Genomic DNA, 57,671 nt, shown 5'->3' with positions numbered 1-57,671 from the left:
CATCCTGTTGGCCGCGATCACCTTGCCGCTGGGCTACACCAGCTCCAAGGAATACGCCGAGCTGGAATGGCCGATCGACATCCTGATCACCATCGTCTGGGTGGCCTACGCCATCGTGTTCTTCGGCACGGTGATGAAGCGCAACACCAAGCACATCTACGTCGGCAACTGGTTCTTCGGTGCGTTCATCATCACCGTGGCCATCCTGCATATCGTCAACAACCTGGAAATCCCGGTCAGCCTGACCAAGTCCTACTCCCTCTACGGCGGTGCGACGGATGCCATGGTGCAGTGGTGGTATGGGCATAACGCGGTAGGCTTTTTCCTCACCGCCGGCTTCCTCGGGATGATGTACTACTTCGTGCCCAAGCAGGCCGAGCGCCCGGTGTATTCCTATCGCTTGTCCATCGTGCACTTCTGGGCCCTGATCACCCTGTACATCTGGGCAGGTCCCCACCACTTGCACTACACCGCGCTGCCGGACTGGGCACAGTCCCTGGGCATGGTGATGTCGCTGGTGCTGCTGGCACCAAGCTGGGGCGGCATGATCAACGGCATGATGACCCTGTCGGGCGCCTGGCATAAGCTGCGCAGCGACCCGATCCTGCGCTTCCTGGTCGTCTCCCTGGCCTTCTACGGCATGTCGACGTTCGAAGGCCCGATGATGGCGATCAAGACCGTCAACGCCCTCTCCCACTACACCGACTGGACCATCGGCCACGTTCACGCCGGCGCCCTCGGTTGGGTGGCGATGATCTCCATCGGCGCGCTGTACCACATGATCCCGAAAGTCTTCGGCCGCGAGCAGATGTACAGCCTCGGCCTGATCAACGCGCACTTCTGGCTGGCCACCATCGGCACCGTGCTCTACATCGCCTCGATGTGGGTCAACGGCATCGCTCAGGGCCTGATGTGGCGTGCGGTCAACGAAGACGGCACCTTGACCTACTCCTTCGTCGAAACCCTGGTGGCCAGCCACCCAGGCTTCATCGTGCGGCTGGTAGGCGGTGCGGTGTTCCTCAGCGGCATGTTCCTGATGGCTTACAACACGTGGCGCACCGTGCGTTCGGCGCAGCCAGTCGAAGCCGCCACCACTGCGCAGCTGGCCTGAGGAGTCCGAGATGAAACACGAAACGATTGAAAAGAACGTCGGCCTGTTGATGCTGCTGATGGTGCTCGCCGTGAGTATCGGCGGCCTGACCCAGATCGTCCCGCTGTTCTTCCAGGACGTGACCAACAAGCCGGTGGAAGGCATGAAGCCCTACACCGCGCTGCAACTGGAAGGTCGTGACATCTACATCCGCGAAGGCTGCGTACAGTGCCACTCGCAGATGATCCGCCCGTTCCGCGCCGAGACCGAGCGCTACGGCCACTACTCGGTCGCCGGCGAGAGCGTGTGGGACCACCCGTTCCTGTGGGGTTCCAAGCGCACCGGCCCGGACTTGGCGCGCGTCGGCGCCCGCTACTCGGACGACTGGCACCGCGCGCACTTGTACAACCCGCGCAACGTGGTGCCCGAGTCGAAAATGCCGGCCTACCCGTGGCTGGTCACCGCCGCGGTCGACAGCAGCCACACCGAGACCAAATTGAAAGTGATGCGCACCCTCGGCGTGCCCTACACCGACGACGACATCAGTGGCGCCGTGGCCAGCCTCAAGGGCAAGACCGAGATGGACGCGCTGGTGTCGTACCTGCAAGTGCTCGGCACTGCCATCAAGAGCAAGAGGTGAGCCATGGGATTTGAATTCGATGCGGGCACCCTCCGCGGCCTTGGCACGCTGGTGGTCGCCATCGCCTTTATCGGCCTGTCGCTGTGGGTGTTCAACAACCGGCGCAATGCGGAATTCGAGCAGGCGCGCCTGCTGCCCTTCGCCGATGAACCTTCTCCATCCGACGCTCAAGAAGAGCCTGCAATAAGGAGCACTCGGCCATGACCCTGTTCTGGAGTACATGGATCTGCGTACTGACCCTCGGCAGCCTGATCGGCTTGACCTGGCTGTTGATCGGCACCCGCAAGGGCGAGACCAAGGGCAGCGTCGACCAGACCATGGGCCACGCCTTCGACGGTATCGAGGAATACGACAACCCGCTGCCCCAGTGGTGGTTCATGCTGTTCGCCGGCACCCTGGTGTTTGCGGTCGGCTACCTGATCCTCTACCCGGGCCTGGGCAACTGGAAAGGCGTGTTGCCGGGCTATGAAGACGGCTGGACGCAGGCCAAGGAATGGGACAAGGAAATGGCCAAGGCCGACGCCAGGTTCGGGCCGATCTTCGCCAAATTCTCGGCCATGCCCGTGGAAGAAGTCGCCAAAGACCCGCAAGCGCTGAAAATGGGCGGTCGCCTGTTTGCCTCCAACTGCGCGGTGTGCCATGGCTCGGACGCCAAGGGCGCGTTTGGTTTCCCGAACCTGGCGGACAATATCTGGCGCTGGGGCGGTTCGGCCGAGGCGATCAAGACCACCATCCTCAACGGTCGACATGCGGCGATGCCGGCCTGGGGTGACATGCTCGGCGACGAAGGCGTGAAAAACGTCGCTGCCTATGTGCGTCACGACCTGGCCAAGCTGCCGTTGCCGGCTGACAGCACTGCCGACCTGGCGGCTGGGCAAACTGCGTTCAACACCACCTGTGTCGCCTGCCACGGTCCGCAAGGCCACGGCATGGAAGCCATGGGCGCGCCCGACCTGACCAAGCCGGCCGGCTATATCTACGGCACCAGCCTCGCGCAGTTGCAGCAGACCATCCGCCACGGCCGCCAGGGCCAGATGCCCGCACAGGAAGTGCTGCAAGGCAACGACAAGGTGCACTTGCTGGCCGCCTATGTGTACAGCCTGTCCCACAACGCTGATGGCGCAACGCCAGAAAGCCCCGCTCAGTAACCCTTTACTGCCGCTACCGATCAGGAGCGGCAGTCGCTTTTTCTGTAGGAGCGAGCTTGCTCGCGAAGAACCTGAGGGCGAAGCGTTTATCCAGAATCAACGCGGCGCTCTTGAGTTCTTCGCGAGCAAGCTCGCTCCTACAGTGATCCTATGTCGTTTTCACTTACGCGACTAAGTGTCGCACTCTTCCAAAGCACAACTTTCCCCTCCTCACTTTCGGGTCTACGCTTGTTCCCACAGCGGACCAATCCTGGCGTACGCAACGACATTCGTTGCGACCCCAAAATTTTCCTGTCCACTCGATCAGCTTTCTATTTCTGATTTTGTCCCTACGCGAAACATGGAAAGGGCGCAGAATCTGGCGTGGAACGCATTGATACAGGTCAGCCATTGCGTTGCAATGGCCCCTCGCTTTCTACATACTTGCGGCCGATTTTACCTATAAAAAAACCTAAACCGTGGAACCTTAGAATGAGCACAGCAATCAGTCCGACTGCTTATAACTATAAGGTAGTCCGCCAGTTCGCCATCATGACGGTGGTCTGGGGGATCCTTGGCATGGGGCTCGGGGTGTTCATCGCCTCGCAACTGGTTTGGCCGGAATTGAATTTCGGTTTGCCATGGACGACCTTTGGCCGCCTGCGCCCGCTGCACACCAACCTGGTGATCTTCGCCTTCGGTGGCTGTGCATTGTTTGCCACCTCCTACTATGTCGTGCAGCGAACCTGCCAGACGCGACTGATCTCCGACAGCCTCGCGGCCTTCACCTTCTGGGGCTGGCAAGCGGTCATCGTGAGCGCCATCGTCACCCTGCCACTGGGGTACACCACCACCAAGGAATACGCCGAGCTGGAATGGCCGATCGCCATTTTGCTCGCCATCGTGTGGGTGACCTATGCCGTGGTGTTCTTCGGCACCATCGTCAAGCGCAAGACCAAGCACATCTACGTGGGCAACTGGTTCTACGGCGCCTTTATCCTGGTGACGGCGATGCTGCACATCGTCAACCACGCCTCGTTGCCGGTCAGCCTGTTCAAGTCTTACTCGGCCTACGCCGGGGCCACGGACGCGATGATCCAGTGGTGGTACGGCCACAACGCCGTGGGTTTCTTCCTGACCACCGGTTTCCTGGGGATGATGTACTACTTCGTGCCGAAACAGGCCGAACGTCCTATTTATTCGTATCGCCTGTCCATCGTGCACTTCTGGGCGCTGATCACCCTGTACATCTGGGCCGGCCCGCACCACTTGCACTACACCGCGTTGCCGGACTGGGCGCAGTCCCTGGGCATGGCCATGTCGATCATCCTGCTGGCCCCGAGCTGGGGTGGCATGATCAACGGCATGATGACCCTGTCGGGCGCCTGGCATAAATTGCGCACCGACCCGATCCTGCGCTTCCTCGTGGTGTCCCTGGCGTTCTACGGCATGTCGACCTTCGAAGGGCCGATGATGGCGATCAAGACCGTCAACTCGCTGTCCCACTACACCGACTGGACCATCGGCCACGTTCACGCCGGCGCGCTCGGCTGGGTGGCGATGATCTCCATCGGCGCGATCTACCACATGATCCCCAGACTGTTCGGCCGCGTGCAGATGCACAGCGTCGGGCTGATCAACACCCACTTCTGGCTGGCCACCATCGGTACCGTGCTCTACATCGCCTCGATGTGGGTCAACGGCATCACCCAGGGCCTGATGTGGCGTGCGATCAACGATGACGGCACCCTCACCTACTCCTTCGTCGAAGCGCTGCAAGCCAGCCACCCGGGCTACATCGTCCGCGCACTGGGCGGTGCGTTCTTTGCCGCCGGCATGCTGTTCATGGCCTACAACGTCTGGCGCACCGTGCGTGCCTCCGACCCTGCAGAAGCCGAAGCCGCCGCCAAGATCGCCGTTGTGGGAGCTCACTGATGAAGCATGAAGTAGTCGAGAAGAATATCGGCCTGCTGGCCTTCTTCATGGTCATCGCCGTGAGTATCGGCGGCCTGACCCAGATCGTCCCGCTGTTTTTCCAGGACGTCACCAACAAGCCGGTCGAAGGCATGAAGCCGCGCACCGCCCTTGAACTGGAAGGCCGCGACGTCTACATCGCCAACGGTTGTGTCGGCTGCCACTCGCAGATGATTCGCCCGTTCCGCGCCGAAACCGAACGCTACGGCCACTACTCGGTCGCCGGTGAAAGCGTGTGGGACCACCCGTTCCTGTGGGGTTCCAAGCGTACCGGCCCGGACCTGGCGCGTGTCGGCGGGCGTTACTCCGATGACTGGCAGCGTGCGCACTTGTACAACCCGCGCAACGTGGTGCCTGAATCGAAAATGCCGGCGTACCCGTTCCTCGTGGAAAACAAGCTCGACGGCAAGGACACCGCGAAGAAGATGGAAGTCTTGCGCACCCTGGGTGTGCCCTACACCGACGAAGACATCGCCGGTGCAGCCGCAGCCGTGAAGGGCAAGACCGAAATGGACGCACTGGTGGCCTACCTGCAAGGCCTGGGCACCCTCATCAAAAGCAAACGGTGACCTGCATGGATATCGGGATGATTCGAGGCCTGGGCACCGTTGTGGTGATGGTGGCCTTTATCGGCCTGGCGCTGTGGGTGTTCAGCCCCAAGCGCAAGTCGGAGTTTGACGACGCGACCATGCTGCCCTTTGCGGATGATCCCGAAGCCATCAAGCACGTCGAGCAAGCGTCTAGGAGTAACAAAGAATGACTACGTTCTGGAGTCTGTACGTCACAGTCCTCAGTCTGGGTACCATCTTCGCCCTGACCTGGCTGCTGCTGTCGACCCGCAAGGGCCAGCGCGCCGAGCAAACCGACGAGACCGTCGGCCACTCCTTCGACGGCATCGAGGAGTACGACAACCCGCTGCCCAAGTGGTGGTTCATGCTGTTCGTCGGCACCATCATCTTCGCCCTCGGCTACCTGGCGCTGTACCCTGGCCTGGGCAACTGGAAAGGCCTGCTGCCTGGCTACGCCTACCTCGACAACGACAAGCAAACGCCCTTCGCCAACGGCCAGACCGGTTGGACCGGCGTACACGAATGGGAAAAGGAAATGGCCAAGTCGGACGCCAAGTTCGGGCCGATCTTCGCCAAATTCGCGTCGATGCCAATTGAAGACGTAGCCAAGGACCCGCAAGCCCTGAAGATGGGGGGCCGTCTGTTCGCCTCCAACTGCTCGGTGTGCCACGGTTCCGACGCCAAGGGCGCGTACGGCTTCCCCAACCTGACCGATGCCGATTGGCGCTGGGGGGGCGAGCCAGCCACCATCAAGGAAACCATCATGAAGGGTCGCCATGCGGTGATGCCGGCCTGGCTGGATATCCTCAAGGAGCAAGGCGTCAGCGATGTGGCTGCGTTCGTGGTCACCAACCTCGACGGCCGCAAGCTGCCCGAAGGCGTGAAAGCCGATGTGGCCAACGGCGAGAAACTCTTCGCCGCCAACTGCGTGGCCTGCCACGGCCCGGCCGGCAAAGGCACCCCCGCCATGGGCGCACCCGACCTGACTCATCCGGGCGCCTTCATCTACGGTTCAAGCTTCGCCCAACTGCAGCAGACCATCCGTTGGGGTCGTCAGGGCCAGATGCCTGCGCAGGAACAACTGCAAGGCAATGACAAGGTGCACTTGCTCGCGGCGTATGTTTACAGCTTGTCCCATGGGGATAAGAAGGCTGAAGAGCAGTAAGCCCCCAAGGCATCAAAGCCCCGCGCAGCGAAAGCTGGCGGGGCTTTGTTCTTTCTGGCTCTCGGGGTTATGTAAGTAGGAACCCACTACCACTTGTAGCCTCATACTTGCGGTTTGCGACAGCCAAGTAGTAACGTAACTACATCCAGCCTGACGAAGGGGGAGTACCCCATGACCATCACGACTATTTCCAGCCGCGAATTCAACCAAGACACAAGTGGTGCCAAAAAAGCCGCCCGCCAGGGGCCTGTTTTTATCACCGATCGCGGCAAGCCCGCCCATGTACTGCTAAGCATTGAGGACTACCAGAAACTGACAGGGCTCAATGCCAACATCGTTGATCTGCTAGTGATGCCAGAAGCGGCCGATATCGACTTCGAAACCGAACGCGCCGTGATCACTCATCGACCTGTGGACCTCTCTTGATGTACCTACTCGACACCAACGTTATTTCTGAACTTCGCAAACCCCACGCCGACGCAAAGGTGGTCGCATGGGCAAAAAGTGTCATCGCTCCACGCATGTTCATCTCTGCCATAACGCTTAAGGAACTGGAGACCGGAGTCTTGCGCATTGAGCGGCGGGACCCGGCGCAGGGGAAGGTGTTGCGTACCTGGCTCAAACGCCATGTGATGCCCGCTTTCGATACCCGAATCCTGCCGGTTGACGCTGCCGTCGCACTGCGTTGTGCACATCTGCATGTGCCTGACCGGGCCAACGAAAGTGATGCACTGATTGCCGCTACCGCTCTGGTTCATGGGCTGACCGTGGTCACGCGCAGCATCAGCGATTTCAAATCCAGCGGCGTTCCACTGATCAATCCATGGGACGAATGACCTGCTTACTCACCAAAACCGTCCATACTTCCCAAGTCAATTGATCCAGATCACGTACACCATCAATTGATTTCCCCCAACGCGACCAAAGGTCGCACCCTTTGTGCGCCACCGGGGGCGTATCATTAGGCCACTGCAACACCCTTAATTTGACCCCGGTTGGCACGTACTGGCCGAGGCAAATCTCCACCGCCGTGGGATGCAATGATGAGCAACCAGATACCGGTACATGACGTTACCCCGCCTGCCAAACACTCAAACGGTCCTGACAGTAAAACTGTCGATCTCTACGCGTCACGAGAGAAAATCTACACCCGCGCCTTCACCGGCCTGTTCCGCAATCTGCGCATGCTCGGTGGTGCCGGTCTGTTCCTGCTCTACTTCGGCACGGTATGGCTGAACTGGGGTGGCCACCAGGCCGTGTGGTGGAACCTGCCGGAGCGTAAGTTCTTTATTTTTGGCGCGACGTTCTGGCCCCAGGACTTCATCCTGCTCTCGGGCATTCTTATCGTTGCGGCGTTTGGCCTGTTCTTCATCACCGTGTACGCCGGCCGCGTGTGGTGCGGGTACACCTGCCCGCAAAGCGTGTGGACGTGGATCTTCATGTGGTGCGAAAAGGTCACCGAAGGCGACCGCAACCAACGCATCAAGCTCGATAAAGCGCCGATGGGCGCCAACAAATTCCTGCGTAAATTCAGCAAGCACACGCTGTGGCTGCTGATCGGCTTCGTCACCGGCATGACCTTTGTCGGCTACTTCTCGCCGATCCGCGAACTGGTGTTCGATTTCTTCACCGGCCAGGCCGATGGCTGGTCGTATTTCTGGGTCGGCTTCTTCACCCTTGCCACCTATGGCAACGCCGGCTGGCTGCGCGAACAAGTGTGCATCTACATGTGCCCGTACGCGCGCTTCCAGAGCGTGATGTTCGACAAGGACACTCTGATCGTCTCCTACGACCCACGCCGTGGCGAGGTGCGTGGCCCGCGCAAAAAAGGCATCGACTACAAGGCCCAGGGCCTGGGCGATTGCATCGACTGCACGATGTGCGTGCAGGTGTGCCCCACCGGTATCGACATCCGCGATGGCCTGCAGATCGAGTGCATCGGCTGCGCCGCCTGTATCGACGCCTGTGACAACATCATGGACAAGATGGAGTACCCGCGCGGCCTGATCAACTACACCACCGAGCACAACCTGTCGGGGCAGAAAACCCACACGCTGCGTCCGCGCCTGATTGGCTACGCCCTGGTGCTGCTGGCGATGATCAGCCTGCTGGCCGGTGCGTTCTTCATGCGCTCGCTGGTCGGTTTCGACGTGAGCAAGGACCGTGTGCTGTACCGCGAGAACGCCGAAGGCCGGATCGAAAACGTCTACAGCCTGAAAATCATGAACAAGGACCAGCGTGATCACACCTACGTGCTCGACGCTGCCGGCCTGCCCGACCTCAAGCTGCAAGGCCGCCGCGAAATCAAAGTGGCGGCCGGTGATATCGTCAGCATGCCGGTGGAGCTGTCGAGTGCGCCGGAACAATTGCCGTCGAGCACCAACGAGGTGAAATTCATCCTCACCGATGCCGATGACGCCAGCGTCCACATTGAAGCCAAGAGCCGATTCATCGGCCCGCAAGTTCGTTAATCAAGAGAGCCGAACAATGTCCGCAGCGACTGCCGCAAGCCCCTGGTACAAGCACCTCTGGCCCTGGATCATCATTGGGATCCTGGCCTGCTCGGTGACGTTGACCCTGTCCATGGTCACCATCGCGGTGAACAACCCGGACAACCTGGTCAATGACAACTACTACGAGGCAGGCAAAGGCATCAACCGCTCCCTGGACCGCGAACTGCTGGCCCAGACCCTGCAACTGCGCGCCAAGGTGCACCTCGATGAGCTGACAGGTGAAGTCGAAGTGAACCTCACCGGCAACAGCAACCCGACCACCCTGGAATTGAACCTGATTTCCCCGACCCAGCCGCAGAAGGATCGCAAGATCAACCTGGCCCGCAGCGACAGCGAGCCCGGCCGCTACATCGGCCAGGTCACCGACAAGGTCGAAGGCCGGCGCTTCGTCGAATTGCTCGGCGTGGAAGGCGATCGCACCTGGCGTATGTTCGAGGAAGAACAGGTCAGCCACGACAAGGACTTGCTGCTGGGTGATGAACCGTTGCAGGGTGCCGAAGACCTGAAAAGATAAGCCTGCGCTTCGCGCATCGCCGGCAAGCCGGCTCCTACAAGGGACCGCGTTAGGCCTGTATGAGCCGGCTTGCCGGCGATGAGGCCTTCCCAGCCGACTAAGATTCATACCCATGACCAGCCCAATCCCCTGCTACCACTGCGCCCTGCCTGTTCCGCCGGGCAGCCGCTTCACCGCAGTGATCCTCGGTGAACACCGCGAACTCTGCTGCCCGGGCTGCCAGGCCGTGGCCGAAGCGATTGTGGCCGGCGGGCTGGAAAGCTATTACCTGCATCGCAGCGAAGCTTCGGCCAACCCCGAGACGCTGCCGGTGCAACTGGTGGACGAGTTGGCGCTGTATGACCGCGCCGACGTGCAAAAGCCCTTTGTGCGTCACGAAGGCGAACTGGCCGAGGCTACCCTGTTGATGGAAGGCATCAGTTGTGCCGCCTGCGGCTGGCTGATCGAAAAACACCTGCGCAGCCTGCCCGCCGTGGCCGAGGCGCGGCTGAACCTGTCCAACCATCGCCTGCAGGTACGCTGGGCAGATGGGCAACTGCCGCTGAGCCAGTTGCTCAGCGAGCTGCGCCATATCGGTTACGCCGCCCATCCTTATCAGGCCGACCGCGCTGCCGAGCAACTGGCCGGTGAAAATCGCCTGGCCTTGCGCCAATTGGGCGTGGCCGGGCTGCTGTGGTTCCAGGCGATGATGGCAACCATGGCCACCTGGCCGGAATTCAATATCGACCTGAGCCCGGAGCTGCATGTGATTCTGCGCTGGGTGGCGATGTTTCTCACCACACCCATTGTGTTCTACAGCTGCGCACCGTTTTTCAAGGGTGCCATGCGCGACTTGCGCACCCGCCATCTGACCATGGATGTCTCGGTTTCACTGGCCATCGGCGGCGCGTACCTGGCGGGCATCTGGACCGCGATCACCGGCGTGGGCGAGCTGTACTTCGATGCGGTCGGCATGTTTGCGCTGTTCCTGCTGGCCGGTCGCTACCTTGAGCGCCGCGCTCGCGAGCGCACGGCTGCCGCCACCGCGCAGTTGGTGAACCTGCTGCCCGCCTCATGCCTGCGCCTCAAGGCCGATGGCCAGAGTGAACGTATCCTGCTCCCGGAACTGGCGCTGGGCGATCGCGTTCTGGTGCATCCGGGCGCCGTGCTGCCAGCGGACGGTGTGATCCTCGAGGGCCAATCGAGCATCGATGAATCGCTGCTCACCGGCGAATACCTGCCGCAACCGCGCCAGACCGGCGACGCCGTCACGGCGGGCACGCTGAATGTCGAGGGCGCCTTGACCGTCGAAGTGCGCGCCTTGGGCCATGACACACGGTTGTCCGCCATCGTGCGCCTGCTCGAACGGGCCCAGGCCGAGAAACCGCGCCTGGCGCAAATCGCCGACCGCGCCGCGCAGTGGTTCCTGTTGTGCTCGCTGATCGCCGCGGCTCTGATCGGCTTGCTGTGGTGGGAGCTGGACGCGTCGCGGGCGTTCTGGATTGTGCTGGCGATGCTGGTGGCGACCTGCCCGTGTGCGTTGTCCCTCGCCACCCCCACCGCCCTCACGGCCGCCACCGGCACCTTGCACACACTCGGGCTGCTGTTGACCCGTGGTCATGTGCTGGAAGGGCTGAACCAGATCGATACGGTGATCTTCGACAAGACCGGCACCCTCACCGAAGGACGCCTGGCGTTGAGAGCCATCCGCCCCTTGGGCCGCTTGAGCACTGACCTGTGCCTGAGTCTCGCCGCAGCCCTGGAAAGCCGCTCCGAACACCCGATTGCCCGCGCCTTCGGGCGTGCGCCATTGGCCGCCGATGAAGTCATCAGTTCGCCAGGGCTTGGCCTTGAAGGGCGTGTCGGCGAGCGCGTATTGCGCATTGGCCAACCCGGTTTTGTCTGTGAACTCAGTGGCTGCCCGATTCCTGCCGCGCCGCAAATGTCGGGCCAATGGCTGCTGCTCGGCGACCGCGAGGGCGCCCTGGCCTGGTTCGTGCTCGACGACCGCCTGCGCAGCGACGCCCCTGCCTTGCTGGCCGCGTGCAAGGCGCGGGGCTGGCGTACGCTGTTGCTGTCCGGGGACAGCTCGCCGATGGTCGCCAGTGTCGCCGCTGAGCTGGGGATCGATGAAGCCCACGGCGGCCTGCTTCCCGATGACAAGCTGCAAGTGCTGCAACGACTGCACAAGGAAGGCCGCAAGGTGCTGATGCTCGGCGACGGGGTCAACGATGTGCCGGTGCTTGCCGCCGCCGACATCAGCGTGGCCATGGGCACGGCCACCGACCTGGCCAAGACCAGCGCCGATGCGGTGCTGCTGTCCAACCGCCTGGACGCCCTGGTACAAGCCTTTACCCTGGCGCGGCGCACCCGCCGGGTGATCATTGAAAACCTGCTGTGGGCCGGGCTGTACAATGGCCTTATGCTGCCGTTTGCCGCCCTGGGCTGGATCACCCCCATCTGGGCCGCGATCGGCATGTCCCTCAGTTCCTTGACCGTGGTGCTCAATGCCCTGCGCCTGACTCGCCTGCCGAGCGCGCCGGCCGCGCGAGCCCCCACAATAACCCGCCCGCTGCCGGTGTGAGCCGCGCGGGCATGGAGTGCAGATGCCAGCTTTATACGTGATGATTCCGGCGGCGCTGCTCTTGGTGGGCGTGGCCATCTACATCTTCTTCTGGGCCGTGGACAGCGGCCAGTACGACGACCTCGACGGCCCGGCGCACAGCGTACTGTTCGACGACCAGGACCCGAACCATTTGGCCGGCGTCGAAGAGGCCAACCACCCCGACCAACCGCCTAAAGACCCGCCCCATGCTTGAGCTGGTGCCGCTGTTGATCTCCGCGCTGATCCTCGGCCTGCTGGGCGGCGGCCATTGCCTGGGCATGTGCGGCGGGCTGATGGGCGCGCTGACCCTGGCGATCCCCAAGGAACAGCGCGGCCGCCGGTTTCAACTGCTGCTGGCCTACAACCTGGGGCGCATCCTCAGCTATGCCGCTGCCGGCGTGTTGATCGGCCTGGCCGGCTGGGCGGTGGCGAACAGCCCGGCCGCCATGTTCATGCGGGTACTGGCCGGGTTGTTGTTGATCAGCATGGGCTTGTACCTGGCCGGCTGGTGGAGCGGCCTCACCCGTATCGAGAGCCTCGGACGCGGCCTGTGGCGCTACATACAGCCCGTCGCCAACCGTTTGCTCCCCGTGTCCAGCCTACCGCGCGCGTTGCTGTTGGGCGCGCTGTGGGGCTGGTTGCCGTGCGGGTTGGTCTACAGCACGCTGCTATGGGCGGCAAGCCAGGGCAATGCGCTGGACAGCGGGTTGCTGATGCTAGCGTTCGGGCTGGGCACTTGGCCGGTGCTGTTGGCTACAGGCCTGGCGGCTGAGCGGGTGACGGCGCTGTTGCGCAAACGCAGTGTGCGGATGGCCGGCGGCTTGCTGGTGATCCTGTTTGGAATATGGACGTTGCCCGGTCCGCACCAGCACTGGCTAATGGGCCACTAGCGCCCTGCCTCGTGAGTACGATCCTTTCTGACGAGTGGCTGTTGTTGTCAGGCAAGGCGCCGCGACGACTCATAGCTGGCTATGGGGAGGAGCGGCAACGCAGCATGACGGCAACAGACGCCGCCAGAAAGGATCAGTACTTACGAGGCAGGGCGCTCGGCGCCATGTGGCATAGCGCCGCTCCCCGTTGATGCAAATCAAGATGCCACCTGCGACGCGCCCCTAGACTCGGCCCACTAGCCTATCCGGGGGAACGCCCGCATGCTCGACGCCATTCGTTGGGACGCCAATCTGATTCACCGCTACGACCTCGCGGGACCGCGCTACACGTCCTACCCCACGGCCGTACAATTCGACAGCCAGGTCGGCACCTTCGACCTGCTCCACGCCCTGCGCGACAGCCGCAAGGCCGTGCGCCCCTTGTCGCTGTATGTGCATGTGCCGTTCTGCGCGAACATCTGCTACTACTGCGCCTGCAACAAGGTCATCACCAAGGACCGTGGCCGCGCCCAGGCCTACCTGCAGCGCCTGGAGCAGGAAATCCAGATGGTGGCGTGCCACCTCGACCCGAAACAACCAGTGGAACAACTGCACTTCGGCGGCGGCACCCCGACCTTTCTCAGCCACGACGAACTGCGCCAGGTCATGAGTTGCCTGCGCCAGCACTTCAATCTGCTGGATGACGACTCGGGCGACTACGGCATCGAAATCGACCCTCGCGAGGCCGACTGGGCCACCATGGGCCTGCTGCGTGAGCTGGGTTTCAACCGCGTGAGCATCGGCCTGCAGGACCTCGACCCCGAGGTGCAACGGGCGGTCAATCGCCTGCAAAGCCTGGAAGAAACCCGCGCGGTGATCGATGCGGCACGCACCCTGCAATTTCGCTCGATCAATATCGACCTGATCTACGGCCTGCCCAAGCAAACGCCAATCAATTTTGCGCGCACCGTGGAAGAAGTCATCAGGCTGCAACCCGACCGTCTGTCGGTGTTCAACTACGCCCACCTGCCGGAACGCTTCATGCCCCAGCGGCGCATCAGCACCGACGACCTGCCCTCCTCGGCGTCAAAGCTCCTGATGCTGCAAACCACCATCGAGCAACTGACCCAGGCCGGCTACCGCTACATCGGCATGGACCACTTCGCCCTGCCGGACGACGAGTTGGCCATCGCCCAGGAAGAAGGCACCCTGCAACGCAACTTCCAGGGCTACACCACCCATGGCCATTGCGACTTGATCGGGCTCGGGGTGTCGGCCATCAGCCAGATCGGCGACCTGTACTGCCAGAACAGCAGCGACCTCAACGGCTACCAGAACACCCTGGCCGGCGCGCAACTGGCCACCAGCCGTGGCCTGGTCTGCACCACGGACGACCGATTGCGGCGGGAGGTGATTCAGCAGTTGATCTGCAATTTCAGCCTGGCATTCGAGGCGATCGAGCAGGCCTTCAATATTGATTTTCGCGGGTACTTCGACGACATCTGGCCACAACTCGAGGCCATGGCCGAGGATGGCCTGATCGAACTCGACGCCCAGGGCATTCGTGTATTGCCAGCCGGGCGCTTGCTGGTGCGCTCGGTGTGCATGGTGTTCGATGCCTACCTGGAGCGCCAGAACAGGCAGCGATTCTCCAGGGTCATCTAGTCGCACGCATTACTTGGCCATCAGGCTCATGACTTCAATCTGGGCCTCTGGCGGTTCGTCCTTCATGGCTTTGGTCAGTTGAGTCTGGGCGGTTGCCAGTGCGCCCTGCAAGGACGTGACCTCGCTCTGCAAGCTGGTGAGTCTGGCCTGGCGCGCCTCAGGCGTCATTGAGGTGTCAGCCATGGCCGCCGAGAGTTCGGCCATCTTGTCCTGGAGCTGCTTTTTAAGCTCACGGATCATTTTCAACAACTGCTTGATGTTGTCTTTCAGGTTGCTGTCGTCGATGTCTTTATTGGAGTCGTTCTTGACAGCCTGGAAGCCGGCACTGGAAATCGTCACCGCCACGCCCTCGACCGGCTTGGCGTCAGCCTGTGGAGCCAATAGGTTGCTGGTGTCGTCTCCCACCGCGTCCTTTTTCGGCTCCGGCACGGTAGGAATATGAACACTTGAGGGGTTAACACCACCGATGGAAAGCATGATACGAGCCCTGGATTATTGAGATACATGCCTGTATCGACCTCGATACAAAAAGCTTTATACCGCTGGCGGTTTTTTGTACACGCTGGCCTCAGCGCCCCCCAGTGCGTTACCCTTACGTCTTATGTGTGTTTTCCCACAAGGATTTAAGAAATGTCCGAGCCAGTTAAACTGCGCGCTCACAGCCAGGCTCATTGCAAGGATTGCAGCCTGGCCCCCCTCTGCTTGCCACTTTCGTTGAATTTGGAAGACATGGATGCGCTGGACGAGATCGTTAAACGCGGTCGCCCGCTGAAAAAAGGCGAGTTTCTGTTTCGCCAGGGTGACAAGTTCGATTCCGTTTATGCAGTACGTTCGGGCGCGTTGAAGACGTTCAGCCTGAGCGACGGCGGCGAAGAGCAGATCACCGGTTTCCACCTGCCCAGCGAACTGGTCGGCTTGTCGGGCATGGACACCGAGATTCACCCGGTGTCGGCCCAGGCTCTGGAGACCACGTCGGTGTGCGAAATTCCCTTCGAGCGCCTGGACGAACTGGCCCTGCAATTGCCGCAACTGCGCCGCCAGTTGATGCGCGTGATGAGCCGCGAGATTCGTGACGACCAGCAAATGATGTTGCTGTTGTCGAAGAAGACTGCCGACGAGCGCATCGCCACCTTCCTGGTCAACCTGTCGGCGCGGTTCCGTGCCCGTGGCTTCTCGGCCAACCAGTTCCGGCTGAGCATGTCGCGCAATGAAATCGGCAACTACCTGGGCCTGGCGGTGGAAACCGTGTCCCGCGTGTTTACCCGCTTCCAGCAGAATGCGCTGCTTGCCGCCGAAGGCAAGGAAGTGCATATCCTCGACCCGATCCAGCTGTGCGCGCTGGCGGGTGGTTCGCTCGAAGGTTAAGAGAAGGGTTGATCCAGACACCTGCGGCCGCGCCAATCGGCGAGGCCGCAGGTATACTTCGAGTCCGTTTACAGCCCCAGGACTCTTCGACGATGACCTTCGATTCGTTCGACATCAAATCCCTGATCCGCCCCGTCATCGACTTCCCCAAGCCTGGGGTGATCTTCCGTGACATCACGCCCCTGTTCCAGTCGCCCCGCGCCCTGCGCCTGGTGGCAGACAGCTTTGCCCAGCGTTATGTCGAAGCCGATTTCACCCATATCGGCGCGATGGATGCGCGGGGTTTCCTGATCGGCTCGATCATCGCCTACCAACTGAACAAGCCGCTGATCCTGTTCCGCAAGCAGGGCAAGCTGCCCGCAGACGTGCTGGCCGAGGGTTACCAGACCGAGTACGGCGAAGCGTTCCTGGAAGTGCACGCCGACAGCCTGTGCGAGGGCGACTCGGTATTGATGTTCGATGATTTGATCGCCACGGGCGGCACCCTGATCGCGGCGGCGAACCTGGTAAGGCGCATGGGGGCGAAGATCTTCGAAGCGGCGGCGATCATCGACCTGCCGGAACTGGGTGGGTCGCAACGCCTGGAAGACATGGGGATTCCGACGTTTTGTTTGACGCAGTTTGCGTTGACTGAACAGTAACGGTTGCCTGGGCGGGCCTCATCGCGGGCAAGCCCGGCTCCCACATTTGACTGGGCTCACACATTAATATCTGTAAAGGCGATCACCTGTGGGAGCCGGGCTCGCCCGCGATGAGGCCCTCAAGAGCAGCGCAGATCACAACCCCATCTGCTTGCTGATGATCTCGTTCATCACCTCCCGCGTCCCCCCGCCAATCGACAGGATGCGGTTATCCCGATACAGCCGCTCCACCAGGCTGCCGCGCATATAACCCTGCCCACCAAGGATCTGCACGGCATCGTAGGTGACGCGGTCGGCGGTGTCGGTGGCGAGGTTCTTGGCCATGGAAATTTCCTTGATCACGCTGATACCGGCGGCCATCTTTGCCGCCTGCCGGTAGGTGAATTCCCGGGAGACTTCCACGGCGGTGGCCATCTCCGCCAAGCGATGCTTGATCACCTGGAACTTTCCGATGGGTTTTCCGAAGGCTTCGCGATCGGCGGCCCATTTGAGACTTTCCTCCAGGGCCAACTGCGCGGTCATATTGGCCATCAGGGCGAGGGCCAGGCGTTCGCTCTGGAAGTTGCCCATGATGCAGGCAAAACCCATGTTCTCGGCGCCGATCAGGTTACCGATGGGCACCCGGCAATCGTCAAAGAATAATTCAGCCGTGTCCGACGCCCACCAGCCCATTTTCTTCAAGGGCTGGCCGACGCTGAACCCGGGGGTGTCTTTTTCGATCAGCAGCAGGCTGATGCCGCCAAAACCCGGCCCGCCGGTGCGTACGGCGACGGTGTAGAAATCGGCGCGGATACCGCTGGTGATGAAGGTCTTGCTGCCGCTGACGCGGTAATGGTCGCCGTCACGAATGGCGCGGGTCTGCAGGCTGGCCACATCGGAACCGCCGCCCGGTTCGGTGACCGCCAGGGCGATGATGTTCTCGCCCGACAGCACCCGCGGCGCCACGCGCTCGCGCACCTCGGGCCGCGCCCATTTGACGATCGGTGGCAAGCCGATATCCAGCGAGCCAAGCCCGGCGACCACGCCCCCGGAGCCACAACGCATCAGCTCTTCACTGGCCGCAACCTTGGCGAACAGATCGCCCTCATGGCTACCGCCCAGGGCTTCGGGATAGCCAATACCCAGGATCCCCGCCGCGCCAGCCTTGAGGTACAGCTCTCGGGGAAAACTCTCCGCCTCCTCCCACTGCTCGATGCCCGGCAGCATCTCGCGCTCGACGAAGCGACGCACGCTGTCGCGGACCAATTGGTGGCTGGGGTCGAAGTAGTCCTGATAGGCAGGCATCGGCAAGCTCCATGGCGAGATGGAGCGAACTTACCAAGCGCTTGCTTGGCTTTCAAGCCAAATACCCATCTCACCAACACTGCAAACCCAATGTGGGAGAAGGCTTGCTGTAGTGAGCGGGCTTGCCCCGCGCTGGGCTGCGAAGCAGCCCCACTCGATCTGCGGTGAACCCGTCGGGGGACAAGTTATGGTCATCAAGACAGTTGCTCCCACATTTTGTCCTGCGGTGAACCTTAAAGGGCGATCGGTTTGCGGCCGGCGAAGGAATGCGCCAACGTGCCGCCATCGACCAACTCCAACTCGCCACCCAGCGGCACGCCGTGGGCGATGCGCGAGGTGATCAGGCCTTTGTTGGTCAGCAGTTGGGCGATGTAATGCGCGGTCGCTTCACCTTCCACCGTCGGGTTGGTCGCCAGGATCACCTCGGTAAAGGTGCCCTGTTCTTCGATACGCGCCACCAATTGCGGAATACCGATGGCTTCCGGGCCCAGGCCGTCCAGCGGCGACAGGTGCCCCTTGAGCACAAAGTAGCGCCCGCGATAGCCAGTCTGCTCCACCGCGTATACGTCCATCGGCCCTTCCACCACGCACAACAGTGTGTCGTCGCGGCGCGGGTCGGCGCATTGCGGGCAGAGTTCTTCTTCGGTCAGCGTGCGGCACTGGCGGCAGTGGCCTACCCCGGTCATGGCCTGGCTCAGGGCCTGGGCCAACCGGGTACCGCCGCTGCGATCACGCTCGAGCAATTGCAGCGCCATACGCTGGGCGGTTTTCTGGCCCACGCCCGGCAATGTGCGCAGGGCGTCGATCAGTTGGCGAATCAGGGGGCTGAAGCTCATGGGCAATGGTCCGACAAAACAACGAGACGCGGTTTATACCCGCGCCCCGGATTAGCGTCAAATCCTCAGCCCTGCGCGACGCGCACCACCAACTTGCCGAAGTTGCGCCCTTCCAGCAAACCGATAAAGGCTTCGGGCGCCTGCTCCAGGCCGTCGACCACATCCTCGCGGAACTTGATCTTGCCGTCGCGCACCCACGGCGCCATGGCGCTGAGGAACTCGGGCAGGCGGTCACCGTAGTCATTGAACACGATAAAGCCCTGGATGCGCACCCGCTTGGTCAGCAACGTCCGTTGCAGCGCCGGCAAGCGGTCGGGACCGCTGGGGGCTTCATGGGCGTTGTAGCCGGCGATCAGCCCGCACAGTGGAATGCGTGCCTTGGGATTAAGCAGCGGCACCACGGCGTCGAACACCTTGCCGCCGACGTTTTCAAAATAGATATCGACGCCCTTGAAGCACGCCAGGGCCAGATCATCGGCAAAGGTCGCACGCTTGTGGTCGATGCAGGCATCAAAGCCCAATTCGTCCACCACATAGCGGCATTTGTCTGCGCCACCCGCGATACCGACCACACGCAAGCCCTTGAGCTTGGCCACCTGCCCCACCACCGAGCCCACCGCGCCGGACGCCGCTGCCACCACCAGAGTTTCCCCGGCCTTGGGCTGCCCAATGTCCATCAGGCCCATGTAGGCGGTCATGCCCGGCATCCCCAGCACCCCCAAGGCCATCGACGGGCTGGCCAGGCCCTTGGGCACCGGCATCAGGTTGCGACCATCGCAAATGCTATGGCTCTGCCAACCGGTCGCGCCGACCACCAGGTCACCCACTTCGAATTTCGGATTACGTGACTGCTCGATACGGCTGACAGCCCCACCGGTCATCACCTCGTCGATCTCCACCGGCGCTGCGTAGGACGGTGCGTCGCTCATACGTCCGCGCATGTAGGGATCGAGGGACAGGTACAGGGTTTTCAGCAGGACCTGGCCGTCTGCCAACTCCGGCAGATTCACACGTTCCAGGCGGAAGTTTTCCGGGGTCGGTGCGCCCTGTGGGCGTGAGACCAGCACAATGCGCTGGTTGAGGGTCGGTTCTTGAGGCATGAAGGGGCTCCTTTATCGAATCCATCGGTATAGGGTGCAGACCATGCGTGCCGTGCCAGGGTTCGATCCAATTGGCACAAACAAAAATGCCAGGCACGCGGCCTGGCATTGGAGTCTAGCTAACGCTCATCGATCAGAACGGCAGCTTCATGCCCGGTGGCAATTGCATGCCAGCGGTCACGCCGGACATTTTGTCCTGGCTGTTGGCTTCGATCTTGCGCACGGCGTCGTTGACGGCCGCGGCGAACAGCGCCTCGAGCATTTCCAGGTCATCTTCGCCAACGCCTGGCAGGACGCTTGGGTCGATGCTCACGCGCTTGATGTCGTGACGACCGGTCATCACGACGCTGACCATATCGCCACCGGCTTTACCGGTGACTTCGGCATTGGCCAGTTCTTCCTGCATCTTGGCCATCTTTTCCTGCATCTGCTGTGCCTGCTTCATCAGGCCGGCCATGCCACCTTTCATCATGGGAATCACCTCAAAAAAAGTACGTGGATCAATGAGTAGCCCGATGTCATGACGCTTGGGGCACCGGGGCTTCGACAGGTTCAATAGTATCGTGACGGACGACCGCACCGAACTGTTGCATCATTTGCTGGATGAGCGGATCAGCGTGGATCGAGTCCTCGGCCTCACGCTGACGGTTGAGGCGCCGGCGGGTCGCGGCCTGGGCCGGGGTTTCCTGCTCGGGCTTGATCAACTCGATAGAGATGGTCAGCGTGCGCTCATGGTACTGGTTAAGCGCATCGTTCAGGCGGCGTTGCTGGGTGGCGTTGAACAGGGCGCTGTGGGCCGGGTCCAGGTGCAACAGCCAGTGGTCGCCTTCGATGGAGATCAGTGTGCAGTTGGCGGCGATGCTGCCGGTCATGCCGGAGATCGGCAGTTTCGGGAACAACTCCAGCCATTGCAGGGCCAGGCCGGTGGCCGGGGCTGCAGCGGGTTCCGCCTCGGGCTCGGGGGCCGGCTCGGCGGTGTGCTCGCTGGCCAGGTCATCCAGGTAGCTGTAGGCCGAATCCATGTCCGGCTCGATGTAGTCTTCGTCCAGCGGTGGCTCGTCGTCGAGGTCGATACCCGGCGTGGCGGCTTCCACCTGAGCCACGGTGGGCTCGGGAACCGGCGCAGACACCCACTCAGGGGCATCCAGCACCACGCTGTCCGGGGTCGGCGTGGGCATCGGCGTCAGCTCGGGCTGCTCGCTGCTGGTTTCCAGCACGGGCTCCACGGCCGGCACCTGCTCGACGTCGGCTTCAGCTTCTACCGGATCATTCCAGGGCAGGTCGACGACCGGCTCAGGCTCACTGACCGGTTCCGGCTCGACCACCGGCGCAGCGGCCACAGGTTCAGGCTCAGGTACCGGAGCGACCGGCGCAGGCGCAGCCACCACTGGCGCAGTCACCGCCGCGCCAGCCACTGGTTTGGCGGAATCAACTGTGGCCTGGCTGATCCCCACTGGCTTTAGCGGCTGTCTCGGCGCATCGGCCGAATCGGCGGGTCGGAAGGCCAGCATCCGCAGCAGCACCATTTCAAAGCCGCCACGCGGATCGGGCGCCAAGGGCAGGTCGCGGCGACCGATCAGGCCCATCTGGTAGTAGAACTGCACATCTTCGGCCGGCAACGCCTGGGCCAGGGCCAGCACGCGATCGCGGTCGCCATGGCCGTTGTCGACCCCTTCAGGCAGGGCCTGGGCGATGGCGACGCGGTGCAGCACATTGAGGATTTCCGAGAGCACGCCGTTCCAGTCCGGGCCTTGCTCCGACAGGTGGCGCACGGCCTCGAGCAATGCCTTGGCGTCGCCTTCGATCAGCGCGTGCAGCACGTCGAACACCTGGCCGTGGTCCAGGGTACCGAGCATGGCGCGCACGTCGGCGGCCATGACCTTGCCTTCACCAAAGGCGATGGCCTGGTCGGTGAGGCTCATGGCGTCACGCATCGAACCATCGGCGGCGCGACCGAGCAGCCACAGTGCATCGTCTTCGAACGGTACGTTCTCGACGCCCAGCACGTGGGTCAAATGCTCGACCACCCGCTCGGGGGTCATGTTTTTCAGGGAGAACTGCAGGCACCGCGACAGAATCGTTGCAGGAAGTTTCTGCGGATCGGTGGTGGCCAGAATGAATTTGACGTAGGGCGGCGGCTCTTCCAGGGTTTTCAACAAGGCGTTGAAGGAATGGCTGGAGAGCATGTGCACTTCGTCGATCAGGTAGACCTTGAAGCGACCGCGACTGGGCGCGTACTGCACGTTGTCGAGCAGCTCGCGGGTGTCTTCGACCTTGGTGCGGCTCGCGGCGTCGATCTCGATCAGGTCGACGAAGCGCCCTTCGTCGATTTCCTTGCACACTGAGCAGGTGCCGCACGGCGTCGAAGTGATACCGGTTTCACAATTCAGGCATTTGGCGATGATGCGCGCAATGGTGGTCTTGCCCACCCCCCGGGTACCGGTGAACAGGTAGGCGTGGTGCAGCCGTTGGCTGTCCAAGGCATTGATCAGAGCCTTGAGCACATGGGTCTGGCCGACCATTTCGCGGAACGAGCGCGGACGCCATTTACGTGCAAGAACCTGATAACTCATCGAAAACCGTCGCAACTGGGAAGCGGAAGCCGGTAATGCTAGCGGAGCAAGGGGGAAATTGCATCCGGCACGCTCGCCTAATCTGACTAAGCTTGCCTGGTTGGCCCCAAAAAGGCCTGAACCCGGAGTGTGTATGCGCGTAGTCCTGGGCGCTCTATGGATGATCACCACGGCTTGCCTCGCAGCGCCTGCGCCGTTGCGCTTCTCGGTTTCCGACAGCTGGGCGATGCCCATGGTGCAACTGGAGGACGGCCGGCCCACCCAGGGCATTTTGTATGACCTGATGTTAAGCCTGGCCACCCAGGTGGGCCGGCCGGCCCAATTCCACGTGCTGGCGCGGGCGCGCATCTCGGCAGCGATGGAACATGGCGATATCGATGTGCGCTGTTATGTCACCCAGGCCTGGGTCGACAACCTGTCCGGCGATTACACCTGGAGCATCCCCCTGATGGTGCAGCGCAACGTGTTGGTCAGCACCCATATTCCTGCGCAGCCGGTGCAGGTCGGCAAACTCGCGCCCCAAGCCATCGGCACGGTGCTCAATTACCGCTATGCCACGCTCGACCCGCTGTTTGCCAGCGGCCGGCTCAGCCGCGACGACGCCCGCAGCGAAGAGCAGGTGCTGCACAAGCTGGTGGCCGGGCGCTTCAAGTTCGCCGTGATCAATGAGTGGATCCTCGACCGCTTCAACCAGCGGATGCCAGTGGGCAAACGCCTGCACAAGGTCGCGGTGATCGATGAGCAGAACCTCGGCTGCACCGTGCGCAATGACCCGAACGTGCCGGTACAACAGATCCTGCGCACCTTGCTGCGGATGAAAATGTCGGGCGAGATCGACCAGATCATCCAGCTCTACACCGGTGAGACTCCTGACAGGAATTGACAGCACCGCCTTATAGACTCGGCTCCCTCTCTCGAGCAAACACGCGTTCCCAAGGAGCCTGCATGAACACCGTCGCCCATTACTTCCTGCTGTATGTCGACAGCCCGGCCACCAGCGCCAACTTCTACAGCCGCCTGCTCGACAAGCCGCCGGTGGAGCTCAACCCGACCTTCGCCCTGTTCATGCTCGACAATGGGGTAAAACTGGGGCTGTGGTCGCGCCATACCGTGCAGCCAGCAGCCCGGTTCACGGGCGGCGGCAGTGAAGTGGGCCTGTCCCTGGCCAACCAGGCCGCCGTGGATGCCTTGCACAACCAATGGGTAGAACGCGGCGCGACGATCATCCAGTCACCGACCACTGTGGACTTCGGCTACACCTTTGTCGCCCAGGACCTCGATGGTCACCGGCTGCGCGCGTTCTGCCTGAGCGATTGAGCGCCAGCGCCCTTCCAGGCTGATGGCGGCCACGCTGGTCAACACGATCACACCGCCCAGCACCACTTGCAGGGCGATATGCTCGCCCAGCAATGTAGCCGCCATGGTCATGGCCACCGGCGGGATCAGGTACATCGCCACCGACGCACGGCTGACCTCGACATGTTTCAGCACATAACCCCAGGCCAGGTACGCCAGGGCGCTGGGGAAAATCCCGAGCACCAGCACTGCGAGGTTTTCCCGCAGCGGCGCCTGCACCACGGCAGCACGCAGGCCCGGCAGGTTCACGCAGAGCATCAGGGTGCCCGCCCACACCATGTAGCACGCCATCGTCAGCGGGCTGTAGCGGTGGGCATAATGTTTCTGGATGGCGAAGTACAGGCTCCACGACACCGCCGCCAGCAGGATCAGCAAGCCACGCGGGTCGATATCGCCCACGCCGTGATCGCCCCAGATCACCACCAGCACACCGAGCAAGCCCAGCAACACGCAGCTCCAGCGCCACAGGCTGACCCGCTCCTTCAAGCAGAAAAACGCGATCAGCACACTGAACAGCGGTGCCGATTGAGCCAGCACGCTGGATGCCGCCGCAGTCACGAACTGCTGCCCGTAATTAAGGCTGGTGTGGTGCAGGAACACCCCGAAAAAACTCAACACCAGCAGCCACGGCACATCCTGCAGGCGCGGCCGGCCGATGCCCAGCACCAGCGCTACACCGGCCATGAACACCGAAGCAATCAAGAACCGCAACAGCGCGAGCTGACCAGGGTTGTAGCTGTGCAGTCCCATGTGCACGCCAATCGGCGAATAGGCCCAACAGAGGATGACGCTGGCGATGACTAGCGTAAGCTTCAGGGGTGACGGGGTATTCATCGACGGCATCCGCAGACTGAGAAGGAATGCCGTCAGTCTTGGCCCGGGCAAGGCGCAGGACAATTAACCGTTTCTGACTTCTGAAATCACTGGAACTGAGCAATGGAACTGGCCCAACTGAAAATGGTGCGAGCCGTGGCACAAACCGGCAGCGTGGCCCAGGCCGCCGTGCAATTGCATTGCGTGCCGTCCAACATCACCACGCGTATCAAGCAGCTGGAAAGCGAGTTGGGCACACCGCTGTTTATCCGCGCAGGGCGTGGCCTGGCGATCAGTGCGGCCGGTGAGATCTTCTTGGAGTATTGCGAGCGCATCCTGGCGCTGGTAGACGAATCCAAACGCGCCGTGGACGCCAACGCGATTCCTCGCGGCACCCTGCGCATCGGCGCGGTGGAGTCCAGCGCCAGCGGCCGTTTACCGCCACTGCTGGCGGAATATCACCGGCGCTACCCGGATGTCAGCCTGGAACTGGTGACCGGCGCCTGGGGCGAGTTGCTCGACGACCTGCAACACCATCGCCTGGATGTGGCACTGGTGGCTGCCGGCAACAAACGCGCGAAGCTCGAACACAGCGTGGTCTACAGCGAACGCCTGGTGCTGATCGCCAGCGCCTCCAGCGAACCGATTCGCAGCGCCGAAGACCTGGCTGGCCGCACCCTGCTGGTATGGCCGCCCGGCTGCCCATACCGGGCGGCGCTGGAGAACTGGGTCAAGCCCCAGGCCTTCAAGCCGGCGATTGCCAGCTATGCCAGCTGGGGCACGATCATCGGTTGCGTCAGTGCGGGGATTGGCGTGGCACTGGCGCCGGAAGGCATCCTGGCCCGCTATGAACAGGCCAATCAGCTGGCGTCGTACCGGTTCGAAGAACTGCAGGCGGTGGACAACCTGCTGTTCTGGCACAAGGACACCCAGCGGCACCTGGCGCGGGATGCGTTTGCCGGATTACTGCGCGAAACCTTTGGATGATGAATATCCAAAATGTGGGGCTTGCTGTGGTGAGCGGGGCTTCTCCCCCGACGGGCTCACCGCAGATCCAAGGGGACTGCTTCGCAGCCCAGCGCGGGGCAAGCCCGTTCACCACAGCAACCAGCGCCTACCTTTATTCAGTGGTGCGCGACAGATCAGCTTTTGGGGGCCGCCAACCGCGCGTACTGATCCTGACTGATCCACCCCGTAAACGAGCGATCATCCGCATTGATGAACTCGACCTGGGCCCAGCCATCCTTGAATGCCAGCACGCCGACCACGTCATTCTTGACGATGTAAGCGCGTTTAGCGGGCTTGGCGCTTGGGTTTTTCAGCAGGTAAGCCTTGTCGGCGGACACCTTCACCAGGCCGATCCAGTTTTTGCTGGCGGTTTGGGTCAGGTCCAGCCCGGTGGCAATCTCCGGCATCAGCACATTGAGGCAACCCGGATGCTGGCGGCCTTGCGCCACGGTCAGGGTCACGCCGTCGGACGACGGTGCCAGGCTGCCGGGGTAGGTGTCGTCGAGCCAGGTGCTCAGCGCAGCGGGCTGGCCTTGCAGGTAGAACGCGCAACCACGGGTGACGCCCTCGCCCATCTCTTCCGAGTAGTAGCCTTCGACCTGATGCTCAGGCGTCACCGCCAGCATCAGCCCTTCGTATTTGCCCGAGTGCAATGCGGGCGAACCCGCAAAGGCAGGCGCTACGGCACACAACGACAACACACCCACTGCTAGAAAACGGATCATCTTATTTTTTCCCTTCAAGTTTCTCGTAGGCTTTTTGCATAAGGACGTCATAGTTGCCGTAGTCCTCGCCGTTATAGTTACGGGCCATGCCAGTAAAATCCTTAGTTTTCATGGCTTTCATCAACGCCGGACTCTTGCTGCAAAAACCGAGGAACGCCTTTAGTTGATTACCGGCATTCACCTTTAATGCCGCCGAGAATTCAAACACTGTCTTGTAACCGCAGGACGCGTAGTTGAAACCCATGATCTGAAACATGCCCCACGAGGCCGACATCAATGCCGCTTCCTGATCAAGGGCAAAGGCGGTAGCCATGGTTTCCCAAGCCTTGGCCTGGTCCTTGTTATTGGTCTGCCACTGCGGCCCGGCCTTTTTCTTGTAGGGGTAAGACAGCAGCGGATGCGCCTGGTCGTAGATGTGCTTGGTGTACTTGCGAAACAGGTGCCCCTCGAACGCGATCACCGGCAACTTGGCTGGCCCGAAGCCGGAGCGCCCACCGGATTCCACGGTGGCAAAGGCCTTGATGATGTTCACCGAAATGCCGCCCCCCAATTGCGTGGCGGCGTTCTGGAAGTCGGTCTCGCTCAGGGTCATGCCCCCATCGCACGTAGCCTGGAGCATCAACTGGCGGTTGCGTTTCTCGGCCTCGATCATCGCGCGCATGCGGTCCAGGTACACATTGACCGTGGCCTGCACCGCATCCCCCTGGTTGTTGCCGAACACGTTCAGGAAGGTCGGGATGCGCAGGCTCGGGAAGGCTTTCACCGGCACCTTCACCGCTTCTTCGATCAAGCTGTTGAAGGTTTTACCGGTAGGGTCGATCACGCCATCGGGGTGAGCGTATTTAAGATGGCGAAACTGGTACTGGCTGATGCACTGCACCAACTGGCCGTCGCACTTGCCGTTTTCGGCCAGCGGAAAACCCAGCTTGGGAATGATCAAATTGAATAAATACTGGATGCACTGCACATCGGCGGGCAAGTTGCGGGCTTTACCGGGAGCGCCTACCGAAGCACTGATAAGACGGGGCAACCCTTGCAGGCTTTTCATCACAGACATCCTTGTTAGTTAAAGAAGTGATGGCACTTCAATATCAACTCCACACCCTTGTCATAGTTTGAAACAAGTGGCTGGCGGAAACTAACAAGGCAATTTTGGGTTGTCCAGAGCGACCTGTGAAAGTTGTGAAACAGCCGGATTAAATCAATCAGTAACCGTGAAACTCACGGGTCTTCTGGTACTTGTGGAAATCAATCCACTCGACCACATCGTAAGGCAGGTAGAGCTGCACCCGGGCCCGGGAAATGGCGATGTACACCGCGCAGAGTCGCTGGTCGAACGCGTAGGCATCCTTGAACTTCACGTTGGTAAGCAACTCGGGCGTCAGCAGCACCCGGTCGAACTCCATGCCACCCGCCTCTTCCGCCAGCATCAGCAGGCAACGTTTGCCGGGCACGCCGCCCAGTCGGTTCAAGCGCGTGATATCCGCGACGTTGAAGCCTTTTTCCAGCTCATTCTCGACCCACAGGAAGGCTTCATCGAACCGGCTGGCCTCACGCACCTGCTGCCAGTCGTCCATGTCGCTGAAATACGCATGGGGACCATTGTCATTGTGCTCGTTGCTGTAGAACTCCGGCTTGAACAGCGCGATGACGCTGATCATGAAGCGTTGCAGATCCTGCTGCGCCGCGTTGTCGGGAAAACCGAACGGGCAGTTGGCTTGCTGCAACTGAATCGCCCACTTCATGGTGTCCCAATGGGAGGCGGTCAACACCACGCAGCCTTCCGGCGGCACGAAGCCCTGGGGGTAATGCTCGATGCCGACGTCGGCATCCCGCGCGCCTTCGAAGGGCGTCTTGCACTTCTGCGAATGCACGCTGATCAACGGGTTGACCAGACGCTCGACATTGCGGCCCGAACGCACGGAATAACTGATGTCAGTGTGCCGGACCTCACGCTTTCTGCGGACCATCACACCGCTGGCCAATTGGTACTCATCGCCGAGGGTGACCAGCACTTGCCGGCCGCGTTCGATAATCTGCAGCAACGACGGTGGGATGTCCTGGCTTTCATCGATCAACACATGGGTGTACCGCGGCGGCACCACGCAGCCTTCGAGGCATGCGCGCTTGATCAGCCACAGCGCCGCGAAAGCAGTCTGGCCGGCCCATTGCGGGTTGGCCTCCAGGTACGTCCACAAACGGCTGGAATACTCCAGCAACGCCTGGGCATCCACGCTGGACAACGGTTGCTTGAAATGCGGCAAATGCCTGGCCGACAGGCTGTGATGGTTGGAATGGCAGTAGCTTTCGAGCACCTTCAGACAGATATCGAGTGTCGCCGCGCCATCGTGTCCCCGCCAGCCGTGGATATTGAGGGCCTGGGACACATCGTGCTTGCCGGGCAACCTCACCGCCGTGCTCTGTGCGGAGGGCCGCGGCCCCTGCAGCAGGGCCTTGGCGAAGGCGGCAAAAGTCGAGCCGGCCTTGCTGTCTTTCGCCAGCCCCATACGCTCGCGCAGCGTCGCCAGTTTTGCCCCGGTACGCGCCAGCACCAGCGTCTGCGCCGGGCGCAGGCACTCCATCAAGGCGCCGAGCAGGTGGCTCTTGCCGATGCCCGCGTAGCCTTGAACGTGCAGGTCTTCGTTCAGATTGGCGCGAAAGGTTCGTACCAGTTTGTCCTGGGCCGGGCTGAGCCAGCGCTCGCGCTGCCGAGGCGTGATCATCTGCTGGCTGAACGGGTCGTTGCTGCGCAGGTGGCGAACCTTGTAGCCGATATCCCATTTGCCTGAAGGCAGCAGGTAATCCCGCGCTGCGACTTCTTCAGCCGACAGCAGGCGCAGGTTGACGGTCTTGAGCGCGTTGAATCCGAAGTACAGCTTGCGCGGATCGAACAGCCGCTGGGCTTCGGACAATAACGTGGCGGCGCCCCCGGCCGGCGCATCGACCGCCCAGTCGAGCAACTTGGCCAGGATGCGCTCGGCGCCCGCACAGGTCAGGTCTTTTTCCGCAGCCTGGGCCAGGTTCTGGATCACCAGTACAGCGGCCAGTTCCGGCTCTGTCAGGCCGACCAGTGCCTTGGCGCCGTCAGTGCCGAGCAGGCCCGTACAGGTTTCATCCGTGACAGGCAGGAAGACAGGGCTGGATAAATCAAAGTGTTCCGGTTGCATAGTGCCTCACAGCCAGGGAATCAGGCATTGCCCTGACCGCCCAGCTCAAACCGATATTCTCCAAGGGAGCCCGACATACCGCCGCCATGGGCGCGCGCGTCAGCCGTAGAGGCCAGCGCATTGATCTGCTGCTGGAGTTCGAAGACCGCCATATCGAGCAGCCTGCGCAAGTCCTCGGCACTGTGTGCGGCCACATTCAATTGCAGCGTATAGGCGCCCGCGAGTGGCGGCGGCACGGGCTCGGCGGGCGACGCAGGCTCATCGGCCACGGTGGTAGCCCGGATCATTTCGGCCTGGCTGAGGATTTCCGCGTGTTCGTCATCCATGAGGTCCAGCACCCTCGACAATTCCAGGGTCTGTTCAGGGTGCGATTGAATGCGGTCCTTGATCTCCAGGCGCCGCATCTGCCACTCCCGCAGTTTCTCGCGAGTGAGGTCGTCGACTTTTTCCACGTGTGTTTTCTCCGGATGCCAGGCACTGGAGTATGCCGCCATGGACTGCCCGATGGCAGATGGCGTGAAAGCATTTTTGAATTGAGTTTGAGGAGGTGTTGCAAGGAAGAGCGTTATGGAGGCAACCCCACCAGCCACACCCCGGCACACAATGTTCCCGCTGTGGCTGCTGCCTTCCGGCTCTGACCAGGTTCACGGGTAATCGTTGCGGGGGGACCGATGGGGTCACCATAACGACGCCTGCCTCTCGGCAAGCGGGGCCATTGTACCGATCTCATCGGAAGTTACAACCATTGGGGGCGGATTAAAAATATTCGATGGTTCAAGCACTTGTGTCTATCGCGGGGCCGCCATCGCCGGCAAGCCGGCTCCTACAGGGTGACGGCTTCGTCTGCTCGGCCGCCTTCTTCCTGGATCACCAGGTGAATGAAGTGCAGCTTGGCGATCACCGCCGGTGGCAGCACGAAGGGATAGAAATCCGGCTGGCCCATGCTGCGTGACAGTTCGTTGAGCATGCCGGCCAGTTCGATCCAGGCGTTGACGAACGCCAGGAACGCCACGCCGCCGGGGTGTTCGGGGTCGTAGAGCGTGCTGAGGGGGAATGGCTGGTAATCCAGGTCCATCGCACGGGCGCTCATGCCAAAGCCGAGCGCGGTGTCGACGGCGTCCATCATGTGCAGGTAGTGCGCCCAGGTTTCGGCCCAGTCTTCCCAGGGGTGCATGGTCGCGTAGGCGCTGACGCAGGTTTGCTGCCAGTCGGGGCGCGGGCCGTTCTGGTAGTGCTGATCGAGGGCATCGGCGTAACTGGCGCGTTCGTCGCCGAACAGGTTGCGAAACGGTTCATGCCAGTGGGTATTGGCGATCAGCCGATCCCAGTAGTAATGGCCGACTTCATGGCGAAAGTGCCCGAGCAGCGTGCGATAAGGTTCACGCATTTGTACGCGGACTTTTTCGCGATGGGCGTCGTCGGCTTCCTTGATGTCGAGGGTGATCAAGCCGTTAGCGTGGCCGGTCATCGGCGCGTTGCCTTCGAGGTCGATACCGACGAAATCGAAGGCCAGGCCGTTGTCTTCATCGACGCTCTTGGGCACCACTTGCAAGCCGAGACCGATCAATTGCGCGACCAACCGGCGCTTGGCGGTTTCGACTTTGCGCCAGCGCTCATGGTTTTCCACGATCGACAGGTCAGGGATAGTGCGATTAAGGCTGCAGGCCACACACAGCGGTGCGGTGCTGTGGGCCGGGATCAGCCAGTTGCAGGCCGCTGGCGTGTCGAGGTTGGCGCAACGACGGAAGGCGCCGGCATCGAGATTGTCGTCTTGCAGCCAGGTGCCTTCCACGGGGCCGGGCTGCAGGGAGGCCAGTCGACTTTGCTGCGGCTGATAACCCAGTAGCGCCTGGCAGGCCAGGCATTGGCTGTTGCGAAAGAACAGCGATTGGCCGCAACGGCACTGCCACACTTTGCTGTCGCGGGAGGTGCCGGCCACGAACGGTGCAGCAATGCGCGAACTGAGTTGCTCGAAGTAGCGGAACATGGCGATCTCTCCCTGGGGTGCCCAAGACTAGATCATTTCCCTACCGAGATCGTTCCACATTGTTGTAGTGAGCGGGCTTGCCCCGCGCCGGGCTGCGCAGCAGCCCCAACAAGGGCGCTGAGGTGTTTCAGATAGACCGAAGCGCCTGGGTTTTGGGCTGCTTCGCAGCCCGGCGCGGGGCAAGCCCGCTCACCACAACAAGACCGCTCACCACAAAGTCCCAATCAGACGGTGATGTTGTGGTTGGCCAGGAAAGCGACGAAGGCCTCTTCGTCCAATACCTTCAGGCCCAGCTCGTTGGCCTTGGTCAGTTTCGAGCCGGCGCCCGGCCCGGCCACTACGCAGTGGGTTTTCGCCGAGACGGAACCCGCCACCTTGGCACCGAGGCTTTCGAGTTTGTCCTTGGCCACGTCACGGCTCATCAGCTCCAGGGAGCCGGTGAGTACCCAGGTGTGCCCGGCCTCAGGCAAGCCTTCAACGACTTTCTTGTCGCTCAGCCAGTGCATGCCGAAATCCTTGAGCTGCTGCTCGATGGCCAGGGCGTGGTTGGCATTGTCTTCATTATCAAAGAAGTCACGCACGGCCTTGGCCTGCTTCTCGGGCAGGGCCTGGCGCATATCCAGCCAGTCGGCCTTGATCACGCCCTCCAGGGTGACGAACTTGTCCGCAAGCTTCTGCGCGGCGCCGGGGCCGACACTTGGCACGTGCAGCTTGTCGAGCAAGCCACCCAGGGTGGTGCTGGCGGCGAATTCGGCGCTCAGCTCGCCCTGATCCTGCAACTGCAGGGCGCATTCCTGCGGCGACAGCAGCGCGCCGATCACGTCCTGGTTATGGCCGTCCTCAAAGAAGCTGTGAATCTCGTGCGCCACTTCCAGGCCCACGTCCGGCAAGTACGTCAGCACTTCCGGCAAGGCCTTCTGCACGCGTTCCAGGGACGCCAGGGAGCGCGCCAGCACCTTGGCGGTTTCCTCGCCCACATCGGGAATGCCCAGGGCGTAGATAAACCGTGCCAGGGTCGGGGTCTTGCTGTTTTCGATGGCGGTGATCAGCTTCTTGCTGGAGATATCGGCAAAACCTTCCAGGTCGATGATCTGCTCATACTTGAGTTTGTAGAGGTCGGCCGGCGAGCCGATGAGTTTTTCATCCACCAGTTGCTCGATGGTCTTGTCGCCCAGGCCGTCGATGTCCATGGCGCGCCGCGAGACGAAATGGATGATCGCCTGCTTGAGCTGTGCGCCACAGGCCAGGCGGCCGACGCAACGGTACACCGCGCCTTCGGTAACGGTTTCCTTGCCCTTGCTGCGCTTGACCAACTGCGTGCGCTCCACGTGGGAGCCGCACACCGGGCAGTTTTCGGGGATCTGCACCGCACGGGCATTTTCCGGGCGACGCTCGGGGACGACGGAGACCACCTGCGGGATCACGTCACCGGCACGGCGGATGATCACGGTGTCGCCGATCATCAGGCCCAGCCGCGCAACCTCATCCATGTTGTGCAGGGTGGCGTTGGACACGGTCACACCCGCGACCTTGACAGGTTTGAGGCGCGCCACCGGCGTGACGGCACCGGTGCGGCCGACCTGGAACTCCACGTCGAGCAGTTCGGTCAGCTCTTCCATCGCCGGGAATTTATGCGCGATGGCCCAGCGCGGTTCGCGGGCGCGGAAGCCCAGTTCGCGCTGGGAAGCAATGCTGTTGACCTTGAACACCACACCGTCGATTTCATAGCCGAGGCTGTTACGCCGCTCGCCGATATCGCGGTAGTACGCCAGACATTCCTGGATGCCCTTGGCCAGCTTCAGTTCGTGGCTGATGGGCATGCCCCACTTCTGCAGTTGCTTCAGGTTGCCGATATGGGTGTCGCTGATATCCGCGGTTACCTGGCCGATGCCATAGCAGCAGAATTCCAGCGGGCGACTGGCGGTGATCTTCGAGTCCAACTGGCGAAGGCTGCCGGCAGCGGCGTTGCGCGGGTTGGCGAAGGTCTTGCCGCCGACTTCCAGTTGCGAGGCATTGAGCCGTTCGAAACCGGCCTTGGACATAAACACTTCGCCACGCACTTCCAGGGTCGCCGGCCAACCACTGCCGTGCAGTTTCAGCGGGATATTGCGCACGGTGCGCACGTTGACGCTGATGTCTTCGCCGGTGGTGCCGTCGCCACGGGTGGCGCCGCGTACCAGTTCACCGTCCTGATACAGCAGGCTGACCGCCAGGCCGTCCAGTTTCGGTTCGCAGCTGTACTCCACGGCTGCGCCACCGCCGAACAGGTCACCCACCGGCAGGTCGAGACCTTCGGTCACCCGGCGGTCGAATTCGAGCATGGTGGTTTCATCAAAGGCGTTACCGAGGCTGAGCATCGGAATCTCGTGCTTCACCTGGGTGAACGCCGACAACGCCGCACTGCCGACCCGCTGCGTCGGCGAATCGCGCGTTACCAGGTCCGGGTGCTCGGCTTCCAGGGCCTTGAGCTCGTGGAACAGCCGGTCGTACTCGGCGTCCGGGATACTTGGCTCGTCGAGCACGTGGTAACGGTAGTTGTGCTGATCCAGTTCAGCGCGCAGTTCGAGGATGCGGGTGTGGGCGGCGGTCATGGGTGTTCTCTCAGAAAGCAAAAGAGCAGCCGAAGCTGCTCAATATGTTAGTGCGCTTATTCTACTGACAACGCTGAAGACCAATCCTCAGCGTTTCTGTGTCAGGGCGCGACGCTCGAACTCGACGATGCGCTGACGGTAGTGTTCGATGGTTTGCGCGGTCAGGACGCTGCGTTGGTCATCCTTGAGCTCGCCGTTCAGTTCCTGGGACAGCTTGCGGGCTGCGGCCACCATCACGTCGAACGCTTGTTTCGGGTGACGCGGGCCTGGCAAACCGAGGAAGAAACTCACCGCCGGGGTACTGAACAGGTCGATATCGTCCAGATCGAACGTGCCCGGCTTGACGGCGTTGGCCATGGAGAACAGCACTTCACCGTTGCCCGCCATGCTTTCGTGGCGGTGGAAAATATCCATCTCGCCAAAACGCAGGCCGCTTTCGAGGATGTTCTGCAGCAGGGCCGGGCCTTTGAAGCCAGCGGCGTCGCGGCAGATCACGCTGATCACCAGCACTTCTTCGGCAGCCGGCTGGTCGTTCACCGATTGGCGCGGCGCATTTTTACCCAGGTTTTCATCCGGGAAATCATCATCGCGGCTGCTGAAGCTCGGGCCCTCATCGACGTCGAGGTTCAGGTCGCCCTGATGCGGCTCGGCCACGGCGGCGCTGGCGCGCTTGCCACGCTTGGAGGACGGCTCGCGGGCCTCACGCACTGGCGCACTCATCGACGGCAGGTCGTGCTCGTCCAGCTGCGGTTCCTTATGGGTATCCAGCACACGGGGCGGCCCCAGCAGCTCGGCGCTGCCGTCGTCGTCGGGCAAGTTGGACAGGTTGCGGTCCAGACGGAATTTGAGCTTGCCCTTGCCACCGCGCATCCGGCGCCAGCCATCAAAAAGAATACCGGCAATGACAATAATGCCGATGACGATCAGCCACTCGCGCAGACCGATTTCCATGTAATCCCGTGCCTCTAATAAAAAATGCTGAAAAATAAGGGGTTTAGCAACGTGCAAACCGCTTTAAAACGTGGCGCCAACTCTATGTTCTGACTGACGTTTTGCCCACGCATACGAAAATTTGACATTAAACTAGCACGACCAAAGATAACTTTACACCGTCTGTCAAAATGCCTTGAACAAATATGTCCATTTGCCACTTTCGCCAGGCCGGTAAATCGCCCTACAGCGCACTAGGAAATTTCTATGTTGGCGCGGCTCAGGATTCCACCATCGCCATCGCTTCTTCCACATCCACCGCCACCAGACGCGAACAGCCCGGTTCGTGCATCGTGACCCCCATCAACTGATCCGCCATTTCCATGGCGATCTTGTTGTGGGTGATATAGATGAACTGCACGGTCTGGGACATCTCTTTGACCAACCGCGCATACCGTCCAACGTTAGCGTCATCCAGCGGGGCGTCAACTTCGTCGAGCATGCAGAACGGCGCCGGATTCAACTTGAAGATGGCAAATACAAGGGCCAATGCGGTCAGGGCTTTCTCGCCGCCGGACAACAAATGGATGGTGCTGTTCTTCTTGCCCGGAGGCCGCGCCATGATCGTTACCCCTGTATCGAGTAGATCTTCGCCCGTCAGTTCCAAGTAAGCGCTGCCACCGCCGAAAACTTTTGGGAATAACGCCTGTAAACCGCCATTAATCTGATCAAAGGTATCTTTGAAGCGGTTACGGGTTTCCTTGTCGATCTTGCGGATCACGTTTTCCAGGGTGTCCAGGGCTTCCACCAGATCGGCGTCCTGGGCATCCAGATAACGTTTACGTTCGGATTGCTGCTGGTATTCGTCGATGGCTGCGAGGTTGATCGCGCCGAGGCGCTGAATGCGCGCGGCAATGCGCTCGAGTTCTTCTTCGGCTTCTTTCTCGTTGGCCTCGGCGGTCAGGGTATTGAGCACGCCGTGCAGGTCGTAGCCGTCCTCCAGCAATTGGTCTTGCAGGGTCTTGCGGCGCACCGTCAGGGCTTGCCATTCCATGCGCTGCTGTTCGAGCTGGCCGCGGATCAGCTGGGATTGCTGCTCGGCCTGGGTCCGGCGTTTTTCCGCATCGCGCAGTTCGCGGTCGGCGTCTTCCAGGGCGATCTGTGCGGTCTTGAGTTCTTCGTCGACGGTCATGCGCTTGTCGAGCAATTCCTCGAGCTTGAGGCGCAACTCTTCCAGCGGCGCCTCGCCCTCTTCCAGGTTGAGGCTCAGTTGCTCGCGCTTTTCGGTCAGGCGTTCGGACTGCATCTCCAGGCGCTCAAGGGCCTGGGCCGTCGACGCGTGCTGGGCCTTGAGCGAACCCAGGCGCACCGCCAACTGGTGGGCGTGATCCTTGTGCTGGCGGGCTTCCTGGCGCACGCGGTCGAGGCGCTCGCGCAGGCTGTCGCGCTGGGCCAGCAGCAATTCGCGCTGTTCGGTGTCCAGCGCCATGCTGTCGAGAGCTTCCTGCAAATGCAGGCGCGCTTCACCGATCTGTTCGTGTTCGAGGGCGCGCTGCTCGCCCATCTCGGCGACTTCTTCGTCGAGACGGGTGCGGCGCAGGGTCAGTTGCTCGACCTTGGCTTTGCTCGCGGAGAGCTGGGCTTTCAATTCGCCTTGCTGGCGCGCTTCGTCCTGCAACAGGCGGCGCAGGTGTTCGCGGCCAGTCTCTTGCTGGCGCTGGGTGGCGCGCAGGGTTTGCAGTTCGGTTTCCAGGCTTTCCAGGGTCGCTTCGCGCTCTTCACGCTCGGCGATCAGGTTGACGATTTCCTGGCCACGGGCCAACACGCCGCTTTCCGCTTCACTGGCGCGGCGTACGCGCAGGAAGTGGCGGCCGACCCAGTAGCCGTCGCGGCTGATCAGGCTTTCGCCGGCCGCCAGTTGGCCGCGTTGGGCCAAGGCCTGCTCCAGAGATTCGACCGGCTTGACCTGGCCCAGCCAGGGCGACAGATCAATCGCCGCCTCAACTTTATCCAGCAAACTGCCCGGCACCCGCGTGCCATCGGCGGCCGGGCTGAGCAGACGCAAATCGCCCTGGGCGAAACCGGCCAGGTCGAAACCGCCAAAATCATCCACCAGCACGGCTTGAAGGTCGGCACCCAGGACCGTTTCAACCGCCAACTCCCAACCTGCCTCTACCTTCAAGCCTTCCGCCAAGCGCGGGCGCTCGGCCAGATGCTGGTCACGCAGCCACTCGGCGGTGCCGGTGCCTGGGTCCAATGCGGCTTGCTGCAAGGCTTCAAGCGACGCAAGCCGACCATTGAGCCGCTGCAAATCGCCCTGGGCCTGTTGCTGCGCCTGGGTCGCCTGTTGCAGTTGCTGACGCAATTGCTCCAGGCGCTCCACTTGTTGTTCTTCGCTGGCTTCCAGCTCTTCCAGCGTCATTTCGCTTTCGGCCAGTTGCTCGCTCAGCTCCATGATCGCCGCGTCTTCCGGGTCGGCGGCGAGCAGCACGCGCTCTTCCTGCAGACGACGCTGGCGCTCGGCCAAACGCTCCATGCTGGTTTCCAGCTGTTGGATGCGAGATTGCTGCACCTCGGCCTGGCGGCGCGGCTCGGCGGACTTCAGGTTGAAGGTGTCCCACTGTTCCTGCCAGCCGTGCATCGTGGTTTCGGATTCTTCCAGCGCGGCGGCGGCTTCTTCGGCGGCGGCGTTGGTGATTTCCTGCTCGGGGGTGAGCTTGTCCAGCTCTTCGCCGAGGGTCAGCAGCAAGGTGCGGTCGTGGCCCAGGTGAGATTCGGTTTCCAGGCGCGCGCGCTCGGCTTCTTTCAAATCATCCTGCAACTGGCGCAGGCGCTGCTGGCCATGCTGGATACTCTGCTCGACCCGGGCAATGTCGCCACCCACCGAATAGAAGCGGCCCTGCACCAGGTTGAAGCGCTCGGACAGGTCATGGTGGCCGTCACGCAGGCGTTCGATGCTGGCGTCGGCGTTGCGCTGCTCGGCCACCAGGGCTTCGAAGCTGATTTCCTGGGTGCCGATGATCGCTTCGCGCTGGCCCACCTGATCATTCAGCGCCTGCCAGCGCAGGGCCGACAGTTGCGCCTTGAGCTGGCGCTCTTCGCCTTTGTACTCCTGATACTTCTCGGCGGCCTGGGCCTGGCGGTGCAGGCGCTCCAACTGGCGCTCCAGCTCTTCGCGCAGGTCGGTCAGGCGGGCGAGGTTCTCGTGGGTGCGGCGGATACGGTTTTCGGTCTCGCGGCGGCGCTCCTTGTACTTGGAGATGCCGGCCGCTTCCTCGATGAAGTTGCGCAGGTCTTCGGGCTTGGCTTCGATCAGCTTGGAAATCATGCCCTGCTCGATGATCGAGTAGCTGCGCGGGCCCAAACCTGTGCCGAGGAAAATATCGGTGATGTCCCGACGGCGACACTTGGTGCCGTTGAGGAAGTAACTGTTCTGGCTGTCGCGGGTCACTTTGCGGCGAATGGAGATTTCCGCGTAGGCCGCGTACTCGCCGATCAAGGTGCCGTCGGAGTTGTCGAACACCAGTTCGATGCTGGCCTGGCTCACCGGCTTGCGGCTGGTGGAGCCGTTGAAGATGACGTCGGTCATCGACTCGCCACGCAGGTTTTTCGCCGAGCTCTCGCCCATCACCCAGCGGACGGCGTCGATGATGTTCGACTTGCCGCAACCATTGGGCCCGACCACCGCCGCCATGTTACTGGGGAAGTTCACCGTGGTCGGGTCGACGAAGGATTTGAACCCCGCCAGTTTGATGCACTTGAGCCGCACGTTTAGGCGTCCGCCAACGCTGCGATGACCAGCGAACAACTGCGCTGGCCGTAGGCCGACAGCACCAGGCGGATCTGCGGCAGGTCACGCGCCAGCACGGCGGCGAGCAACTGTTCGAACAACGCCAGGTACTCGCTCATGGAGGCCTTGCGTTGATCCAGCGCCAGGTAATAGGCGCGGTTCATCGCCGGCTGCAGGTTCTCGACGGTTTCCTGCAAGTACGGGTTATTGGCGAAAGGGTACGCGGCGCGCATCACGTTGAAGCTTTCTTCGACGAAGGCGCGGATGTCCTGGCGCTCGAAGCTGCCTACCAGGCGCTGCTGGATCTGCAGGAACGGCGCCATATCGGCCTGCACCTGCCAGCCCTGGGCAACCGCGTTGCCGAGCAGGATGTACAGCTCCGCCATCAAGGTGCACAGGCTCTGCACCTTGTGGGCGGTGAGTTCGGTGACGTGGGCGCCACGGCGCGGCAGGATCGCGATCAGATGGCGGCGTTCGAGGATCAGCAAGGCTTCGCGCACGGAACCACGGCTGACATTGAGTGCCAGCGTGACCTTTTGCTCCTGGATCCGCTCCCCAGGCTTGAGATCGCCGCGAATGATGCGTTCGGCGAGGTGGTGAGCAATTTGCTCGGCGAGACTGTCCGGCGCCTTGAACGTCATGTTTTCCCTTCAAAATCTTCTATCGGTACAAGCGCGGCAGTGTAGCGCATTGGCCCGCTGATGGCGCTACGCCCACCGTGGCGAATTTGGCATGAAATAAGCAGCACTGAAAGCCCATGAGCCGCCAAAAACGCCGGTTCCAGAAGACTGGACCATAATTGAAAGTGTTGTGATCGCAATTTCTTGACCTCCTGGTCAGAAAATCATTGACCGAAAAGTCAGACATGACTAGATTCGGCGCAAAGCGGTTAACAACAATAATGAGTCTGCGAGGCCTTCCGTGATCCAGTTTTTACTTAACCAGGAACTCCGTAGCGAGCACGCCCTGGACCCCAACCTGACCGTGCTCAACTATTTGCGTGAGCACCTGGGCAAATCCGGCACCAAGGAAGGCTGCGCCAGCGGCGACTGCGGTGCATGCACCGTGGTGGTCGGCGAGTTGCACACAAATGACCACGGCGCCGAGCAGATTCGTTATCGCAGCCTCAACTCGTGCCTGACCTTTGTGTCGTCGTTGCACGGCAAACAACTGATCAGCGTCGAAGACCTCAAGCACCAGGGCCAACTGCACAGCGTGCAACAGGCCATGGTGGAGTGCCACGGTTCGCAATGCGGCTTTTGCACCCCCGGTTTCGTGATGTCACTGTTCGCCCTGCAAAAGAACAGCGACGCCCCCGACAGCCAGAAAGCCCATGAAGCCCTGGCCGGCAACCTGTGCCGCTGCACCGGCTATCGCCCGATTCTTGCCGCCGCCGAACAGGCCTGCTGCAACAAGCCCCAGGATCAGTTCGACAGCCGTGAGGCCCAGACCATCGCCCGCCTCAAAGCCATCGCGCCGACGCAGACCGGTGAACTCAACAGCGGCGACAAACGCTGCCTGGTGCCACTGACCGTCGCCGACCTGGCCGACCTCTACGACGCCTACCCGCAAGCGCGCCTGTTGGCCGGCGGCACTGACCTGGCGCTGGAAGTCACTCAGTTTCACCGCACGCTGCCGGTGATGATCTACGTCGGCAACATTGAAGAAATGAAGCGCATCGACGACTTCGACGACCGCCTGGAAATCGGCGCTGCCACCGCCCTCTCCGACTGCTACACCGCGCTGCACCACCAATACCCGGACTTCGGCGACCTGCTGCACCGCTTCGCGTCCCTGCAAATCCGCAACCAGGGCACCCTCGGCGGCAACATCGGCAACGCCTCGCCGATCGGTGATTCGCCGCCGCTGCTGATCGCCCTCGGCGCGCAGATTGTGCTGTGCAAGGGCGAGACACGCCGCACCCTGGCGCTCGAAGACTACTTCATCGATTACCGCGTCACCGCCCGCCAGGACAGCGAGTTCATCGAGAAGATCATCGTGCCGAAAGGCCACGCGTTGTTCCGTGCCTACAAAGTCTCCAAGCGCCTGGACGACGATATTTCCGCCGTCTGCGCCGCATTCAATCTGAAGATCGACAACGGTGTGATCCGCGAGGCCCGCGTGGCATTCGGCGGCATGGCCGCCACGCCAAAACGCGCCAACAGCTGCGAAGCCGCGTTGGTCGGCGCCACCTGGAACAGCGCCACCGTCGAGAAAGCCTGCGCCGCCCTGGCCCAGGACTTCACCCCGCTGTCGGACTTCCGCGCCAGCAAGGAATACCGCCTGCTCAGCGCCCAGAACCTGCTGCGCAAATACTTCATCGAACTGCAAACGCCGCACATCGAGACTCGGGTGACCGCTTATGTCTAACCATCACGCCGTCGTTAAAACCCAGGCCGAACTCGCCGAGCTGTTCGCCCAGGACCTCACCTCCGGGGTCGGTCGCAGCGCCAAGCATGACAGCGCCGCCAAGCACGTATCCGGCGAAGCGCAGTACATCGATGACCGCCTGGAATTCCCCAACCAGTTGCACCTGTATGCGCGCATGTCCGACCGCGCCCACGCGAAAATCATCAGCATCGACACCGCGCCCTGCTACGCCTTCGACGGCGTGCGCATTGTCATCACCCATGAAGATGTGCCGGGCCTCAAAGACATCGGCCCGTTGATGCCCGGCGATCCATTGCTGGCTATCGATACGGTGCAGTTCGTTGGACAAGTCGTGCTGGCTGTGGCCGCCCGCGACCTGGAGACCGCGCGCAAGGCCGCCATGGCGGCGGTGATCGAATACGAAGACCTGGAACCGGTGCTGGACGTGGTCGAGGCCTTTCGCAACAAGCATTTCGTACTCGACAGCCACACCCATCAGCGCGGTGATTCGGCCGGCGCACTGGCAACCGCGAAAAACCGTATCCAGGGCACCTTGCATATCGGCGGCCAGGAACACTTCTACCTGGAAACCCAGATCTCTTCGGTGATGCCCACCGAAGACGGCGGCATGATCGTTTACTGCTCCACGCAGAACCCCACCGAAGTGCAGAAACTGGTGGCCGAAGTGCTGGACGTGTCGATGAACAAGATCGTGGTCGACATGCGGCGCATGGGCGGCGGTTTCGGCGGCAAGGAAACCCAGGCCGCCAGCCCCGCATGCCTGTGCGCGGTGGTGGCGCGCCTGACTGGCCAGCCCACCAAGATGCGCCTGCCGCGCGTCGAAGACATGTTGATGACCGGCAAGCGCCACCCCTTCTATATCGAATACGACGTCGGCTTCGATGACAGCGGCCGTCTGCACGGGATCAACCTGGAACTGGCGGGTAACTGCGGCTGCTCGCCGGACCTGTCCAACTCGATTGTCGACCGTGCAATGTTCCACGCCGACAACGCGTATTACCTGGGCGATGCCACCGTCAACGGCCATCGCTGCAAGACCAACACTGCGTCCAACACCGCCTACCGTGGTTTCGGCGGCCCACAAGGCATGGTCGCCATCGAAGAAGTGATGGACGCCATCGCCCGCCACCTGGCGCTCGACCCGCTGGCGGTGCGCAAGGCCAACTATTACGGCAAGACCGAGCGCAACGTCACCCACTACTACCAGACCGTCGAGCACAACATGCTCGAAGAGATGACGGCCGAGCTGGAAGCCAGCAGCCAATACGCCGAGCGCCGCGAAGCGATCCGCCTGTACAACGCCCACAGCCCGATCCTGAAAAAAGGCTTGGCGCTGACCCCGGTGAAATTCGGTATTTCGTTTACCGCCAGCTTCCTCAACCAGGCCGGTGCGCTGATCCATATCTACACCGACGGCAGCATCCACCTGAACCACGGCGGCACCGAGATGGGCCAGGGCCTGAACACCAAGGTCGCGCAGGTGGTGGCCGAGGTATTCCAGGTTGAAATCGACCGTGTGCAGATCACCGCCACCAACACCGACAAGGTGCCCAACACCTCGCCGACGGCGGCGTCCAGCGGTGCCGACCTGAACGGCAAGGCCGCGCAGAACGCCGCCGAAACCATCAAGCAGCGCCTGGTGGAATTCGCCGCGCGCAAGTACGACGTGAGCGAAGCCGATGTGGAATTCCACAACGGTCACGTGCGCGTGCGTGACCAGATCCTGACCTTCGAGGCGTTGATCCAGCAGGCGTATTTCGCCCAGGTGTCGCTGTCGAGCACGGGCTTCTACAAGACCCCGAAAATCTTCTACGACCGCAGCCAGTCCCGTGGTCGGCCGTTCTACTACTTCGCGTTCGGCGCGGCGTGCTGCGAAGTGATCGTCGACACCCTGACCGGCGAATACAAGATGCTGCGCACCGACATCCTCCACGACGTGGGCGCCTCGCTGAACCCGGCCATCGACATCGGCCAGGTCGAAGGCGGCTTTATCCAGGGCATGGGCTGGCTGACCATGGAAGAGCTGGTGTGGAACAACAAGGGCAAGCTGATGACCAACGGCCCGGCCAGCTACAAGATCCCGGCGGTGGCCGACATGCCGCTGGACCTGCGGGTGAAGCTGGTGGAAAACCGCAAGAACCCCGAAGACACGGTGTTCCACTCCAAGGCCGTGGGCGAGCCGCCGTTCATGCTCGGGATTGCTTCGTGGTGTGCGATCAAGGATGCGGTGGCGAGCCTGGCTGACTATCGCCATCAGCCGAAGATCGATGCGCCGGCGACACCGGAGCGGGTGTTGTGGGGCTGCGAGCAGATGCGGCAGTTGCAGGCGGCGAAGGCTGTTGAGGCTGAAACCGAGATGGCTTCGCTCTAGACCGAGGCGCTGCCTTCGCGGGCAAGCCCGCTTCCACATCTGGAATGCACTTCCCTGTGGGAGCGGGCTTGCCCGCGATAGCGGCCTGACTGACAACAGAGATGTTGAGGTAGACATGAACAACTGGATCAGCGCCCTCGCCGACCTGCAGAACCAAGGCGAACCCTGCGTGCTGGTGACCATCATCGAAGAGCTCGGCTCCACGCCGCGCAATGCCGGCTCGAAGATGGTGATCAGTGCCGCCCAGACCTTCGACACCATCGGTGGCGGGCACCTGGAATACAAGGCGATGCAGATCGCCCGCGACATGCTTGTGCGTGGCCAGCAGAACACCCATCTGGAGCGCTTCAGCCTGGGCGCAAGCCTGGGCCAGTGCTGCGGTGGCGTGACCGTGCTGCTGTTCGAGCCCATGGGCCAGGTGCAGGCGCAGATCGCGGTGTTTGGCGCCGGCCATGTCGGCCGCGCACTGGTGCCGTTGCTGGCGAGCCTGCCGTGTCGGGTGCGCTGGATCGATTCCCGTGACCAGGAGTTTCCGGAACATATCCCCGAAGGCGTGCGTAAAATCGTCAGCGAAGAGCCGGTCGACGAAATTGCCGACTTGCCGGTGGGCAGCTACTGCATCGTCATGACCCACAATCACGCGCTGGATCTGGAACTGACTGCTGCCCTGCTCAAACGCAATGACTTCGCCTACTTCGGCCTGATCGGCTCGAAGACCAAACGCGTCAAATTCGAACACCGCCTGCGTGATCGCGGCTTCGACACCGCACAGTTGCAACGCATGCGCTGCCCCATGGGCCTCACCGAGGTGAAGGGCAAATTGCCGGTGGAGATCGCCATCTCCATCGCCGGCGAAATCATCGCCACCTATAACGCCAATTTCGGCCAGCACACCGCCAGCGCCGAACCCATTGCCAAACTGCTTGTGGCTTCGCGCCGCAGCCAAGCTTTGACTTCTTTTGCCAAGAATTGAGACGACCATGCCTTTGACTCGCAAAGCCTACCGTGCCGCCATTCTGCACAGCCTCGCCGACCCTGCCGAAGTGGGGATCGAAGCGTCCTATGAATATTTCGAAGACGGCCTGCTGGTCATCGAAAACGGCCGGATCAGTGCCGTCGGCCATGCCCGCGACTTGCTGGCGACGTTGCCCGCCGACATCGACATCACCCATTATCAGGACGCGCTGATCACTCCCGGCCTGATCGACACCCACATCCACCTGCCGCAAACCGGCATGGTCGGCGCCTATGGCGAGCAGTTGCTGGACTGGCTCAACACCTACACCTTCCCATGCGAAAGCCAGTTCGCCGACAAGGCCCACGCCGAAGAAGTCGCGGACATTTTCATCAAGGAGTTGCTGCGCAACGGCACCACCACCGCGCTGGTGTTTGGCAGTGTGCATCCGCAATCAGTGAACTCGTTCTTCGAAGCGGCCGAGAAGCTCGACCTGCGCATGATCGCCGGCAAGGTGATGATGGACCGCAACGCGCCGGACTACCTGACCGACACCGCCGAATCCGGCTACCAGGAAAGCAAGGCGCTGATCGAGCGCTGGCACGGCAAGGGTCGCCTGCATTACGCGGTGACGCCGCGTTTTGCGCCGACCAGCACGCCGGAACAATTGGCGCTGGCCGGACAACTGCTGGGGGAATACCCGGACCTGTACATGCAGACCCACATCAGCGAGAACACGCAGGAAGTGGAATGGGTGAAGGAACTGTTCCCGGAGCGCAACGGTTACCTGGATGTGTACGACCACTATAAATTGCTCGGCGAACGCTCGGTGTTTGCCCATGGCGTGCACCTGTGCGATGACGAGTGCGCGCGGTTGGCGGAGACCGGCTCGGCGGTCGCGTTCTGCCCGACCTCGAACTTCTTCCTCGGCAGCGGCTTGTTCAACCTGCCGATGGCCGAGAAGCACAAACTGAATGTGGGCCTGGGCACCGACGTGGGCGGCGGCACCAGTTTCTCGCTGCTGCAGACCCTGAACGAAGCCTACAAGGTCATGCAATTGCAGGGCGCACGTTTGAGCCCGTTCAAGTCGCTGTACCTGGCCACCCTGGGCGGTGCGCGGGCGCTGCGCCTGGAAGACAAGATCGGCACCCTGCAACCGGGCACGGACGCGGACTTCCTGGTGCTGGACTACAACGCCACACCACTGCTGAGCTATCGCTTGAAGCAGGCGAAGAACATTGCCGAGACGTTGTTTGTGCTGATGACGTTGGGGGATGATCGGACGGTGTTGCAGACGTATGCGGCCGGGCAACTGGTGCACCAACGCTGATCTGAGCCACACCACAAAACAAAGGTGGGAACGGGCTTGTTGTGGTGAGCGGGCTTGCACCCGCGCTGGGCTGCGGAGCGGCCCTAGACCCAGACACCGCGTTCTACTAAATAGAACGCGGTGTCTTTATTGGGGCCGCTTCGCGCCCCAGCGCGGGGCAAGCCCGCTCACCACACAAGCCTTTGCGCATTTGAGGAAGGCTTACAGTTTGATCGAGGAGCGCCCCGGCTTCTTGGTCTGCAACAGGTGCGAGAACACCGCATGCAAATCATCCGACGCGCTCTCTTCATCGAGGTTGAGCTTGCTGTCGATATGGTCCATGTGATGCATCATCAAGTTCACCGCCAGGGCCGCGTCCCGTGCTTCGATCGCATCGATCAACTGGGTGTGCTCATCGTAGGAACAGTGCGAGCGGTTGCCGCTTTCGTACTGGGCGATGATCAATGAGGTCTGGGACACCAGGCTGCGCTGGAAGCTGATCAGCGGCGCGTTCTTCGCCGCTTCGGCCAGCTTGAGGTGGAATTCGCCGGAGAGGCGGATGCCGGCGCCGCGATCGCCACGGGAAAAGCTGTCGCGTTCATCGTTGACCATCTGGCGCAGCTCGGCCAGCTGCTCGGCCGTGGCGTGCTGCACCGCCAATTCAGTGATCGCCCGTTCCACCAGGCGCCGAGCGAGAAACACCTGGCGTGCTTCCTCGACACTCGGGCTGGCCACCACCGCACCGCGATTGGGCCGCAGCAGCACCACACCTTCATGGGCCAGGCGCGACAGGGCGCGGCGAATGATAGTGCGGCTCACGCCGAAGATTTCGCCCAGTGCCTCTTCACTCAACTTGGTACCGGGTGCCAGGCGTTGTTCGAGGATCGCCTCGAAGATATGCGCGTAGACGATATCGTCCTGGGTTCCGCTGCGACCAGCCTTGCCGGCACGCGGTTGTTTCTTGAGAGGTTGCAACTGTTCGTTCATGGGCACTCGGGTTTGGAGAACGGCGGCGAATTAACGGTAATACGGCAACAGCGTGTCGCTGGCAAGTATCACCTAAAAACAGGGCACATTGTACACAACCCAGTGCGCCAACACACTGTACGGCTGTTTGCGCCGTCGGCTGTATTGCAATGAGTCGTTACGTTTGAGTTTAGGCTTGAATCCGCGCCGGCAACGGCAAAAAACCCAGGTAAAAGGAACACCTTCCATGAACGACGCCACCCAAGCGCCAATGCGCCCACTGGCCGACACGTCTGCGTCGGCCGTTGTCGCCGGCTTCATCGCCATGATGACCGGCTACACCAGCTCTCTGGTCCTGATGTTTCAGGCTGGGCAAGCCGCCGGTTTGACCACGGCGCAGATTTCTTCATGGATCTGGGCGATTTCCATCGGCATGGCGGTGTGCAGCATCGGCCTGTCACTGCGCTATCGCACGCCCATCACCATTGCCTGGTCGACACCCGGCGCGGCCCTGCTGATCACCAGCCTGGGCGGTGTGAGTTATGGCGAGGCCATCGGTGCCTACATCACCTGCGCCGTGCTGGTGACGATTTGCGGCTTGACCGGCAGCTTTGAAAAACTGGTCAAGCGCATCCCCGCCTCGCTGGCGGCCGCTTTGCTGGCAGGGATTCTGTTCAAGATCGGCAGCGAGATCTTCGTCGCCGCGCAGCACCGCACCGGGCTGGTACTGGGGATGTTTTTCACTTACCTGGTGATCAAGCGCCTGTCGCCGCGGTATGCGGTGCTCGCCGCGCTGGTGATCGGCACCGTACTGTCGGGGCTGATGGGGCTGCTGGACTTCAGCGGTTTTCACCTCGAAGTGGCGACGCCCGTATGGACCACGCCGCACTTCTCGTTGGCGGCGACCATCAGCATCGGCATCCCACTGTTTGTGGTGGCGATGACGTCGCAGAACATGCCCGGTGTCGCCGTGCTGCGGGCCGACGGCTACAACGTGCCCGCCTCGCCGCTGATCACGGCGACCGGCCTGGCGTCACTGGTGCTGTCGCCCTTCGGCTCTCACGGCATCAACCTGGCAGCGATCAGCGCGGCGATCTGCACCGGACCTCACGCCCACGAAGACCGTAACAAACGCTACACCGCTGCAGTGTGGTGCGGAGTGTTCTACGGGATTGCCGGGGTGTTTGGCGCGACCTTGGCCGCTTTGTTTGCAGCGCTGCCCAAGGAACTGGTGCTGTCGATCGCGGCCCTGGCGTTGTTTGGCTCGATCATCAATGGTCTGAGCATCGCCATGAATGAACCGAAGGAACGTGAAGCGGCGCTGATCACCTTTATGGTCACGGCGTCTGGCTTGACGCTGTTCTCCATCGGGTCGGCGTTCTGGGGAATTGTGGCGGGGGTGTTGACGCTGCTGATTCTGAACGGGCGCAAGGCATAAAAAAACGGCGCCCCTAGGGTCGCCGTTTCTTTGGTATCACTTGGCCGCGTTGATCGGCTTTTCCGGATACCACACGTCCAGCAGCGGGCTCACTTCAGCCTTGGTCAGCTCGGAACGGGTTTTCAGCCAGGCTTCGACAGCAGCGCGCTGCTCTTCGGACACCGAGCCACGCTTCTGCAGGCAAACCAGACCGTAGTCGTCGCCGCCGACATAGCCCAGACCGTTGGCTTCCATGGCTTCTTTGATGAATGCTTCGAGGAAAGCATCGATAGCTTCTTCACTCAGGCCTTCGTTGAAGTCCAGGTTCAGTTCGAAACCCAGCTCTTGAAATTCATCAACGCACAGTTTTTTGCGCAGACGCTGGGAACGGTTAGTCGCCATTGGAACAATCCTCATAAGTAATAACGGGCGGCACTTTAGCAGTTTAAGGCGGCGATTGCCCGACTCTCTGGGACAGGCGGCACTTTGCCGGTAAAAAAAACGCTGATTACCAGCTATCGTTCAGCTACAAGTGGATCCACCTTGGGGCATAATGCCGACACTTTCATGACCATTGAGGGATTTTTCTTATTTACCCCTCGCCTTTTTCACCCTCCTCAGCAGTAGGGTTTTACTTCTTATGATCAAATCTTTGCGTTCCGTCTTGCTCGCCGGTCTTCTCCTTCCGCTGGCCTTTTCCACCTCCGCTGCCCCCGTCAACAACACCCTGCCGCCCAATGTTCAGCAGGCACTCGCCAAAGCCAAGCTGCAAAACACTGCGCTGTCCCTGGTGATGATTCCCCTGAACGGCCCCGGCACGCCTACCGTATTCAATGCCGACGTGTCGGTGAACCCGGCCTCGACCATGAAGCTGGTCACCACCTACGCGGCCCTGGAAATGCTCGGCCCCAACCACCAGTGGAAAACCGAGTTCTACACCGACGGCACCCTCAGCGGTGGCGTGTTGCACGGCAACCTGTACCTCAAGGGCGGCGGCGACCCCAAGCTGAACATGGAAAAACTCTGGCTGCTGATGCGCGACCTGCGCGCCAACGGTGTGCAGCAAGTCACCGGTGACCTGGTGCTGGATCGCAGCTTCTTCAACCAGCCGCTGTTGCCGGAATTCAACGACGATGGCAACGACGAGAACAAGCCGTTCCTGGTCAAGCCGGACGCGCTGCTGGTCAACCTCAAGGCCCTGCGCTTCGTGACCCGCAATGACTCCGGCCGGGTGCTGGTATCGGTCGAGCCGCCGATTGCGAGCATCCGCATCGACAATCAGGTCAAGGTCTCCAACGCCAAGCAGTGCACCGGCGACGTGCGCTACAACCCGGTCACCGCCGCCGATGGCAGCGTGACAGTAACGGTCAGCGGCCAGTTGGCCGATGGCTGCAGCTCGCAGACTTACCTGTCGTTGCTGGATCACGCCACCTACACCGCCGGTGCCGTGCGGGCGATCTGGCAGGAACTGGGCGGTACCATCCAGGGCCGTGACATCCAGGCCCCCGTGCCCAAGGATGCCAAGGTGCTGGCCCGGGCGTTCTCGCCGGACCTCGCGGAGATCATTCGCGACATCAACAAATACAGTAACAACACCATGGCCCAGCAGCTGTTCCTGAGCCTGGGTGCGCAGTTCCGCAACGATGCCGATGGCGACGATGCCAAGGCCGCGCAACGTGTGGTGCGCCAGTGGCTGGCGAAGAAAGGCATCACCGCACCGCACCTGGTGATGGAGAACGGCTCCGGCCTGTCCCGTGCCGAACGGGTCAGCGCTCGCGAGATGGCGGCCATGCTGCAAGCCGCGTGGAAAAGCCCTTACGCCGCCGAGTACATCAGCTCGATGCCGATTGCCGGCACTGACGGCACCATGCGCAAACGCCTGAAGACCACCGCCATGCGCGGCGAAGCCCACGTCAAGACCGGCACCTTGAACACCGTGCGTGCCATCGCCGGGTTCAGCCGCGACAACAACGGCAACACTTGGGCCGTGGTAGCGATCCTCAACGATCCGAAACCCTGGGGGGCTTCGTCGGTGCTGGACCAAGTGCTGCTCGACCTGTACCGCCAGCCGAAGGTGGTGGCGGCCGCACCGGTCCTCTAAAACGCCGCACCGGTCCTCTAAAACAGAGCTGGCTACTGTGGTGAGCGGGCTTGTCCCGCGCTAGGGCGCGAAGCGGCCCCACTAAGAACACCACGGTGAATCAGGCATTTCTCAGCGCCTGCCAGGGGGCTGCTTCGCAGCCCAGCGCGGGCAAGCCCGCTCACCACGCCCGAGCATCAAACAACAAGCCAAGTCAGCAAACCGGGGGCGCTTCGACCCGGTCGCGGCCGCCCTGCTTGGCCACGTACACCGCCGAGTCGGCGCGCAGCAGCAGCCCGTCGATGCCTTCATCCACCCGCCAGCTGGCTACACCAAAACTGGCGGTGACGATGCCCACCGGCTCCATCGGCACACTGCGCAGCGACGCCCACAACTCCACCGCCAGGCTGTAGGCCTGATCACCATCCGTGTGGGGGCACAGCACCATGAATTCCTCGCCGCCCAGCCGGCAGAACACATCGGTGCGGCGCAGGCGCTGGCTGATGCGCTTGCACAGTTCCTGCAATACCCCATCCCCCACGGCATGCCCATGCTGGTCGTTGATGCGCTTGAAGTGATCGATATCGAGCATGATCACCGACAGTGCCCCCGAGGTGCGATTGAGCCGCACCATCTCGGCCTTGAGACGATCCTGGAAATAGCGACGGTTGTGGATGCCGGTCAGGGAGTCGGTGATGGACAGCGCGCGCAGCTCTTCTTCCACGCGCTTGAGATCGGAAATATCCGACACATAGCCATGCCACAGCGTACCGCCTGCGGGTAACTCTTCCGGGGTCGCCTCGCCACGAATCCAGCGCAGGCCCCGCTGCGGCAACAGCACCCGGTACTCCTCACGCCAATGGCTCAACTGCAACGCCGACAGGCGGATGGAGGCACGCACTCGCTCGGCATCCAGCGGATGGATACGCTCGAAGACTTTCTTCGCATCCTGCTGCAGCACGCCGGGCTCGATCTCATAGATATCGCGCATGCCGTCGCTGGCGTAGATGAATTTCCAGTTGTCGTGGGGCTCCAGGGTAAACTGGAAGATTCCGCCGGGCACATGGGCACTGAGTTTCTTGAGCAGGCGGTCCCGGACAGCCAAGGCTTCGTAGGCGCGCTTTTGTTCGGTGACGTCCAGGTAAATCGCCAGGTGGCCGATCCACAAACCATGGTCGTCCAGCAACACCGTGGCCAGCATGTTCACGGTCAACGGGCTGCCGTCCTGGCGGATCAGGGTCCATTCACGGGCTTCGTGCAGGTTCTCCGGGCTTTCCACCAGCATCGCCTGGCTTGCGGGAATGCGCTTGCCCACGGACACGCTGAGGCTGGCGGACCGCGCTTCGAGTTCCGCCGCCAAGTGCAGGCTTTCCAGGGTGTGCGTGCCCACCACATGTTCGGCCTTGAACCCCAGCATCTGTTCCGCACCGGCATTGAAGGTGTTGATGACACCCCGCAGGTCCGTGGCAATGATCGCGACCTGGGTGGCCGCATTGAGCACGCTGCGCAATTGACCATGGGCACCGCGCAACTCCTGCTCACGCAGGCGCAGTTGCACGGTGCGTTGCTCTACCAGTTTCAGCGCGCGCTGGCGCTGGCTCACCAGCACATAAAGCAAGGCACTGAGCAGCAGGCTGAGCAAGCCGCCCATGGTCAGCACCGTGGACAGCGAAGAGTGATTGGCCTGGTCGAACACCTGGCTCGGGCGCAGTTTCAGGGCGTACACATGGTCGCCCAACGTGAGGCGACGCGCGCCGGCAAGGTCACTGTCGCCGACCCCATTGTTGGACTCGTAGAGCACGCGTTGCTGCAGGTCGGAGGTGTCGACGATCTGCATCACCAGGTTATCCCGATCCGACTTGGGCAATCCGTCGGCCACCAGTTGGCGCATGCTGATCACCGCCATCACATAGCCGTAGGGCTCGTTCTGGGATTGCCCGGACGTAGGCAGGTGGCTCACTGGCGCGACCAGTAAAACCCCGGTGGCATAGGCCGGTTCTACGCCTACCAATTGCATCGGCTGGGAGACCGCCAGCCTGCCGGTCTTCTGCGCGCGCTCAAGGGTCGAACGCCGCAGCGGCTGGGCCAACAGATCAAAGCCAAGCGGCGCCCCCAGCAGGCTTTGGGTCTGGCTGTACAACACCGGCACGTATTCATCGCGTTCGGGCGCAGGCGCCAGTTCACCGGTCGAATTCAGTTCACGGATAACGAAAGGCATGCCGCGCTGGGCAGATACCTCCTGTTCGAACTGGCTGCGCTGCTCGCGGTACACCCGGGGCGCCCAGGAATAAGCGCGGGCGCGCAGCAACAAGGGCTCGGCAAAACCGTCGAACTCTTCACGGGATACACCATCGGAATTGACGAAGAAACGCCGCAGGCTGTTCAGCCGTTGCTCCTGGTCTTCGAAGCGTTCCTGCAGACGGGTGTAGCGCTCATTGACCAGCAACTGAAAGCGTTGGCGTACCTGTTGCTGATAGAGGTCGGATGCCGCCCAGGCGACAATCGCCGTCAAGGCAAACCCTGCCAATAACACCACCAATGCCACCAGCCAAGCCGACGCCTGCTCACTGATAAAGCCTAGGATTTTCGGGCGAACGGCTTGCAACGGCATAGGCAACACTCACAACGCCAGCGTGCGGGGGGTGTCACTTTGGCTAGGCCTTAAGTTATAGCCATCGGCCCTGAATTTGACCAGCGCAAAACACCTGTAGGAGCGAGCTTGCTCGCTCCTACAGGGGCGTGATCAGCGTGCGGTGATTTTCCACGCCCGGTGAATCTTCGCATTGCGTGCAAAATCCGGGTCGATGGTCTTGTCGCTGATTTCCTCGACCGCATAGCGTTCGCTGAGGTTGTCCTCCAGCGCGAACTTGCGGAAGTTGTTCGAGAAGTACAGCACCCCGCCCGGCGCCAGGCGTGCCATGGCCAGGTCGAGCAACTGCACGTGGTCACGCTGCACGTCGAAGATGCCTTCCATGCGCTTGGAGTTGGAGAAGGTCGGCGGGTCGATGAAGATCAGGTCGAACTCATCACGGCTGGCCTCCAGCCACGCCATCACATCACCCTGCTCCAGGCGGTTCTTGTCGGAGAAACCGTTGAGGGAAAAGTTGCGGCGCGCCCAGTCCAGGTAGGTTTTGGACAGATCGACACTGGTAGTGCTGCGCGCGCCGCCCTTGGCCGCATGCACACTGGCAGTGGCGGTGTAGCAATACAGGTTGAGGAAGCGCTTGCCGGCGGCTTCTTTCTGGATGCGCAGGCGCATCGGGCGGTGGTCGAGGAACAGGCCGGTGTCCAGGTAGTCGGTGAGGTTGACCAGCAGCTTGACGCCGCCTTCGCTGACTTCGGTGAACTTGCCCTGCGCACTCTGGCGCTCGTACTGCTTGGTGCCGCTCTGACGCTCGCGACGCTTGACCACCACGCGGCTCTTGTCGATGTTCAACGCTTGGGGAATGGCCGCCAGCGCATCGAACATGCGCGCGGAAGCTTTCTCCGGGTCGATGGACTTGGGCGCCGCGTATTCCTGCACGTGTACCCAGTCGTGGTACAGGTCGATGGCCATGGAGTATTCCGGCATGTCGGCATCGTACACGCGGTAGCAATCCACGCCTTCGCGCTTGGCCCACTTGCCCAGCAGCTTGAGGTTCTTCTGCAGGCGGTTGGCAAACATCTGCCCGCCTTCGCTCAAGCGCGCCTGCTCGACCACGGGGGCCGGGGCGGGTTTGATCGGGTTGCCGTTCTTGTTGTACTGGCGCTCTTGCGGTTCGGCCGGGGCTTGATCGTAAGCGGCTTGCTCACGTTCGGCCTGGCGCTGCTCCGGGGTGCGACGCTCGCCGGTGACGAACTGATCCGGGTTGACCTTGATCAGCAGCAACTTGCACGGCAACGCGCCGTTCCAGAACGAATACTGCTTGTGGCTGCGAATCCCCATGCGTTTGCCCAGGTCCGGCGCGCCGGTGAACACCGCCGCCTCCCAGCCCATGCACGCCTGGCGCAGACGCTCGCCGAGGTTCTGATAGAGGTACAACAAGCTGGCTTCGTCACCCAGACGCTCGCCGTACGGCGGGTTGCAGATGACCAGGCCTTTCTGATTCTGGTCCGGACGCGGCTCGAAGGTGCCGACTTCGCCCTGATATACCTTGATCCAGTGGCTCAGGCCGGCACGTTCGATGTTGTTGCGCGCAGGCTGGATCAGGCGTGGGTCGGCTTCGTAGCCACGGATCCACAACGGCGACTTGTTCATGCCGATGGCGGCACGCTCAGCGGCTTCGGCGTGCAGCTTTTTCCACAGCGCCGGGACGTGACCGAGCCAAGTGGTGAAGCCCCACAGCTCGCGGTTCAGGTTGGGCGCCATGTCCGCGGCGATCATCGCGCCTTCGACCAGGAAGGTGCCCACACCGCACATCGGGTCACTCAGCGCACCGCCTTCAGCGGCAATGCGCGGCCAGCCGGCACGGATCAGGATCGCGGCCGCCAGGTTTTCCTTCAACGGTGCCGCGCCCTGCTGCAGGCGGTAACCGCGCTGGTGCAGGCTGTGGCCGGACAGGTCGAGGGACAGGATGGCTTCGCCACGGTCCAGGCGCAGGTGAATGCGCAGGTCCGGATTGATCTTGTCGATGGACGGGCGTTCGCCGGTCGGAGTGCGCAGCTTGTCGACGATCGCATCCTTGACCTTCAGCGCGCCAAAGTGGGTGTTGTCGATGCCCGAGCCGTGGCCGCTGAACTCAACCGCCAGGGTGCCATCGGGCACCATGTGGTCGGCCCACTCGATATCCAGTACGCCGTGATAGAGGTCTTCGGCGTCCTTCATCGGGAAGCGCTTGAGCACCAGCAGCACGCGGTTGGCCAGGCGCGACCAGAGGCATAGGCGGTAGGCGGTTTCCATGTCGGCCATGCCGCGCACGGCCGAGGTGTGCTCGCGGGCTTCCTCAAGGCCAAGCCCGACGGCTTCCTCGATCAGCAGGCCTTCGAGGCCCTTGGGGCAGGTGAGGAAGAGTTCAAAACGGTCCGACATGGGGCATTCCAGGCTTTTCAGCAATAAATGAACGGGCGACGCATCGCCGGCTCGGTTTTCAATCAAGCACTTTTCTTGAAGAGTGCTCGCGTGGCACGAATGTGCCGTCCCACCCCGCCTGGCGAGCCTTTGGGCCTTTATTGACGGGGCAGATGGAGAATTTGCAGCAACAAAAAGAAATATTCCGACCCTTCGTCGAATAATAACCGACTGCAACGGGCGGACATTCTCACTAAAGGATTAAACCCATCCTCTTTGCAGGGTGCATCATAGCTGGCTTTGCCCAATAAATGGGGCGAAAAGCCATCCCAGCTTATGGCTATAGCATCATTATCGTTACGTGCTTATGACAAAACGATCATTGAATCCATGTGACCTATTGGTTAGAACTCAACACAGGTTGGCGCCGTAACGACGCCGACACATAGGCTCGCCACGCCGGCAGCGAGCCCACCAACGGCAGAAAAACTCTGCCCGGCCTCGGACGAGGCCGAAGGATATCAAGACAGTCAACAAGTGAGGGAAACACCCTATGAGAAGACTTAAGCGTGATCCGTTGGAAAGAGCATTTTTACGCGGATATCAATATGGCGTTCATGGCAAATCCCGTGAGCTTTGCCCATTTACTCTACCGTCGGTACGCCAAGCCTGGATCAACGGCTGGCGAGAAGGACGCGGCGACAACTGGGACGGTATGACTGGCACTGCGGGCATCCACAGACTCAACGAACTTCACGCCGTCGGCTAATCAAGGGCAATTAATTCCGACACCACCTTTGAATTTGTAACGACTTACCATGCACGCCCCATCCGGGCGGCGGGCTTCGGCCCAGGGGGCTCCTTTTAAGGAGCCCTTTTTATTGCCTGGGCGGTGGCGCCTTCGCAATGGCAGGTGATCCTCCGTACGCCATCGCCGGCAAGCCGGGCGCCTACCGGCTCGGTAACGCGGCGATCGCATCCACCGACTGGCGAATCAGCGCTGGCCCCTTGTAGATGAAGCCGGAGTACAACTGCACCAGGCTGGCACCCGCGGCAATCTTCTCGGCCGCATGCTTGCCTTCGGTAATGCCGCCGACCGCGATGATCGGCAAGCGCCCGGCCAATTCGGCAGCCAGTACCTTGACGATATGCGTGCTCTTGTCACGCACCGGCGCACCCGACAAGCCGCCCGCTTCGTCGCCGTGAGACAAGCCTTCGACGCCTGCGCGACTGAGGGTGGTGTTGGTCGCGATCACCGCGTCCATCCCCGAATCCACCAGGGCCTGGGCCACCAGCACGGTTTCTTCGTCGCTCATGTCCGGGGCAATCTTGATCGCCAACGGCACACGCTTGCCATGACGCACGGCCAGGTCTTCCTGGCGCTGGCGCAAGGCTTCGAGCAGTTGCTTGAGGGAGTCGCCGAACTGCAGGCTGCGCAGGCCCGGCGTGTTGGGCGAACTGACGTTGACGGTGACGTAGCTGGCGTGGGCGTAGACCTTGTCCAGGCAGATCAGGTAGTCATCCACCGCACGCTCAACCGGCGTGTCGAAGTTCTTGCCGATATTGATGCCCAGGATCCCCTTGTACTTCGCCGCTTGAACCCGCGACAGCAAGTGATCGACACCCAGGTTGTTGAAGCCCATGCGATTGATGATCGCCTCGGCTTCCGGCAGGCGGAAGATACGTGGCTTGGGGTTGCCCGGTTGTGGTCGCGGGGTCACGGTGCCGATTTCGACAAAACCGAAGCCCAACTGCGCGAAACCATCGATGGCAGCGCCATTTTTATCCAGGCCAGCCGCCAACCCGACCGGGTTGGGGAAATCGAGCCCCATCACCGATACCGGCATTTTTGCCGGTGCCTTGCATACCAGGCCATTGAGCCCCAGGCGACCACCAGCACCGATCAGGTCCAGGGACAGATCGTGGGAGGTTTCCGGGGAGAGTTTGAACAACAGCTGGCGGGCCAGGGTATACATGGGCGGGCTAGACTCGGGTGGCGGCGAAAGGTGACGGCGATTATAGCCGGGGTGACGGCGAGCGCGCGAGGCGTGAACCTCAATCATCAATAGCGATGCGCGACCAATTGCTCATAATACGCCCAGATTTTCTGCGCGTACTGCATGCGCAACGCCTCACGCTCGGGCCCGGCCCCTGGCCCGACGTTATAGGCGCCTACCGCTGTCCAGTTGTAGCCAAAGCGCTGGATGAACTCGGCGAGAATCGAAGCACCCACCTCAACCGACAGGCAGGGCTCATTGAGCAACCGATCCTCGGTAATGCCTTGCTTGAGCAGGCGCGGCAAGTGGGTGCTGTTGATCT

Annotated in this window: 50 protein-coding genes and 1 other RNA gene (2 of these 51 only partly in view); 28 read left to right on the top strand and 23 right to left on the bottom strand. The window is 61.8% G+C overall.

Features of this window, described 5'->3' with window-relative positions:
- The 16 genes from ccoN (BM70_RS0101060) to hemN form a co-directional block, all read left to right on the top strand.
- On the top strand, window positions 1-1,111 hold the 3' portion of the coding sequence (ccoN, locus tag BM70_RS0101060; protein ID WP_025854278.1) for a cytochrome-c oxidase, cbb3-type subunit I. 314 nt of this gene lie to the left of the window's left edge; 1,111 of the gene's 1,425 nt are visible here — the last part of the coding sequence; the start codon falls outside the window, past its left edge; the stop codon is at window positions 1,109-1,111.
- Between the two features lie 10 nt (window positions 1,112-1,121).
- Window positions 1,122-1,730 (top strand): cytochrome-c oxidase, cbb3-type subunit II, encoded by a 609-nt coding sequence (ccoO, locus tag BM70_RS0101055; RefSeq protein ID WP_017735321.1) that lies wholly within the window; start codon window positions 1,122-1,124, stop codon window positions 1,728-1,730.
- A gap of 3 nt (window positions 1,731-1,733) precedes the next feature.
- Window positions 1,734-1,934, top strand: coding sequence for a cbb3-type cytochrome c oxidase subunit 3 (locus BM70_RS0101050; protein ID WP_025854277.1), 201 nt, complete (start codon window positions 1,734-1,736; stop codon window positions 1,932-1,934).
- Window positions 1,931-2,878 (top strand): cytochrome-c oxidase, cbb3-type subunit III, encoded by a 948-nt coding sequence (ccoP, locus tag BM70_RS0101045; RefSeq protein WP_025854276.1) that lies wholly within the window; start codon window positions 1,931-1,933, stop codon window positions 2,876-2,878. The genes BM70_RS0101050 and ccoP (BM70_RS0101045) overlap by 4 nt, the downstream gene beginning before the upstream one ends.
- Before the next feature lie 471 nt (window positions 2,879-3,349).
- A complete protein-coding gene (ccoN, locus tag BM70_RS0101040; protein WP_025854275.1) occupies window positions 3,350-4,792 on the top strand; it encodes a cytochrome-c oxidase, cbb3-type subunit I in 1,443 nt (480 codons plus the stop codon).
- Window positions 4,792-5,400 (top strand): cytochrome-c oxidase, cbb3-type subunit II, encoded by a 609-nt coding sequence (gene ccoO / locus BM70_RS0101035; RefSeq protein ID WP_025854274.1) that lies wholly within the window; start codon window positions 4,792-4,794, stop codon window positions 5,398-5,400. The genes ccoN (BM70_RS0101040) and ccoO (BM70_RS0101035) overlap by 1 nt, the downstream gene beginning before the upstream one ends.
- A gap of 5 nt (window positions 5,401-5,405) precedes the next feature.
- On the top strand, window positions 5,406-5,591 hold the full coding sequence (locus BM70_RS0101030) for a CcoQ/FixQ family Cbb3-type cytochrome c oxidase assembly chaperone (RefSeq protein WP_016775513.1): 186 nt from the start codon (window positions 5,406-5,408) through the stop codon (window positions 5,589-5,591).
- Window positions 5,588-6,565, top strand: a complete 978-nt coding sequence (ccoP, locus tag BM70_RS0101025) for a cytochrome-c oxidase, cbb3-type subunit III (RefSeq protein ID WP_025854273.1) — start codon at window positions 5,588-5,590, stop codon at window positions 6,563-6,565. Before BM70_RS0101030 ends, ccoP (BM70_RS0101025) begins: the two co-directional genes overlap by 4 nt.
- A gap of 171 nt (window positions 6,566-6,736) precedes the next feature.
- Window positions 6,737-6,991: a type II toxin-antitoxin system Phd/YefM family antitoxin gene (locus BM70_RS0101020; RefSeq protein ID WP_025854272.1), complete on the top strand. Its 255-nt coding sequence runs from the start codon at window positions 6,737-6,739 to the stop codon at window positions 6,989-6,991.
- Window positions 6,991-7,401 carry a type II toxin-antitoxin system VapC family toxin gene (locus tag BM70_RS0101015; protein WP_025854271.1) on the top strand — a complete coding sequence of 137 codons (411 nt, stop codon included), beginning with the start codon at window positions 6,991-6,993 and terminating at the stop codon, window positions 7,399-7,401. Before BM70_RS0101020 ends, BM70_RS0101015 begins: the two co-directional genes overlap by 1 nt.
- Before the next feature lie 207 nt (window positions 7,402-7,608).
- On the top strand, window positions 7,609-9,036 hold the full coding sequence (gene ccoG, locus BM70_RS0101010) for a cytochrome c oxidase accessory protein CcoG (protein ID WP_025854270.1): 1,428 nt from the start codon (window positions 7,609-7,611) through the stop codon (window positions 9,034-9,036).
- Between the two features lie 16 nt (window positions 9,037-9,052).
- A complete protein-coding gene (locus tag BM70_RS0101005) occupies window positions 9,053-9,592 on the top strand; it encodes a FixH family protein (protein ID WP_025854269.1) in 540 nt (179 codons plus the stop codon).
- Window positions 9,593-9,704: 112 nt separating this feature from the next.
- Entirely contained in the window at window positions 9,705-12,155 is a 2,451-nt protein-coding gene (locus BM70_RS0101000; protein WP_025854268.1) for a heavy metal translocating P-type ATPase, read from the top strand.
- Window positions 12,156-12,177: 22 nt separating this feature from the next.
- On the top strand, window positions 12,178-12,390 hold the full coding sequence (ccoS, locus tag BM70_RS0100995; RefSeq protein WP_025854267.1) for a cbb3-type cytochrome oxidase assembly protein CcoS: 213 nt from the start codon (window positions 12,178-12,180) through the stop codon (window positions 12,388-12,390).
- A complete protein-coding gene (locus BM70_RS0100990) occupies window positions 12,383-13,066 on the top strand; it encodes a sulfite exporter TauE/SafE family protein (protein WP_025854266.1) in 684 nt (227 codons plus the stop codon). Before ccoS ends, BM70_RS0100990 begins: the two co-directional genes overlap by 8 nt.
- Window positions 13,067-13,327: 261 nt before the next feature.
- The gene (hemN, locus tag BM70_RS0100985) at window positions 13,328-14,710 is read left to right on the top strand and encodes an oxygen-independent coproporphyrinogen III oxidase (RefSeq protein ID WP_025854265.1); all 1,383 of its coding nucleotides are present in this window, start codon (window positions 13,328-13,330) and stop codon (window positions 14,708-14,710) included.
- A 9-nt stretch (window positions 14,711-14,719) separates the two neighbouring features.
- Here the strand turns inward: hemN and BM70_RS0100980 are convergent, their stop codons facing one another.
- Window positions 14,720-15,187, bottom strand: coding sequence for a hypothetical protein (locus BM70_RS0100980; protein ID WP_025854264.1), 468 nt, complete (start codon window positions 15,185-15,187; stop codon window positions 14,720-14,722).
- Window positions 15,188-15,340: 153 nt separating this feature from the next.
- On the opposite strand from BM70_RS0100980, the gene fnr reads away from it, so the two are divergent.
- Window positions 15,341-16,075, top strand: a complete 735-nt coding sequence (gene fnr, locus BM70_RS0100975; RefSeq protein ID WP_015885309.1) for a fumarate/nitrate reduction transcriptional regulator Fnr — start codon at window positions 15,341-15,343, stop codon at window positions 16,073-16,075.
- Between the two features lie 92 nt (window positions 16,076-16,167).
- Window positions 16,168-16,716 carry an adenine phosphoribosyltransferase gene (locus tag BM70_RS0100970; protein ID WP_025854263.1) on the top strand — a complete coding sequence of 183 codons (549 nt, stop codon included), beginning with the start codon at window positions 16,168-16,170 and terminating at the stop codon, window positions 16,714-16,716.
- 135 nt (window positions 16,717-16,851) lie between these two features.
- Here BM70_RS0100970 and BM70_RS0100965 read toward each other — a convergent pair whose 3' ends face one another.
- The 5 genes from BM70_RS0100965 to dnaX form a co-directional block, all read right to left on the bottom strand.
- Window positions 16,852-18,000, bottom strand: a complete 1,149-nt coding sequence (locus BM70_RS0100965) for an acyl-CoA dehydrogenase family protein (RefSeq protein WP_025854262.1) — start codon at window positions 17,998-18,000, stop codon at window positions 16,852-16,854.
- A gap of 233 nt (window positions 18,001-18,233) precedes the next feature.
- Entirely contained in the window at window positions 18,234-18,836 is a 603-nt protein-coding gene (gene recR / locus BM70_RS0100960; protein ID WP_015885312.1) for a recombination mediator RecR, read from the bottom strand.
- Window positions 18,837-18,901: 65 nt separating this feature from the next.
- Window positions 18,902-19,936 (bottom strand): NADP-dependent oxidoreductase, encoded by a 1,035-nt coding sequence (locus BM70_RS0100955; protein ID WP_025854261.1) that lies wholly within the window; start codon window positions 19,934-19,936, stop codon window positions 18,902-18,904.
- Between the two features lie 133 nt (window positions 19,937-20,069).
- Entirely contained in the window at window positions 20,070-20,408 is a 339-nt protein-coding gene (locus tag BM70_RS0100950; protein WP_003193199.1) for a YbaB/EbfC family nucleoid-associated protein, read from the bottom strand.
- A gap of 46 nt (window positions 20,409-20,454) precedes the next feature.
- Complete coding sequence (dnaX, locus tag BM70_RS0100945) at window positions 20,455-22,509, bottom strand: DNA polymerase III subunit gamma/tau (RefSeq protein ID WP_025854260.1); 2,055 nt, start codon at window positions 22,507-22,509, stop codon at window positions 20,455-20,457.
- A 133-nt stretch (window positions 22,510-22,642) separates the two neighbouring features.
- Between dnaX and BM70_RS0100940 the strand changes: the two genes are divergently transcribed.
- Window positions 22,643-23,392, top strand: coding sequence for an ABC transporter substrate-binding protein (locus BM70_RS0100940; RefSeq protein ID WP_025854259.1), 750 nt, complete (start codon window positions 22,643-22,645; stop codon window positions 23,390-23,392).
- 62 nt (window positions 23,393-23,454) lie between these two features.
- Window positions 23,455-23,826: a VOC family protein gene (locus tag BM70_RS0100935; RefSeq protein WP_025854258.1), complete on the top strand. Its 372-nt coding sequence runs from the start codon at window positions 23,455-23,457 to the stop codon at window positions 23,824-23,826.
- Here the strand turns inward: BM70_RS0100935 and BM70_RS0100930 are convergent.
- The gene (locus tag BM70_RS0100930; protein ID WP_025854257.1) at window positions 23,740-24,699 is read right to left on the bottom strand and encodes a DMT family transporter; all 960 of its coding nucleotides are present in this window, start codon (window positions 24,697-24,699) and stop codon (window positions 23,740-23,742) included. The genes BM70_RS0100935 and BM70_RS0100930 overlap by 87 nt on opposite strands.
- 102 nt (window positions 24,700-24,801) lie before the next feature.
- Here BM70_RS0100930 and BM70_RS0100925 point away from each other — a divergent pair, with 102 nt between their 5' ends.
- The gene (locus BM70_RS0100925; protein ID WP_025854256.1) at window positions 24,802-25,665 is read left to right on the top strand and encodes a LysR family transcriptional regulator; all 864 of its coding nucleotides are present in this window, start codon (window positions 24,802-24,804) and stop codon (window positions 25,663-25,665) included.
- A gap of 155 nt (window positions 25,666-25,820) precedes the next feature.
- On the opposite strand, the gene BM70_RS0100920 is transcribed toward BM70_RS0100925, so the two are convergent.
- The 10 genes from BM70_RS0100920 to BM70_RS0100880 form a co-directional block, all read right to left on the bottom strand.
- Window positions 25,821-26,411, bottom strand: a complete 591-nt coding sequence (locus tag BM70_RS0100920) for a hypothetical protein (protein ID WP_025854255.1) — start codon at window positions 26,409-26,411, stop codon at window positions 25,821-25,823.
- Window position 26,412: 1 nt separating this feature from the next.
- Entirely contained in the window at window positions 26,413-27,459 is a 1,047-nt protein-coding gene (locus tag BM70_RS0100915; protein ID WP_025854254.1) for an N-acetylmuramidase family protein, read from the bottom strand.
- 157 nt (window positions 27,460-27,616) lie between these two features.
- The gene (locus BM70_RS0100910; RefSeq protein WP_025854253.1) at window positions 27,617-29,578 is read right to left on the bottom strand and encodes a hypothetical protein; all 1,962 of its coding nucleotides are present in this window, start codon (window positions 29,576-29,578) and stop codon (window positions 27,617-27,619) included.
- A gap of 20 nt (window positions 29,579-29,598) precedes the next feature.
- Entirely contained in the window at window positions 29,599-30,030 is a 432-nt protein-coding gene (locus BM70_RS0100905; protein WP_025854252.1) for a hypothetical protein, read from the bottom strand.
- A 125-nt stretch (window positions 30,031-30,155) separates the two neighbouring features.
- Window positions 30,156-30,252: signal recognition particle sRNA small type (gene ffs, locus BM70_RS32045), an RNA gene on the bottom strand.
- A gap of 149 nt (window positions 30,253-30,401) precedes the next feature.
- Complete coding sequence (locus BM70_RS0100900; RefSeq protein ID WP_025854251.1) at window positions 30,402-31,565, bottom strand: putative zinc-binding metallopeptidase; 1,164 nt, start codon at window positions 31,563-31,565, stop codon at window positions 30,402-30,404.
- 224 nt (window positions 31,566-31,789) lie between these two features.
- The gene (gene ligA / locus BM70_RS0100895) at window positions 31,790-34,156 is read right to left on the bottom strand and encodes an NAD-dependent DNA ligase LigA (protein ID WP_025854250.1); all 2,367 of its coding nucleotides are present in this window, start codon (window positions 34,154-34,156) and stop codon (window positions 31,790-31,792) included.
- An 87-nt stretch (window positions 34,157-34,243) separates the two neighbouring features.
- Window positions 34,244-35,107, bottom strand: a complete 864-nt coding sequence (gene zipA, locus BM70_RS0100890) for a cell division protein ZipA (RefSeq protein ID WP_025854249.1) — start codon at window positions 35,105-35,107, stop codon at window positions 34,244-34,246.
- A gap of 259 nt (window positions 35,108-35,366) precedes the next feature.
- Window positions 35,367-38,855, bottom strand: a complete 3,489-nt coding sequence (gene smc, locus BM70_RS0100885; RefSeq protein WP_025854248.1) for a chromosome segregation protein SMC — start codon at window positions 38,853-38,855, stop codon at window positions 35,367-35,369.
- Between the two features lie 2 nt (window positions 38,856-38,857).
- Entirely contained in the window at window positions 38,858-39,517 is a 660-nt protein-coding gene (locus tag BM70_RS0100880) for a GntR family transcriptional regulator (protein ID WP_025854247.1), read from the bottom strand.
- 280 nt (window positions 39,518-39,797) lie between these two features.
- Between BM70_RS0100880 and xdhA the strand changes: the two genes are divergently transcribed.
- The 4 genes from xdhA (at window position 39,798) to guaD (ending at window position 45,923) form a co-directional block, all read left to right on the top strand.
- Complete coding sequence (gene xdhA, locus BM70_RS0100875; RefSeq protein ID WP_025854246.1) at window positions 39,798-41,246, top strand: xanthine dehydrogenase small subunit; 1,449 nt, start codon at window positions 39,798-39,800, stop codon at window positions 41,244-41,246.
- Complete coding sequence (gene xdhB, locus BM70_RS0100870) at window positions 41,239-43,638, top strand: xanthine dehydrogenase molybdopterin binding subunit (RefSeq protein WP_025854245.1); 2,400 nt, start codon at window positions 41,239-41,241, stop codon at window positions 43,636-43,638. The genes xdhA and xdhB overlap by 8 nt, the downstream gene beginning before the upstream one ends.
- 115 nt (window positions 43,639-43,753) lie before the next feature.
- Window positions 43,754-44,611 (top strand): xanthine dehydrogenase accessory protein XdhC, encoded by an 858-nt coding sequence (xdhC, locus tag BM70_RS0100865; RefSeq protein ID WP_025854244.1) that lies wholly within the window; start codon window positions 43,754-43,756, stop codon window positions 44,609-44,611.
- A 7-nt stretch (window positions 44,612-44,618) separates the two neighbouring features.
- Window positions 44,619-45,923, top strand: coding sequence for a guanine deaminase (gene guaD / locus BM70_RS0100860; RefSeq protein WP_025854243.1), 1,305 nt, complete (start codon window positions 44,619-44,621; stop codon window positions 45,921-45,923).
- A 201-nt stretch (window positions 45,924-46,124) separates the two neighbouring features.
- Here the strand turns inward: guaD and BM70_RS0100855 are convergent, their stop codons facing one another.
- Entirely contained in the window at window positions 46,125-46,889 is a 765-nt protein-coding gene (locus BM70_RS0100855) for a GntR family transcriptional regulator (RefSeq protein WP_015885332.1), read from the bottom strand.
- A gap of 226 nt (window positions 46,890-47,115) precedes the next feature.
- On the opposite strand from BM70_RS0100855, the gene BM70_RS0100850 reads away from it, so the two are divergent.
- A complete protein-coding gene (locus BM70_RS0100850) occupies window positions 47,116-48,306 on the top strand; it encodes a benzoate/H(+) symporter BenE family transporter (RefSeq protein WP_025854242.1) in 1,191 nt (396 codons plus the stop codon).
- Window positions 48,307-48,342: 36 nt separating this feature from the next.
- On the opposite strand, the gene BM70_RS0100845 is transcribed toward BM70_RS0100850, so the two are convergent.
- The gene (locus BM70_RS0100845; RefSeq protein ID WP_003193255.1) at window positions 48,343-48,687 is read right to left on the bottom strand and encodes a YggL family protein; all 345 of its coding nucleotides are present in this window, start codon (window positions 48,685-48,687) and stop codon (window positions 48,343-48,345) included.
- A 238-nt stretch (window positions 48,688-48,925) separates the two neighbouring features.
- Here BM70_RS0100845 and dacB point away from each other — a divergent pair, with 238 nt between their 5' ends.
- Complete coding sequence (dacB, locus tag BM70_RS0100840; protein ID WP_025854241.1) at window positions 48,926-50,386, top strand: D-alanyl-D-alanine carboxypeptidase/D-alanyl-D-alanine-endopeptidase; 1,461 nt, start codon at window positions 48,926-48,928, stop codon at window positions 50,384-50,386.
- 193 nt (window positions 50,387-50,579) lie between these two features.
- Here dacB and BM70_RS0100835 read toward each other — a convergent pair whose 3' ends face one another.
- Window positions 50,580-52,976, bottom strand: a complete 2,397-nt coding sequence (locus BM70_RS0100835) for a GGDEF domain-containing protein (RefSeq protein ID WP_025854240.1) — start codon at window positions 52,974-52,976, stop codon at window positions 50,580-50,582.
- A gap of 132 nt (window positions 52,977-53,108) precedes the next feature.
- Window positions 53,109-55,373: a bifunctional 23S rRNA (guanine(2069)-N(7))-methyltransferase RlmK/23S rRNA (guanine(2445)-N(2))-methyltransferase RlmL gene (gene rlmKL / locus BM70_RS0100830; RefSeq protein WP_025854239.1), complete on the bottom strand. Its 2,265-nt coding sequence runs from the start codon at window positions 55,371-55,373 to the stop codon at window positions 53,109-53,111.
- A gap of 532 nt (window positions 55,374-55,905) precedes the next feature.
- Here rlmKL and rmf point away from each other — a divergent pair.
- Window positions 55,906-56,121 carry a ribosome modulation factor gene (rmf, locus tag BM70_RS32040; protein WP_002553055.1) on the top strand — a complete coding sequence of 72 codons (216 nt, stop codon included), beginning with the start codon at window positions 55,906-55,908 and terminating at the stop codon, window positions 56,119-56,121.
- Between the two features lie 181 nt (window positions 56,122-56,302).
- Here rmf and BM70_RS0100825 read toward each other — a convergent pair whose 3' ends face one another.
- Together BM70_RS0100825 and BM70_RS0100820 are read right to left on the bottom strand one after the other, a co-directional pair.
- Window positions 56,303-57,328 (bottom strand): quinone-dependent dihydroorotate dehydrogenase, encoded by a 1,026-nt coding sequence (locus BM70_RS0100825; RefSeq protein ID WP_025854238.1) that lies wholly within the window; start codon window positions 57,326-57,328, stop codon window positions 56,303-56,305.
- An 86-nt stretch (window positions 57,329-57,414) separates the two neighbouring features.
- Window positions 57,415-57,671 carry the 3' portion of a transglycosylase SLT domain-containing protein gene (locus BM70_RS0100820; protein ID WP_025854237.1) on the bottom strand. The gene runs 205 nt beyond the window's last position, so 257 of the gene's 462 nt are visible here — the last part of the coding sequence; its start codon lies beyond the right edge, outside the window; it ends in the stop codon at window positions 57,415-57,417.

Origin of the sequence: Pseudomonas sp. CHM02, assembly GCF_000612585.1 — a bacterium.
Lineage (GTDB): Bacteria > Pseudomonadota > Gammaproteobacteria > Pseudomonadales > Pseudomonadaceae > Aquipseudomonas.
Note: the sequence above shows the minus strand (reverse complement) of the source record. Positions and strands in the feature narration are given on the sequence as shown.

Coding starts and splice junctions, on each gene's coding strand:
- ccoO (WP_017735321.1), top strand. CDS start 1,122: ATGAAACACGAAACGATTGAAAAGAACGTCGGCCTGTTGATGCTGCTG.
- BM70_RS0101050 (WP_025854277.1), top strand. CDS start 1,734: ATGGGATTTGAATTCGATGCGGGCACCCTCCGCGGCCTTGGCACGCTG.
- ccoP (WP_025854276.1), top strand. CDS start 1,931: ATGACCCTGTTCTGGAGTACATGGATCTGCGTACTGACCCTCGGCAGC.
- ccoN (WP_025854275.1), top strand. CDS start 3,350: ATGAGCACAGCAATCAGTCCGACTGCTTATAACTATAAGGTAGTCCGC.
- ccoO (WP_025854274.1), top strand. CDS start 4,792: ATGAAGCATGAAGTAGTCGAGAAGAATATCGGCCTGCTGGCCTTCTTC.
- BM70_RS0101030 (WP_016775513.1), top strand. CDS start 5,406: ATGGATATCGGGATGATTCGAGGCCTGGGCACCGTTGTGGTGATGGTG.
- ccoP (WP_025854273.1), top strand. CDS start 5,588: ATGACTACGTTCTGGAGTCTGTACGTCACAGTCCTCAGTCTGGGTACC.
- BM70_RS0101020 (WP_025854272.1), top strand. CDS start 6,737: ATGACCATCACGACTATTTCCAGCCGCGAATTCAACCAAGACACAAGT.
- BM70_RS0101015 (WP_025854271.1), top strand. CDS start 6,991: ATGTACCTACTCGACACCAACGTTATTTCTGAACTTCGCAAACCCCAC.
- ccoG (WP_025854270.1), top strand. CDS start 7,609: ATGAGCAACCAGATACCGGTACATGACGTTACCCCGCCTGCCAAACAC.
- BM70_RS0101005 (WP_025854269.1), top strand. CDS start 9,053: ATGTCCGCAGCGACTGCCGCAAGCCCCTGGTACAAGCACCTCTGGCCC.
- BM70_RS0101000 (WP_025854268.1), top strand. CDS start 9,705: ATGACCAGCCCAATCCCCTGCTACCACTGCGCCCTGCCTGTTCCGCCG.
- ccoS (WP_025854267.1), top strand. CDS start 12,178: ATGCCAGCTTTATACGTGATGATTCCGGCGGCGCTGCTCTTGGTGGGC.
- BM70_RS0100990 (WP_025854266.1), top strand. CDS start 12,383: ATGCTTGAGCTGGTGCCGCTGTTGATCTCCGCGCTGATCCTCGGCCTG.
- hemN (WP_025854265.1), top strand. CDS start 13,328: ATGCTCGACGCCATTCGTTGGGACGCCAATCTGATTCACCGCTACGAC.
- BM70_RS0100980 (WP_025854264.1), bottom strand. CDS start 15,187: ATGCTTTCCATCGGTGGTGTTAACCCCTCAAGTGTTCATATTCCTACC.
- fnr (WP_015885309.1), top strand. CDS start 15,341: ATGTCCGAGCCAGTTAAACTGCGCGCTCACAGCCAGGCTCATTGCAAG.
- BM70_RS0100970 (WP_025854263.1), top strand. CDS start 16,168: ATGACCTTCGATTCGTTCGACATCAAATCCCTGATCCGCCCCGTCATC.
- BM70_RS0100965 (WP_025854262.1), bottom strand. CDS start 18,000: ATGCCTGCCTATCAGGACTACTTCGACCCCAGCCACCAATTGGTCCGC.
- recR (WP_015885312.1), bottom strand. CDS start 18,836: ATGAGCTTCAGCCCCCTGATTCGCCAACTGATCGACGCCCTGCGCACA.
- BM70_RS0100955 (WP_025854261.1), bottom strand. CDS start 19,936: ATGCCTCAAGAACCGACCCTCAACCAGCGCATTGTGCTGGTCTCACGC.
- BM70_RS0100950 (WP_003193199.1), bottom strand. CDS start 20,408: ATGATGAAAGGTGGCATGGCCGGCCTGATGAAGCAGGCACAGCAGATG.
- dnaX (WP_025854260.1), bottom strand. CDS start 22,509: ATGAGTTATCAGGTTCTTGCACGTAAATGGCGTCCGCGCTCGTTCCGC.
- BM70_RS0100940 (WP_025854259.1), top strand. CDS start 22,643: ATGCGCGTAGTCCTGGGCGCTCTATGGATGATCACCACGGCTTGCCTC.
- BM70_RS0100935 (WP_025854258.1), top strand. CDS start 23,455: ATGAACACCGTCGCCCATTACTTCCTGCTGTATGTCGACAGCCCGGCC.
- BM70_RS0100930 (WP_025854257.1), bottom strand. CDS start 24,699: ATGAATACCCCGTCACCCCTGAAGCTTACGCTAGTCATCGCCAGCGTC.
- BM70_RS0100925 (WP_025854256.1), top strand. CDS start 24,802: ATGGAACTGGCCCAACTGAAAATGGTGCGAGCCGTGGCACAAACCGGC.
- BM70_RS0100920 (WP_025854255.1), bottom strand. CDS start 26,411: ATGATCCGTTTTCTAGCAGTGGGTGTGTTGTCGTTGTGTGCCGTAGCG.
- BM70_RS0100915 (WP_025854254.1), bottom strand. CDS start 27,459: ATGAAAAGCCTGCAAGGGTTGCCCCGTCTTATCAGTGCTTCGGTAGGC.
- BM70_RS0100910 (WP_025854253.1), bottom strand. CDS start 29,578: ATGCAACCGGAACACTTTGATTTATCCAGCCCTGTCTTCCTGCCTGTC.
- BM70_RS0100900 (WP_025854251.1), bottom strand. CDS start 31,565: ATGTTCCGCTACTTCGAGCAACTCAGTTCGCGCATTGCTGCACCGTTC.
- ligA (WP_025854250.1), bottom strand. CDS start 34,156: ATGACCGCCGCCCACACCCGCATCCTCGAACTGCGCGCTGAACTGGAT.
- zipA (WP_025854249.1), bottom strand. CDS start 35,107: ATGGAAATCGGTCTGCGCGAGTGGCTGATCGTCATCGGCATTATTGTC.
- BM70_RS0100880 (WP_025854247.1), bottom strand. CDS start 39,517: ATGACGTTCAAGGCGCCGGACAGTCTCGCCGAGCAAATTGCTCACCAC.
- xdhB (WP_025854245.1), top strand. CDS start 41,239: ATGTCTAACCATCACGCCGTCGTTAAAACCCAGGCCGAACTCGCCGAG.
- xdhC (WP_025854244.1), top strand. CDS start 43,754: ATGAACAACTGGATCAGCGCCCTCGCCGACCTGCAGAACCAAGGCGAA.
- guaD (WP_025854243.1), top strand. CDS start 44,619: ATGCCTTTGACTCGCAAAGCCTACCGTGCCGCCATTCTGCACAGCCTC.
- BM70_RS0100855 (WP_015885332.1), bottom strand. CDS start 46,889: ATGAACGAACAGTTGCAACCTCTCAAGAAACAACCGCGTGCCGGCAAG.
- BM70_RS0100850 (WP_025854242.1), top strand. CDS start 47,116: ATGAACGACGCCACCCAAGCGCCAATGCGCCCACTGGCCGACACGTCT.
- BM70_RS0100845 (WP_003193255.1), bottom strand. CDS start 48,687: ATGGCGACTAACCGTTCCCAGCGTCTGCGCAAAAAACTGTGCGTTGAT.
- dacB (WP_025854241.1), top strand. CDS start 48,926: ATGATCAAATCTTTGCGTTCCGTCTTGCTCGCCGGTCTTCTCCTTCCG.
- BM70_RS0100835 (WP_025854240.1), bottom strand. CDS start 52,976: ATGCCGTTGCAAGCCGTTCGCCCGAAAATCCTAGGCTTTATCAGTGAG.
- rlmKL (WP_025854239.1), bottom strand. CDS start 55,373: ATGTCGGACCGTTTTGAACTCTTCCTCACCTGCCCCAAGGGCCTCGAA.
- rmf (WP_002553055.1), top strand. CDS start 55,906: ATGAGAAGACTTAAGCGTGATCCGTTGGAAAGAGCATTTTTACGCGGA.
- BM70_RS0100825 (WP_025854238.1), bottom strand. CDS start 57,328: ATGTATACCCTGGCCCGCCAGCTGTTGTTCAAACTCTCCCCGGAAACC.